The organism is Cellulosimicrobium sp. KWT-B, from assembly GCF_002127155.1.
Lineage (GTDB): Bacteria > Actinomycetota > Actinomycetes > Actinomycetales > Cellulomonadaceae > Cellulosimicrobium > Cellulosimicrobium funkei.
Genome location: NZ_NEDO01000001.1, coordinates 972341 through 1028607 on the forward strand (window position 1 = coordinate 972341; position 56267 = coordinate 1028607).

Annotated in this window: 51 protein-coding genes and 3 tRNA genes (2 of these 54 running past the window's edge); 27 read left to right on the top strand and 27 right to left on the bottom strand. The window is 75.2% G+C overall.

Going from position 1 to position 56267, the window contains the following annotated elements; genetic code table 11:
- The 4 genes from B9L22_RS04210 to B9L22_RS04225 form a co-directional block, all read left to right on the top strand.
- On the top strand, positions 1-731 hold the 3' portion of the coding sequence (locus B9L22_RS04210; protein WP_086149309.1) for an ABC transporter permease. It extends 487 nt beyond the left edge of the window; only the last 731 of its 1218 coding nucleotides appear in the window; its start codon lies beyond the left edge, outside the window; it ends in the stop codon at positions 729-731.
- 44 nt (positions 732-775) lie between these two features.
- Entirely contained in the window at positions 776-1819 is a 1044-nt protein-coding gene (locus tag B9L22_RS04215) for a hypothetical protein (RefSeq protein ID WP_086149310.1), read from the top strand.
- The gene (locus B9L22_RS04220) at positions 1812-3818 is read left to right on the top strand and encodes a biotin/lipoyl-binding protein (protein WP_086149311.1); all 2007 of its coding nucleotides are present in this window, start codon (positions 1812-1814) and stop codon (positions 3816-3818) included. The genes B9L22_RS04215 and B9L22_RS04220 overlap by 8 nt, the downstream gene beginning before the upstream one ends.
- A gap of 160 nt (positions 3819-3978) precedes the next feature.
- Complete coding sequence (locus B9L22_RS04225) at positions 3979-4692, top strand: anaerobic ribonucleoside-triphosphate reductase activating protein (protein WP_043657556.1); 714 nt, start codon at positions 3979-3981, stop codon at positions 4690-4692.
- An 80-nt stretch (positions 4693-4772) separates the two neighbouring features.
- On the opposite strand, the gene B9L22_RS04230 is transcribed toward B9L22_RS04225, so the two are convergent.
- Positions 4773-5396 carry a GyrI-like domain-containing protein gene (locus B9L22_RS04230; RefSeq protein WP_086149312.1) on the bottom strand — a complete coding sequence of 208 codons (624 nt, stop codon included), beginning with the start codon at positions 5394-5396 and terminating at the stop codon, positions 4773-4775.
- Between the two features lie 86 nt (positions 5397-5482).
- Between B9L22_RS04230 and B9L22_RS19575 the strand changes: the two genes are divergently transcribed.
- Positions 5483-5950, top strand: coding sequence for a hypothetical protein (locus B9L22_RS19575; protein ID WP_143317064.1), 468 nt, complete (start codon positions 5483-5485; stop codon positions 5948-5950).
- Here the strand turns inward: B9L22_RS19575 and B9L22_RS04240 are convergent.
- The 3 genes from B9L22_RS04240 to B9L22_RS04250 form a co-directional block, all read right to left on the bottom strand.
- Positions 5925-6947 (bottom strand): alpha/beta fold hydrolase, encoded by a 1023-nt coding sequence (locus B9L22_RS04240; protein WP_086149314.1) that lies wholly within the window; start codon positions 6945-6947, stop codon positions 5925-5927. The genes B9L22_RS19575 and B9L22_RS04240 overlap by 26 nt on opposite strands.
- Before the next feature lie 44 nt (positions 6948-6991).
- Entirely contained in the window at positions 6992-7594 is a 603-nt protein-coding gene (locus B9L22_RS04245; protein WP_086149315.1) for a TetR/AcrR family transcriptional regulator, read from the bottom strand.
- Positions 7595-7711: 117 nt separating this feature from the next.
- A tRNA-Arg gene (locus tag B9L22_RS04250) sits at positions 7712-7784 on the bottom strand.
- A 230-nt stretch (positions 7785-8014) separates the two neighbouring features.
- Between B9L22_RS04250 and B9L22_RS04255 the strand changes: the two genes are divergently transcribed.
- Entirely contained in the window at positions 8015-8782 is a 768-nt protein-coding gene (locus B9L22_RS04255; protein WP_086149316.1) for an ABC transporter ATP-binding protein, read from the top strand.
- Positions 8779-10152: a hypothetical protein gene (locus B9L22_RS04260; RefSeq protein WP_086149317.1), complete on the top strand. Its 1374-nt coding sequence runs from the start codon at positions 8779-8781 to the stop codon at positions 10150-10152. Before B9L22_RS04255 ends, B9L22_RS04260 begins: the two co-directional genes overlap by 4 nt.
- 178 nt (positions 10153-10330) lie before the next feature.
- Here B9L22_RS04260 and B9L22_RS04265 read toward each other — a convergent pair.
- Positions 10331-10419: transfer RNA gene (locus B9L22_RS04265), tRNA-Ser, on the bottom strand.
- Between the two features lie 86 nt (positions 10420-10505).
- Positions 10506-11783, bottom strand: a complete 1278-nt coding sequence (locus B9L22_RS04270) for a threonine/serine exporter ThrE family protein (protein WP_144681633.1) — start codon at positions 11781-11783, stop codon at positions 10506-10508.
- Between the two features lie 99 nt (positions 11784-11882).
- Between B9L22_RS04270 and B9L22_RS20405 the strand changes: the two genes are divergently transcribed.
- Positions 11883-12440, top strand: coding sequence for a hypothetical protein (locus tag B9L22_RS20405; RefSeq protein ID WP_233139721.1), 558 nt, complete (start codon positions 11883-11885; stop codon positions 12438-12440).
- A gap of 45 nt (positions 12441-12485) precedes the next feature.
- Here B9L22_RS20405 and B9L22_RS04280 read toward each other — a convergent pair.
- The 5 genes from B9L22_RS04280 to B9L22_RS04300 all read right to left on the bottom strand — a co-directional run bounded on the left by B9L22_RS04280 (position 12486) and on the right by B9L22_RS04300 (position 18582).
- Positions 12486-12570: transfer RNA gene (locus B9L22_RS04280), tRNA-Ser, on the bottom strand.
- 100 nt (positions 12571-12670) lie between these two features.
- Positions 12671-13279: an ATP/GTP-binding protein gene (locus B9L22_RS04285; protein ID WP_086149669.1), complete on the bottom strand. Its 609-nt coding sequence runs from the start codon at positions 13277-13279 to the stop codon at positions 12671-12673.
- 469 nt (positions 13280-13748) lie between these two features.
- Entirely contained in the window at positions 13749-14135 is a 387-nt protein-coding gene (locus tag B9L22_RS04290; RefSeq protein ID WP_031317001.1) for a DUF742 domain-containing protein, read from the bottom strand.
- A gap of 34 nt (positions 14136-14169) precedes the next feature.
- Positions 14170-14619 carry a roadblock/LC7 domain-containing protein gene (locus B9L22_RS04295; protein ID WP_021483502.1) on the bottom strand — a complete coding sequence of 150 codons (450 nt, stop codon included), beginning with the start codon at positions 14617-14619 and terminating at the stop codon, positions 14170-14172.
- Between the two features lie 36 nt (positions 14620-14655).
- Positions 14656-18582 (bottom strand): sensor histidine kinase, encoded by a 3927-nt coding sequence (locus B9L22_RS04300; protein ID WP_158097144.1) that lies wholly within the window; start codon positions 18580-18582, stop codon positions 14656-14658.
- Positions 18583-18812: 230 nt separating this feature from the next.
- On the opposite strand from B9L22_RS04300, the gene B9L22_RS04305 reads away from it, so the two are divergent.
- Together B9L22_RS04305 and B9L22_RS04310 are read left to right on the top strand one after the other, a co-directional pair.
- Positions 18813-19790 (top strand): NAD(P)H-quinone oxidoreductase, encoded by a 978-nt coding sequence (locus tag B9L22_RS04305; protein ID WP_086149321.1) that lies wholly within the window; start codon positions 18813-18815, stop codon positions 19788-19790.
- Positions 19791-19844: 54 nt separating this feature from the next.
- Entirely contained in the window at positions 19845-20477 is a 633-nt protein-coding gene (locus B9L22_RS04310) for a bacterial proteasome activator family protein (protein ID WP_086149322.1), read from the top strand.
- A gap of 13 nt (positions 20478-20490) precedes the next feature.
- Here the strand turns inward: B9L22_RS04310 and B9L22_RS04315 are convergent, their stop codons facing one another.
- The 5 genes from B9L22_RS04315 to B9L22_RS04335 form a co-directional block, all read right to left on the bottom strand.
- The gene (locus B9L22_RS04315) at positions 20491-21411 is read right to left on the bottom strand and encodes a DMT family transporter (RefSeq protein ID WP_086149323.1); all 921 of its coding nucleotides are present in this window, start codon (positions 21409-21411) and stop codon (positions 20491-20493) included.
- A gap of 110 nt (positions 21412-21521) precedes the next feature.
- Positions 21522-22472 (bottom strand): carbohydrate ABC transporter permease, encoded by a 951-nt coding sequence (locus tag B9L22_RS04320; RefSeq protein ID WP_021483010.1) that lies wholly within the window; start codon positions 22470-22472, stop codon positions 21522-21524.
- A complete protein-coding gene (locus tag B9L22_RS04325; protein WP_034652574.1) occupies positions 22469-23452 on the bottom strand; it encodes a carbohydrate ABC transporter permease in 984 nt (327 codons plus the stop codon). Before B9L22_RS04325 ends, B9L22_RS04320 begins: the two co-directional genes overlap by 4 nt.
- A 177-nt stretch (positions 23453-23629) precedes the next feature.
- Positions 23630-25036 carry an ABC transporter substrate-binding protein gene (locus B9L22_RS04330; protein ID WP_086149324.1) on the bottom strand — a complete coding sequence of 469 codons (1407 nt, stop codon included), beginning with the start codon at positions 25034-25036 and terminating at the stop codon, positions 23630-23632.
- Between the two features lie 270 nt (positions 25037-25306).
- Complete coding sequence (locus B9L22_RS04335) at positions 25307-26317, bottom strand: LacI family DNA-binding transcriptional regulator (RefSeq protein WP_031316536.1); 1011 nt, start codon at positions 26315-26317, stop codon at positions 25307-25309.
- 189 nt (positions 26318-26506) lie between these two features.
- Between B9L22_RS04335 and map the strand changes: the two genes are divergently transcribed.
- Positions 26507-27298 (top strand): type I methionyl aminopeptidase, encoded by a 792-nt coding sequence (gene map, locus B9L22_RS04340; RefSeq protein ID WP_021482979.1) that lies wholly within the window; start codon positions 26507-26509, stop codon positions 27296-27298.
- A gap of 126 nt (positions 27299-27424) precedes the next feature.
- Here map and B9L22_RS04345 read toward each other — a convergent pair whose 3' ends face one another.
- On the bottom strand, positions 27425-28255 hold the full coding sequence (locus tag B9L22_RS04345) for an HAD family hydrolase (RefSeq protein ID WP_255376871.1): 831 nt from the start codon (positions 28253-28255) through the stop codon (positions 27425-27427).
- Positions 28252-29535 carry a serine--tRNA ligase gene (gene serS / locus B9L22_RS04350; RefSeq protein WP_086149325.1) on the bottom strand — a complete coding sequence of 428 codons (1284 nt, stop codon included), beginning with the start codon at positions 29533-29535 and terminating at the stop codon, positions 28252-28254. The genes B9L22_RS04345 and serS overlap by 4 nt, the downstream gene beginning before the upstream one ends.
- Before the next feature lie 201 nt (positions 29536-29736).
- Between serS and B9L22_RS04355 the strand changes: the two genes are divergently transcribed.
- On the top strand, positions 29737-30870 hold the full coding sequence (locus B9L22_RS04355; protein WP_043655302.1) for a diacylglycerol kinase family protein: 1134 nt from the start codon (positions 29737-29739) through the stop codon (positions 30868-30870).
- Between the two features lie 64 nt (positions 30871-30934).
- Here B9L22_RS04355 and B9L22_RS04360 read toward each other — a convergent pair whose 3' ends face one another.
- On the bottom strand, positions 30935-31510 hold the full coding sequence (locus tag B9L22_RS04360) for a TetR/AcrR family transcriptional regulator (RefSeq protein WP_198947194.1): 576 nt from the start codon (positions 31508-31510) through the stop codon (positions 30935-30937).
- On the bottom strand, positions 31510-32034 hold the full coding sequence (locus B9L22_RS04365; protein ID WP_085386688.1) for an FBP domain-containing protein: 525 nt from the start codon (positions 32032-32034) through the stop codon (positions 31510-31512). The genes B9L22_RS04360 and B9L22_RS04365 overlap by 1 nt, the downstream gene beginning before the upstream one ends.
- 171 nt (positions 32035-32205) lie before the next feature.
- Between B9L22_RS04365 and B9L22_RS20410 the strand changes: the two genes are divergently transcribed.
- Entirely contained in the window at positions 32206-36879 is a 4674-nt protein-coding gene (locus tag B9L22_RS20410; protein WP_086149327.1) for a hypothetical protein, read from the top strand.
- On the top strand, positions 36876-37562 hold the full coding sequence (locus tag B9L22_RS20415) for a DJ-1/PfpI family protein (RefSeq protein ID WP_233139723.1): 687 nt from the start codon (positions 36876-36878) through the stop codon (positions 37560-37562). Before B9L22_RS20410 ends, B9L22_RS20415 begins: the two co-directional genes overlap by 4 nt.
- Positions 37563-37590: 28 nt before the next feature.
- On the opposite strand, the gene bsh is transcribed toward B9L22_RS20415, so the two are convergent.
- Positions 37591-38538, bottom strand: a complete 948-nt coding sequence (gene bsh, locus B9L22_RS04380; RefSeq protein ID WP_021482494.1) for a choloylglycine hydrolase — start codon at positions 38536-38538, stop codon at positions 37591-37593.
- Between the two features lie 122 nt (positions 38539-38660).
- On the bottom strand, positions 38661-39302 hold the full coding sequence (locus B9L22_RS04385) for a GntR family transcriptional regulator (protein ID WP_086149328.1): 642 nt from the start codon (positions 39300-39302) through the stop codon (positions 38661-38663).
- 111 nt (positions 39303-39413) lie between these two features.
- Between B9L22_RS04385 and B9L22_RS04390 the strand changes: the two genes are divergently transcribed.
- The 7 genes from B9L22_RS04390 to B9L22_RS04420 are packed head-to-tail and all read left to right on the top strand — an operon-like array spanning position 39414 to position 44573.
- Complete coding sequence (locus B9L22_RS04390; RefSeq protein ID WP_061267215.1) at positions 39414-40556, top strand: mandelate racemase/muconate lactonizing enzyme family protein; 1143 nt, start codon at positions 39414-39416, stop codon at positions 40554-40556.
- A complete protein-coding gene (locus tag B9L22_RS04395; RefSeq protein WP_086149329.1) occupies positions 40553-41326 on the top strand; it encodes an SDR family NAD(P)-dependent oxidoreductase in 774 nt (257 codons plus the stop codon). The genes B9L22_RS04390 and B9L22_RS04395 overlap by 4 nt, the downstream gene beginning before the upstream one ends.
- Positions 41323-41745, top strand: coding sequence for a sensory rhodopsin transducer (locus B9L22_RS04400; RefSeq protein ID WP_086149330.1), 423 nt, complete (start codon positions 41323-41325; stop codon positions 41743-41745). Before B9L22_RS04395 ends, B9L22_RS04400 begins: the two co-directional genes overlap by 4 nt.
- Positions 41746-41785: 40 nt before the next feature.
- A complete protein-coding gene (locus B9L22_RS04405; protein ID WP_086149331.1) occupies positions 41786-43228 on the top strand; it encodes a sugar porter family MFS transporter in 1443 nt (480 codons plus the stop codon).
- Between the two features lie 18 nt (positions 43229-43246).
- Entirely contained in the window at positions 43247-43672 is a 426-nt protein-coding gene (locus B9L22_RS04410) for a hypothetical protein (protein WP_086149332.1), read from the top strand.
- Entirely contained in the window at positions 43669-44010 is a 342-nt protein-coding gene (locus B9L22_RS04415; protein WP_021482310.1) for a transcriptional regulator, read from the top strand. The genes B9L22_RS04410 and B9L22_RS04415 overlap by 4 nt, the downstream gene beginning before the upstream one ends.
- Positions 44007-44573, top strand: coding sequence for a GNAT family N-acetyltransferase (locus tag B9L22_RS04420; protein WP_086149333.1), 567 nt, complete (start codon positions 44007-44009; stop codon positions 44571-44573). Before B9L22_RS04415 ends, B9L22_RS04420 begins: the two co-directional genes overlap by 4 nt.
- A gap of 12 nt (positions 44574-44585) precedes the next feature.
- On the opposite strand, the gene B9L22_RS04425 is transcribed toward B9L22_RS04420, so the two are convergent.
- From B9L22_RS04425 to B9L22_RS04445, 5 genes are all read right to left on the bottom strand, one after another.
- Entirely contained in the window at positions 44586-45467 is an 882-nt protein-coding gene (locus B9L22_RS04425) for a glycosyltransferase family 2 protein (RefSeq protein WP_082774333.1), read from the bottom strand.
- A gap of 225 nt (positions 45468-45692) precedes the next feature.
- Positions 45693-46517 carry a DUF5926 family protein gene (locus B9L22_RS04430; protein WP_061267219.1) on the bottom strand — a complete coding sequence of 275 codons (825 nt, stop codon included), beginning with the start codon at positions 46515-46517 and terminating at the stop codon, positions 45693-45695.
- 23 nt (positions 46518-46540) lie between these two features.
- On the bottom strand, positions 46541-47632 hold the full coding sequence (locus B9L22_RS04435; RefSeq protein WP_086149334.1) for a pirin family protein: 1092 nt from the start codon (positions 47630-47632) through the stop codon (positions 46541-46543).
- A 644-nt stretch (positions 47633-48276) separates the two neighbouring features.
- Positions 48277-49332, bottom strand: a complete 1056-nt coding sequence (locus tag B9L22_RS04440) for a hypothetical protein (RefSeq protein ID WP_086149335.1) — start codon at positions 49330-49332, stop codon at positions 48277-48279.
- An 83-nt stretch (positions 49333-49415) separates the two neighbouring features.
- Positions 49416-49988, bottom strand: coding sequence for a DinB family protein (locus B9L22_RS04445; protein WP_086149336.1), 573 nt, complete (start codon positions 49986-49988; stop codon positions 49416-49418).
- An 87-nt stretch (positions 49989-50075) separates the two neighbouring features.
- On the opposite strand from B9L22_RS04445, the gene B9L22_RS04450 reads away from it, so the two are divergent.
- The 6 genes from B9L22_RS04450 to B9L22_RS04475 form a co-directional block, all read left to right on the top strand.
- Positions 50076-50690, top strand: coding sequence for a TetR/AcrR family transcriptional regulator (locus B9L22_RS04450; protein ID WP_086149337.1), 615 nt, complete (start codon positions 50076-50078; stop codon positions 50688-50690).
- A 105-nt stretch (positions 50691-50795) separates the two neighbouring features.
- Positions 50796-52100 carry an MFS transporter gene (locus tag B9L22_RS04455; RefSeq protein ID WP_086149338.1) on the top strand — a complete coding sequence of 435 codons (1305 nt, stop codon included), beginning with the start codon at positions 50796-50798 and terminating at the stop codon, positions 52098-52100.
- 98 nt (positions 52101-52198) lie between these two features.
- Positions 52199-52867 (top strand): heme oxygenase (biliverdin-producing), encoded by a 669-nt coding sequence (locus B9L22_RS04460; RefSeq protein ID WP_086149339.1) that lies wholly within the window; start codon positions 52199-52201, stop codon positions 52865-52867.
- A 269-nt stretch (positions 52868-53136) separates the two neighbouring features.
- Positions 53137-54405 (top strand): hemin ABC transporter substrate-binding protein, encoded by a 1269-nt coding sequence (locus B9L22_RS04465; protein WP_198947196.1) that lies wholly within the window; start codon positions 53137-53139, stop codon positions 54403-54405.
- Positions 54406-54557: 152 nt separating this feature from the next.
- A complete protein-coding gene (locus B9L22_RS04470) occupies positions 54558-55568 on the top strand; it encodes an iron ABC transporter permease (protein ID WP_086149672.1) in 1011 nt (336 codons plus the stop codon).
- Positions 55565-56267: the 5' portion of a heme ABC transporter ATP-binding protein gene (locus tag B9L22_RS04475; protein WP_086149341.1), read on the top strand. It continues 170 nt past the right edge of the window; the window shows 703 of its 873 coding nt (coding positions 1-703); it begins with the start codon at positions 55565-55567; its stop codon lies off the right edge, out of view. Before B9L22_RS04470 ends, B9L22_RS04475 begins: the two co-directional genes overlap by 4 nt.

Sequence of the window (56267 nt, forward strand, 5' to 3'; positions counted from 1 at the left end):
AGCTGTTCGGCCGGACGGACGTCGTCGGCCGCACGGTGAGCATCGCCGGCACGACGTTCGACGTCGTCGGCGTGCTCGAGTCGGCCGGGTCGAGCACGTCGACCAACCTCGACGACACGGCGGTCGTGTCCCTCACGGCGATGACGTCGGCCGTCACGGGTGGTACCGACACCTCGGTCAGCACCATCTACCTCCAGGCGACCGGGACGGACGCGATCTCCGCGGCCTCCCAGGAGGCCCGGTCGCTGCTCCTCGCTCTGCACGGCGCGAGCAGCGCGGACGCGGCCGACTTCACGATCGACTCCCAGGACTCGCTCGTGTCCACCGCGACGTCGGTCTACCGCACCCTGACCGTCCTGCTCGCCGGCGTCGCGGGCCTGTCCCTGCTCGTCGGCGGCATCGGCGTCATGAACATCATGCTCGTGTCCGTCAGCGAGCGGACGCGCGAGATCGGCCTGCGCAAGGCGCTCGGCGCCCCGCCGGGCGCGATCCGCCGCCAGTTCCTCACCGAGGCGTCGATCCTCGGCGTCACCGGCGGCCTCGTCGGCGCGCTCCTCGGTGTCGTCGCCGCGCTCACGCTCCCCGCCGCCCTCGGCTCGTCGATCGTCGTCTCGCCTGTCGCGGTCGGGGGCTCGATCGCCGTCGCGCTCGCCATCGGGCTCGTGTTCGGCGTCTACCCCGCCGTGCGCGCCGCGCGCCTCGCGCCCATCGACGCGCTGCGCAGCGAGTGACCGCCTGCCCCCCAGCGCCCCACCTTCCCGAACCGGAGACTCCCATGACCCCGCGCACCACCGCTCCCCCGCTCCCCCGTCCCACCGCCGACGCCCTGCCCGGACGGGTACCCGCCGGCGATCCCCGGCGACGCTCGCGCGCCGCGCTCGTCGCGGCGGGCGCCGTCGGGCTCGCCCTCGCCCTCACGGCCTGCTCGACGTCCGACGCCGCGACCCCCGACCCCGCGACGTCCTCCTCGTCCGCCGAGGACCGAGCACCTGACGGGGCCCCCGAGGACGCGCTCCCGGGCGGTGACGGTCGCACGCCCGGCGTCTCGGGCGAGGTCGCTGCCGTCGACGGCACGACGGCGCAGGTCCAGGACGGCGAGTCCCAGACCGCCGTCTCGTGGTCCGACGGCACGGCCGTCACCGTGACCGTGGACGGCACGCTCGCCGACGTCGCCGTCGGGTCGTGCGTCGTGGCCCTGACCGGGTCCCCGGGCGGCGCGCCGGAGGACGCGAGCGACGACACGACCGACGCGGCGGCCGCGACCGTGTCCGTGAGCGAGCCGGTCGACGGCGAGTGCACCGGCGGCCTGAGCGGTAGCTTCCCGGGCGGCGGGTTCCCCGGCGGCGAGCGCCCCGACGAGGCGCCGAGCGACCTCCCCACCGACCTGCCCGAGCGGCCGGACGGCGCGCCGACCGACCTGCCGTCCGGCGCACCCGACGGCGAGGGGCGCCCGGGCGGCTTCGGCGGCCTGACGACCGGGCTCGTCAGCGCGGTCGACGGCACCACGATCACGGTGACCACGACCACGCCCGAGGGCGAGAGCGACGAGGAGGCCGTGACGGTCGACGACGCGACCGCCTACACCGTCCAGCGCACCGGGTCGGGCGACGACGTCGTCGTCGGGCAGTGCGTCAGCGCGCAGGGCGAGAGCGGGGACGACGGCACGATCACCGCGACGAGCCTGGTCCTCTCCGCGCCGGGCGACGACGGCTGCACACCCGGCTTCCCCGGGGGCCGCGGGGGCCTCTCCGGGGGCCGCGACGGCGACGGCCAGGACCGCGGCCAGGACGGCCAGGGCTCCGGTGAGAGCGATGCGTGACGCGGTCGTCCGCCGGCGCAGCAGGACACGGCGCCACCGGCTCGTCGCAGCGGGTGTGGTGATCGCGATGGTGGGCGCGGGTGGCACCGCCTACGCGCTGCGTCCCGCGGACACCCGGTACCGCACCGCGACCGTCACGACGGGCGACGTCGCGCAGCAGGTGTCCACGAGCGCCACCGTCGCGTCGGCAGCGCGCGCGGACGCGACGTTCGGCACGTCCGGCACGGTCGCGACCGTCGCCGTCGCGGCGGGCGACCGCGTCGAGGCGGGCGACGTCCTCGCGACCCTCGACGCCGACGACCTCCAGGCCGCGGTCGACGACGCGCAGCAGACGCTCGCCGACGCGCAGCAGACGCTGGCGGACGACCTCGAGGCACAGGCGTCGGGCACCTCGTCGACCACCTCCGCGTCCGGCGCGTCCGGCACCGGGGCCGTGGGCGCGAGCTCTGCCGCGGGCTCCACGGTCCTGGTCGTCGGCACCACGAGCACCGGCGAGACGCGGGCCGTGGCCGTGGACGCGAGCAGCACCGACGCACCGGAGCGAGCCGTCGCCGCCGCGCGCGACGCGCTCGCCGCCGCGCAGGCGGACGTGCAGGCGGCACAGGACGCCCTGCTCACCGGGTACGCGTCCGTCGAGGACGCGGTGCTCGCCGGCACGACGGCGCTCGGCGCCTCGGGAGCAGCCGTCGAGGCTGCGACCGGCGACCAGGGCGCGTGCGCCGTCGTCCTCGGTGCCGACGCCGGTGCGACGGCCGACGCCGACGACCTCGCCGCGTGCGCCGCGGCGGTCGTCGCCGCGCAGGAGGCGCTGGTCGCGACCGACGCCGCCCAGCGGACGACGGGCTCCGCGCAGGGTGTGCTCGTCGACCTCGTCGCCGACCTGGACGACACCGTCGCCACGCTCGCCGAGCGGTCTGCCGCGCTCGACGCCGCGGTCCAGGCCCTCCTCGACGCGCAGGAGGCGGGGTCCGGGGTCGGGAGCACCGGCGGGACCGGCGGGACGGGCGGCTCCGGGGGCTCCGGGGGCTCCCCGACGACGCCTGGTCCGGGCACCGCCGCGCCGTCGGGGGCGACCTCCGGCACGCCCTCGGGTGGGACGAGCGGCGCGGCGCCGGGAGGTACGACGGGCGGCTCGTCGGGCGGCGACCGGACCTCCGCGGGCTCCGCGCCGTCGGCGAGCGGTGCGACCGGGCGCGCGACCTCGTCGGGCACCGTCACGGCCGAGCGCATCCTGGCCGACCGCGCCGCCGTGACGGTCGCGGAGCGGCAGGTGGCCGTCGCGGAGGCCGCCGCTGTCGCGGGCACGCTGACCGCCCCGATCGCCGGGACCGTGGCGCAGGTCGACGTGGCTGCCGGGACGTCGGTCGGGACGAGCGACGCCGCGGTGACGATCCTCGGCGACGGCGGGTACGTGCTGTCGTCGACGCTCGACCTCGCAGACGTGAAGATCGTGGCCGTCGGGCAGCCCGTCACGGCGACGGTCCCGGCGACCGGCCACCGGTACAGGGGGACGGTGAGCAGCATCGCGGTGCTCAGCGCCTCCCAGGCCTCGACCCCGTCCTACGTCGCGACCGTCGCGCTCGACCCGGTCGAGGACGAGCTCCCGGAGGGCGCTTCGGCGTCCGCCACCATCGCCGTCGCCGACGTGGACGACGTGCTCGTCGTGCCCACGTCCGCCGTGGCGTCCGACGGGTCGGCGCGCTCGGTCCGGGTCCTCGACGGTGCCGAGGTGCGCACCGTGACCGTGGCGACGGGCGCCGTCGGGCCGGAGCTCACCGAGATCACGGACGGTCTCTCCGTCGGCGACGAGGTCGTCCTCGCCGACCTCGCCCAGCAGCTCGTCCAGGACGACGACGAGTCGTCGGGGCTGACCGGGCTCGGCTCGGACGGGTCGGACGCGCGCGGGGGCTTCCCGGGCGGGGACGTCCCCGGCGCGGGCTTCCCCGGCGGAGGGTTGCCGCAGGGTGGCGGCGGGTTCGACGGTCCGCCGTCGGGCTGATGCCACGACCCCAGGACGCCGTCGGTGCGCCGGGCAGGTCGGGACCTTGGACCGGTCCGGCGCACCGGGCGGCGGCGCTACGTTCGAGGTCCTGGCAGCGCGGCGGGCCACCCCCGACCCGCCTGACTGCCGGGCCGTCGTGCGTCGGAAGGAGCCGCCGATGACCCGCCCCGGACTCGTGGTCGCCGGACTGGACCGGCTGTCCGTCACGGACTGGCCCGGCCGACGGGTCGCCACGGTCCTCACCCAGGGCTGCCCGTGGCGCTGCGGCTACTGCCACCACCCGGGGCTGTGCGCGGTCGCCGCGCTCGGCGGCCCGCCGCCGCAGGACACGGTCCCCTGGTCCGAGGTCGTCGCGTTCCTCGCGCCACGCCGTCGCCTGCTCGACGGCGTCGTGTTCTCGGGCGGCGAGCCCACCCTGCACCCCGGGCTGCTCGGCGCGATCGACGACGTGCGGGGCCTCGGCCTCGACGTCGGGCTCCACACGGCCGGCCCGTGGCCGGCGCGGCTCGCCCGACTCCTGCCGTTCGTCGATTGGGTCGGCCTCGACATCAAGCACCTGCCGTCCCGCTACCCCGTCGTGACGGGCACGATCCCGTCGGGTCGGCGCGCGTTCGAGGCGCTGGCCGTGATCCTGCGCTCGGGCGTCGACCACGAGGTGCGCACGACCGTCGACCCGAGCGTCCACTCGCGCACCGAGCTCCTCGCGCTCGGCACGCACCTGCGCCGCCTCGGCGTACGCGAGTGGGTGCTCCAGGAGGCCGTGCCCGACGGCGCGTCGCCCGCCTGGGCGCGCGGCCTCGCGGGCCGCCGCCTCACCGACGTGCTCGACGCGACCGACCTCGCCTGGGCGCGGCGGCGGGTCGCCGCCTGACGTCGCGCCGCGGGTGCGCGGGGTCGGTCCCCGCACCCGACGGCTCGATCAGGCGTGTCGGCGCCGCGCGGGCCCGCCCGTCAGACCGGGCGGACCGGCTGGCGGAGCACGGTGCGGAGCTTCGCGGGGTCGGTGCGCCGGACGTCGCTCAGGTAGATCTCGTGGTGCGGCCCGGCGAACGTGAGGCCGTGCTCGGGCAGGTAGACGTCGTGCAGCTCGGCGAGCACCGGACCCTCGTCGTCGTACGGGCCGACGTGCAGCGTCTGCACCGACCGCCCCTCCGTGAGGCTCGTGCGGCGCACGAGGTCGAGCGCGACCGGGGGCTCCTTCTTCGCCCGGAGCGTCTCCGTGGCGGCGACCACCGTGTCCTCGTCGACCCAGTCGGGCTGGAGGACGAGGAGGGTCCACCGCCACGCGCCCTTCTCGCGGCGCACGAACGTGCCCGGGTCGTCGGCCGTCCACAGCCCCTCGAGCGGCCCGACGACGTAGTCCCGCCCCGCCCGCTTGCTCGCGAACTTCACGGCGTAGGACAGCGAGAACAGCGCTTCGACCGCCTGCCCGTAGGCCGGCGCCGTGTTGGGGTCGCCCTCGCCGTCGACGGCGAGGTAGGCCAGGGTCGGCACGTCCACCTCGACGAACCGGCCGCGGGGCGGCGCGTAGAGCTCGCGGTGGAACGCCTTGAGGTCGACCTTGTCCGACGGCATGGTCCGACGCTACCGGGGTCCCCCGACACCCGAGCACGCCGCCGGACGTCCGCGCACGATCCGCGTCCGGCTGGTATCCAGGAGGGATGACCTCCCCGCCGCCCCACCCCCCGCACGACCCGCGGCGCGGTTCCCCGTACGGCGGCTTCCCGCCGGGCCCGCCGTACCGCGCGCACCCGCCGCAGTCCGCCCACCCACCGCAGCCCACCTACCCGCCGCGTCCCGGGTACCCGCCGCCGGGGTACGCACCGACGCCCCCGCCGCCGGCGGCCGCCTTCACACCGAGGTACCGACGCACCGCCTGGGTGCTCATCTGGGTGCCGGTCGTCCTCATGGTCGCCGCGGGCGCGCTGAGCATCGGCCTGCTCGCCTACGCGGACAGCGACCCGTCGAACAACTCGGCCGCCGGTTACCTCGCCCTGATGACGTGGGCCGCGATGCTCGTCGTCGGGCCGCTCCTGCTCGGGGCGTTCGTCCCGGGCTGCGTGATGCTCGCGCGCTCGAACCGGGCACGGGCGCTCACGCAGGTCACCGGCTACCGGCCGCCGGCCTGACGACGGGCTCCGGGTCGGGCCGGGCGGCAGGCGGGGTCACGTAGTCGACGACCGCCTGCACGACGTCGGGGTCGCGCAGCAGCCGGTGGTGCCCGAGCCCGTCGGTCGTGAGCAGCTCGCCCTCGGGCCAGGCCGCCGCGAGCGCGGCACCCACGGGGTACGGGACCTCCTTGTCGGCGCGGTCGTGCACGACGAGCGCCGGCGGCACCGGGTGGGTGCGCAGCGTCTCGCGCACGTCGAGCTCGGGCAGCGGGCGCCCGGCCAGGTCGGAGAGCCGGCTCTGGAGGAGCTCGCGCGTCGGGCGCGACAGGCCCAGCAGGTCGGCGAACCCGTCGAGCTGGCCGAGGACGTCGGCGATCGCCGCGACGAGCACGAGGCGACCCGCGGGCAGGCCGTCGCGCACCGCGAGCACGGTCGTCGCCGTGCCGAGCGAGTGCGCGACGACGGCCGTCGCCTCCCCGTGCTCGCGCACCACCGCGGCGAGGGCGTCCGCGAGCTCGGGCATCGTGCTGCGCCGCGGACCGAGGCGGCCGGGCCCGGAGTCCCCGTGGCTCGGCGCGTCGAACGCGACGACGCGGTGACCCGCGGCACGCAGGGGCTCGACGAACGCTCCGAGCTGGCCGCGCCGCCCGCCCCAGCCGTGCGCGAGGTAGACGACGCCGGCCCCCGCCCGGTCGTCGACCGTCCCGTCACGCGTGTCGTCCACGGAGGCGGCGTGCGGGTCCCACGACTCGACGACGACCCGCGCGCCGGACGGCGTCGTCACGGTGCTCAGCGCACCGGCGACGGCGCGGTCGTCGCGGCGACGACCCGCGCCGTCGGGCGGGGTGCACCACAGGTCGAGGGCGAGCCGGGCGGCCCGCCGGGGCGACACCGTCTGGAGCACCGCGAACCGGGCGCGCACGAGCGCGAGTCGAGCCGCGGCCTTCCGACGACGCGCGGCGCGCCGTCGGTCCAGGCGAACGGTCGTGCTTTTCTCGGCTCGCGAGGTGGTCACGAGGATCCTCTCCGTCGGGGTGGGTCGGGTGCGGGGCTGGGTGCTCAGGCGACCGGCACGGGCGCGCGCGACCCGTCGAGGAGCGCCTCGAACGCGCGGCGCGCCCGGTCCTCGGCCAGCGGGTCGGCCATGAAGACGTGCGCGTGGTGCAGCGCGAGCATCACCCCGTACAGCTCGGACGCGAACTGCTGCGGATCCACGTCGTCGCGGAAGCCGCTCTCGGCGACGCACGTCCGGTAGACCTGTGCGACGGCGTCGTACAGGTCCTGGTGGTCGCGCACGAGCTGGTCGCGGACCGGCCCCTCCTGGGCGGCGAGCTCGGTCGCCGCCTTGACGAACAGGCAGCCGCCGGGCTGCTGCCGCAGGTCGCACACGAGCCAGCGCTCGAACAGCTCGCGCAGGCGGCGCTCGCCCCGAGGGGTGCGCAGCGCGGGCGCCACGACCGTGTCCACGAACTCAGCACGCGCCTGGTCGAGCACCGCGAGCTGGAGCGACTCCTTGGAGCGGAAGTGCGCGTAGAGCCCGCTCTTCGACATGCCCGTGGCGCGCGCGAGCTCACCGATCGTCAGGCCCGAGAGGCCGACGCGGTACGCGGCCTCCACGCCGCGGTGCAGGATCGCCTGCCGCGTGTCGTCGCCCTTGGTCACCCGGCGAACGTAGCACGACCGTGCGGAAACCGGGAGGGCAGGTCACCCGGCCGCGGCGTCACGAGACACGCGGGAAACGACGAACGGCCCCACCCGTCGGGTGGGGCCGTTCCGCTGTGCGCCCGGAGGGATTCGAACCCCCAACCTTCTGATCCGTAGTCAGATGCTCTATCCGTTGAGCTACGGGCGCTGGTCGTGCTGGCCGTTGATCGCTCACCGGCCGTCGAGAACACTACCGCGTCCTCGCCCTGATCCCAAACCGGATCCGGCCCCGGAGGCCGCGGCGTGACGGACGCCACGCCGTCCGACCGTCGCCGCACGGACGGCGCCCCACGGTCCCCCCACGGTCGGACCCGGGCCGGGCGACGTCCCGTCCCCAGCCCGACGCGACGACACCGCTCCCCGGCGGACGATCGACGCATGACGTTCACCGGCCCCACTCCCGTCCCCGGCGGCTCGCCCCTCGTCGCGAGCGCGCTCACCAAGGTCTACGGCTCCGCGCAGACCGCGACGCACGCCCTCGCGGGCGTGAGCCTCACGGTCCGTCCCGGGGAGTCGCTCGCGATCATGGGCCCGTCCGGGTCCGGCAAGACGACGCTCCTGCACTGCCTCGCGGGCATCATCACGCCGACCTCCGGCTCGGTGTCGTGGCGCGGCGAGGACGTCGCGACGCTCTCGGAGGCGCGGCGCACGATCCTGCGCCGCCAGGACTTCGGCTTCGTCTTCCAGTCGGGCCAGCTCCTGCCCGAGCTGCCCGCCGTCGAGAACGCGGCGCTGCCGCTCATGCTCGCCGGCACGGCCCGCGCGGAGGCCACCGCGGTCGCCGCCCGCTGGCTCGCCCACCTCGGCCTCGCCGGGATGGAGCAGCGCCGGCCGGGCGAGCTCTCCGGCGGGCAGGCGCAGCGCGTCGCGATCGCGCGCGCCCTCGTCGGGTCGCCGGGCGTCGTGTTCGCCGACGAGCCGACGGGCGCCCTCGACCAGTCGACCGGCGCCGAGGTGCTCGACGTCCTGACGCGCGCGACCCGCGACTCGGGTGCCGCGCTCGTCGTCGTGACGCACGACGCCGGGGTCGCGCGGCACTGCTCGCGCACGGTGACGATGCGCGACGGGCTCGTCTCCGGCGAGTTCTTCGCGCCCGGCCACGACGTCGCGGCCCCGGCCGCCCCCGGTCAGGAGAGCGCCCGATGAGGACCGTCGACCTCTGGTGGCTCCTGCGCCGCCGCAGCGCCGACGAGCGCGACCCGCAGGGCCTGACCAACGTGCTCGCCGTCATCGCGTTCGCCACGACCACCGCGATCCTGCTCGTCGTCGTGGGCGGCTTCGGGGCGTTCCTCGGCCGCGCGGGCGGGCTCGAGGGCATGCAGGAGGGCGTGGACGCGGCCGTGACGTCGTACGACACGCAGTACCCGATCTTCGCCGGCATCGCCTCGCTCCTGCTGCTCATCCCGCTCGTGACGCTCGGCGGGGCGGCCGCGCGGCTCGCCGTCGCGCGCCGCGACGCGCGCCTCGCGGCGCTCCGGCTCGCGGGGGCCACGACCGGCCAGGTCACGTCCCTCACGGTGCTCGACGCCGCCGCCCAGGCCGTCACCGGCGCGCTCGTCGGGCTGGTCGGCTACGGCGCCCTCCTGCCGCTCGTCGCGCAGCTGCGCTTCCAGGGCCGCACGTTCGACGTCGCCGAGCTGTGGGTCGGCGTGCCCGCCCTGCTGGGCGCCGTCGTCCTCGTGGTCGCGGTCGCCCTGGTGTCCGCGCTCGTGAGCCTCCGGCGCGTCGCGATCACGCCGCTCGGCGTCGCCGCGCGCGTCACTCCCCCGGGCCTCAAGGCGGTGCGCCTGCTCGCGACCGGGCTCGCGGCCGTCGCGATGATCGTCGCGACCAACCTGTCGTTCGGCTCGGCCGCGGTGGGGATCACCGTCGTCGTCGTCATCCTGCTGATCGGCTTCGCGACGCTCAACCTCGTCGGGCCGTTCGTCATCTGGGTCGTCGGCAGGATCACCGCCGGCTCCGCGCGCCGCGTGCCCACGCTGCTCGCCGGACGGCGGATCGTGGACAACCCGAAGACCGCGTGGCGGTCCGTGGGCGGGGTCGCGCTCGCGACGTTCATCGCGGGCCTCGCGAGCATCTTCGCGCTCTTCGACCCGGGCACCGCGTCCGACCCGGCGGAGGCCCAGTTCCTCGTCGACATCAAGACGGGAGGCTTCCTCACCCTCGCCATCGCGGGCGTCCTGGCCGCCGTCTCGACGGGTGTCATGCAGGCGGGCCGGGTCATCGACCAGCGCGGCGAGTACCGCACGCTCGTCCTCGCGGGCACCGACCTGCGGACGCTCGACCGGGCGCGCTTCCGCGAGACGCTCGTGCCGCTCGTCGTGAGCGTGGGCGTCTCGACCGCGGCCGTGCTGCTGTTCATGGTGCCCGTCCTCGGCATCAACGCCTTCACGAACGCGAGCGTCGCCCTGCAGTTCCTGCTGTGCGTCCTGGGGGCGTCCGCGCTCGTGCTCGCCGGGGCGGGCGCGTCGCGGTTCGTCGTGCGGTCGGCGCTCGCGACGACCGGCACGGCGTAGGGCACGGCCCACGGAGCAGGGCCGACGTCGGGGCGTCACGCAGGGCCGGTGACGGCTCCGGGGCGGCTGGGGCTCGCCACGAGCCCGGCCGCCCCGCCCGCGCGTCGGGCGGTGCGGGCCACACGATCCCGGGCAACAGAAAAGGCCCCGGGTGCGTGCACACCGAGACCTTCCTGAGCGGAGACGGAGGGATTTGAACCCTCGAACGGGTTGCCCCGTTACCACCTTAGCAGGGTGGCGCACTAGACCTGACTATGCGACGTCTCCTCGCAGGACTCTGCGGAGAGCCTGCGTCGCCCAGGGTACAAGGGCGTCGCCACCAGACCAAACCGCCGGCCCGACGGCGTCCCCTCCTACCGCTCGAACGTCCACTCCCGGTCGGTGAGCATCCGCGCGACGGCGAGCCCGATCGCGAGCGCGACGATCACCAGGCCCGCCTCGACGGCATAGGCGAGGGCCTGCGCCGTCGCGCCGGTGTTGAACTCGTACACCGCCCGGTACGCCGTGACGCCCGGGACCATGATGACCACGGCCGGGACGGACACCGTGATGCGCGGGACGCGCAGCGCGGGCGCCACCGTCGCCGCGAGCAGCCCCACGAGCAGCGCCGCCGCCGCGGCGGCCGCCTGGGGGACGACGTCGGCGTCGACGAGGAGCAGGCGCCCCACGTTCGCCACCATGCCGATCGAGGCCGCCCCGAGCGCCATCGCCCAAGGGCTGTTGAACATCAGCGCGAACCCGAGCACCCCGAGGAAGCTCGCGACCGCGCGCAGGCCGAACAGCAGCGGCTCCGCGAGGACCGGTGCGGGCACCGGGTCCGGGGCGAGGCCCGCGGCGGCGGAGACGCCCCACACCGCCAGAGCCGCCGACGCGAGGATCATCAGCGCGTACGTCACGCGCGCGACGCCCGCCGAGAAGTCGAGCTTCGCGAGGTCGAGCGCTCCCGTCACGAGCGCGAACCCGGGCACGAGGAACAGCACCGCCGAGACGTACCCCGCCTCGTGGCCGCCCTCGACCCCCGCCAGCGCCGAGAGCCCCAGCACGAGCCCCAGGTACGCGACGCTCGCGACCGCGGCCGCGAGCATCGTCACGCCGAACTGGTTGATCCCGCGGTGCAGCATCGCGCGCCGGACCCCCTGCCCCAGCGCCGCCGCGACGAGCACCGCGCCGCACTCGACGAGGCCGCCGTGGTTGAGGAACGCGAACGCGGCGCACGCGATCCCCGCCCACAGGGCGTTGAGGAGCGCCCCGTAGAGCGGCGGTCGGCGCGCGATCCGGTCGAGCTCCGCGTCGACCTCGTCGAGGTCGGCCCCCGCCGGCAGCGTGGCCGAGAAGCGCTCGAGCTGCGCGAGCCGGTCCGCGTTGATCCCGATGGAGCGCACCTCGGTGAGCTCCGTGCGGAAGATCGGCCCGCGGTACGACGTCGCGGTGATCTCCGTCAGCGTCACGTGCGCCGCGATGCGGTCCAGGCCCAGCGCCCGGGCCGCGCGCGTCATGTGCGACTTCACGCGGTAGCTGCCGGTGCCCGCGGACAGCGCGAGCCGACCGATCCGCAGCACGGTGCCCGACCGGCGGATGAGGTCGACGGGCTCGAGACCGGCTTCGTCGGCCGGGGAGGGCTCAGGCGTCACGACGCCATGATCCCGTACCGCCCCGCGCCCGGCACTCGCCGAAGGTCCCGGACCTCCCGGCCAGAGCCCCGGAGCGGCCCGACGGGGTACCGTCCCCCCATGGACGACGGAGCAGGTTCGGCGAGCGCGGCAGAGCCGACCTCCGCTCCCGAACGGGCACGCTGGCAGGTCGAGCCGCCGGAGCTGCGTCGGGCGCTCGCACCGTACGTCGCAGGCAAGGAGCACGACCTGCCCTACCTGGTGGTGGGACGCACGCGCGCTCCCTGGCGCCCGCTCGACGACCTGCTGCGCGCGGCCGCCCTCGACGAGGGGCCTCCCGAGCATCCCCCGGACCCTGGCGAGAACCCCGGCCCGTGGGCCCTGGAACCGTGCAGCCGCTCCCACGCGGAACGCGTCCTCGTGCGGGCGCTCCGATGGCACATCGCGTACCACGACGCGCGGCTGTCTGCCGAGGAGGCAGCGGCGGTCGCCGCCCTCCTCGTCGGGCACATGCCGCCGGACACGCGGTGGTCCACCAACACGGTCCTCGAGCCGGGCGACGGGCCGGTCGACGAGATCCACGGATGGGCTTCGGTCAGTCCCTACACCTTCGACCTCGCGGTCGTCGGGACGTCGGCCGACCTCACGCTCGCCGCGCTGGACGTGGACGAGGACTGACGACGCGACGCGGGGCACCGGTCACCCGGTGCCCCGCGTCGTCTGCGGAGGGCGAGGGATTCGAACCCCCGGTGCGTCGCCGCACAACGGTTTTCAAGACCGTCACATTAGGCCGCTCTGTCAGCCCTCCCGGCGAGCCATTGTGGCACGCCCCGCCCGTGCACGACGACGGCGGGCCGTCCCGTGGAGGGCGGCCCGCCGTCGTGCGGTGGCGCGGGGTGTGGGAGCGGTCAGGCCGCGCCGCGGAGCTGGCGCATCGCGAGCTGGACGAGCGCGATGAGCGTCTGCTTCGTCGCCGCGCGCGAGCGCGCGTCCGTGTAGAGCATCGGCACGTGCGGCGGGATCTGCAGCGCCTCGCGGACGTCCTCCAGCTTGTGCTTGGCCACGCCGTCGAAGCAGTTGACGCCCACGACGAACGGGATGTTGCGCGACTCGAAGTAGTCGATCGCCGGGAAGCACTGCTCCAGGCGGTCGGTGTCGACGAGCACGACGGCGCCGATCGCGCCGCGGACCAGGTCGTCCCACATGAAGAGGAAGCGGTCCTGGCCCGGCGTGCCGAACAGGTAGAGCCACAGGTTGCCCGGCAGCGAGACGCGGCCGAAGTCCATCGCGACGGTCGTCGTCGTCTTGCGGTCGGACACGCCGCCCGCGTCGTCGACGCCCACCGAGTGCTCCGTCATCGCGGCCTCGGTGTTGAGCGGCTCCACGTCCGAGATCGAGCCGATGAACGTCGTCTTGCCGACGGCGAAGCCGCCCGCGACGACGATCTTCACGACCGTCGGCGCCGTCCGGGACGCCGGCGCACCCCCGGCCTGCGCCGCCGCGGCGGGCGGGGCCACGGGCGCTGCCGCGACCGGACGCGCGGCCGCCGCCTGCTGCTCCGGGGCGACCGGCTGAGCGGGCGCCTGCTGGGCGGGAGCCACGGGCTGCGCGGCGGCCAGGGGCTGCGGCGCGGTGCGCGGCTGGGCCGCGGCCTGCGCGACGGGAGCCGACGCAGGCTGCGCGGCGGCCGGGGACGGCTGCGCGGCGGCCGGAGCAGGAGCGACCGGCTGCGGTGCGGCCGGAGCCGCCGCGGGCTGCGTCGCCACCGGCGCGGCCGGCTGCGGTGCCGCCGGAGCGACGGGCTGGGCCGCGGCCGGCTGCTGCGGCGCTGCGGGCTGGCCGGGCGTCGCCGGAGCCGCCTGGGTCGGCACGCCGACGGGTGCGCTCACCGGAGCCCACGCCGTCTGGCGCAGCGCCGGCTGACCGCCGGGCGCACCCCCGCTCGCCCCGGACGGCTGCCCTGCCTGCGGCCCGCTCCCCGAGCCGTCAGAGGGTGGAAATGCCATTGAGAACACTCTCCAAGACGCTCAGGGACAGACCCGAGTGGTTGCTGCCGTGACCCGTGTGGACGTTGAGCGGGGTCGACGTGTGGACGGTGATGTAGTTGTCCTCCTGCAGGTCCGCGACGAGCACCTTCGTCACGCCGAGCGGCAGGCGCAGGAGCGCGGAGAGCTCGGCGATCGAGACGTACGTGTGCGCGGCGTGCTGGAGGATCGAGCGCTTCTCGGGCGGCAGCCCGAAGCTGTTCACGGCACCCGGCATGACCTCGACGAGCGCCTCGAGCGGCAGGTCGGACGTGGCGGACCGCACGCGACCACCGGTCACCGCGTACGGGCGGACGGTCGCCGCCTCGTACCCGTCGTGGGCTCCCATGCTGCCGAAAGGTACGTTCGTCATCGATCAGTCCTCATCCCACCGGGGTTCGGGTCGCACCGTCGACCGGAAGGCTACCCCGCATCTCCGAGATGAGCTGCGGCGTCAGGGTCGCCTCCGTGCGCGAGACGAGGAGCGCCATCTCGTAGCCGATGAGGCCGATGTCGCAGTTCGCCTCGGCCACCACGCCCAGGACGGAGCCGTTCGACACGTTCATGAGGAACAGGAACCCGTTGTCCATCTCGATGATGGCCTGCCGGACGTTCCCGCCGTTGAGCTGGCGGGCCGCACCGCGGGTCAGGCTCGACATGCCCGAGACGATGGCGGCGAGCTGGTCACCGCTCGTCCGGTCGAGCTGGTCGGACATCGCCATGAGCAGGCCGTCCGCCGACACCACGAGCGTGTGCCGGCTGCCCGGTACGGTCCGCACGAAGTTGTCGAGCAGCCACCCGAAGTTCGTGGCCTCGGTGCTGAGCGCGTTCACTGTTCCTCCTCGTCAGTTGCCGCAGACGGCATGTCGTCACCGCGCCTGCGGCGCTGAATCAGGGACATAATCCATGGCCTCGGGGTTCCACGTCGAACTCGTCTCGTCCTGCCCCTCGACGCGCCCGCGGGCGGTCGCCGACTGGAACGCCGACAGGCGCGCCCGCAGCTGCTCCGGGTCGCGGTCGATCCGCGCCGTGAAGCGGTCGACGTACCCGTCGCGCTCCTCGCCGCGCGAGCGTCGCGCGAGGCCCGACGCCGCGGCGTCGACCTTGAGCGGCTGGTAGATGCCGTCGTTCGGGTCCGCCAAGGTCGCTTCCTGGAAATCGGTGCTGCCCTGCAGCAGGGTGGACATCTCCTCGTACAGCACCGCCGACGCCATCCAGTCCGACCGCGCCTCGACCGAGTCGGACACGTAGCCCGCGTCCAGCGGCTCGAGGGACTCCGCGACCGGGCGCCGGGCGAGCGGGCTCGGCGGACCGTAGCCCGTCGCCGCGTCCCCGGCAGGAGCGGCGTCCCACGCGGCGGCGGGAGCCGGCTCGGGGCGCGGCTCTGCCGGTGCCCACGCCGACGCGGCAGCCGCCGCAGGCTCCGGCGCCGACGGCCGGTCGACGGCGCGGTACGGGGCGTCCTGGACCGGCGGAAGGCTGCGCGTCTCCTGCACCGGAGCAGCCGGCGCCTCGGGGGCGAAGGACGGCGTGGGCGCAGCAGGGAGGTCGGCGCGCGGCGCGAACGCGGACGTGCGTGCCGGCGCGCCCGGCTCCTGCCGCGCGGCCGGGGCCGCCTGGAACGGGGCGGGCGCAGGTGCCACCGGGTTCGACGCCGCGGGCGAGGCCGCCGCCGGTGCCGGCGTCGACCCGGCCGGGCGCGAGGCGAGCGCCTCGGCCGAGGGGCCGGCGGGTCGCGTCGCCTGCGGCGTGGCCGTCGTCCGCGGACGACGCCCGAAGAGACCGCGCTTGCGCGCCTGGCTCTCGCGCAGCGATCGGCGCGTCGGGAGGTCGGCCATGAGCTCCTCGAAGCGCGGCAGCGCCTCGAACGAGAGTTCGGCGGGGATCTCCTCGGCGCCGTCCCCGGCACGACCCTCGGCCACGACCGGGACGTCCGTCTGCTCCGGGGCGGAGGGCGCCACGGGCCGGACCTCGGTCGCGGCCTGGCTCCGGTCGGCGAGCGGTGCGCGCTCGGCCGCGGGCTGCTCGGGCTGCGCCGCCACGGGCGGGACGACGCGGGTCGCGTCGAGCGGCGCGTCGGCGAACGACGACGGCGCCCAGCTCGCGGACGCGGTCTCCTGCACGGGCTCGGGCTCCCACGCCTGCTCGGCGGGCTGCTGCGGCGTCCACGCCTGCTCGGCGGGCTGCTCCGGGGCCCAGGGCTGCTCGGGCGCCCAGGCCTGCTCCGTGCCCGTGGCCGCGCTCGGGGCGGCCGGCTGGTCCGCGACCTCCGGCGGGGTCCAGACGACCTCGTGGTGGACGGCGGCCTCGGCCGTCGGCACGTCGCTCACCAGCGGGATGTCGGTCGCCGTGACGTCCGGCGCGACCGGCAGCTCGACCGGGTTCTCGGTGACCGGCCGCTCGCCCACGGGGCGGAAGCTCGAGAAGAGCGCGCTGCGGGTGCTGACGTCGAGCACCGGGATCTCGGCCGAGACGGGCTCGACCGGGGTCGCGGCGGCGCGGGACCGGCTCGGGAGCACCGACGCGGTGGGAGCCACCTCCGCGGGCGGGGTCCAGGCCTCGTCCGCGGCGGGCAGCTCGTCCGGGAGCGCCGGGGTCGCGAGCGGTGGGAGCACGATCGCGCCCGTCTGCGGGCCCGACGCGAACGACGCGCTGGGCGCGGCCGCCGCCGGGTCGACCGTGCGGGAGCGGCGACGCGGCATGCCGGTCTGCGTGGTGCCGTCGGTGAGCGCGTCGAGGTCGACGGGCACACCGGCGGGCGCCTCGGGCTCCACGGCCGCGACGGACGCCGTCGGGACGGGCGCGGGAGCGGCGGGCTCGGCGGGGAGCGCCGGCATCACGCCCGTGCTCGTCAGCTGCTGCGCCGCGGCCTGGGTGCGCGTCTCCAGCGGGTCCGTCGGCTGCGGGAGCGGGACGTTCGAGTCCGGGACGAAGAGGACCGCCGGGAAGGACACGACGACCTCGGTGCCCTGCTCGTCGCCCCCCGCGCTGAAGCGGACCTTGGCGCCGAGGCGCTCCGAGAGGCGACCGACGACGAACAGGCCCAGGCGCTGGGCGCCGACGACGTCCGAGGCCGCGTGCGTCGCGACCTTCCGGTTCGCCTCGGCGATCTCCTCGGCCGTCATGCCCAGACCGTGGTCGCGGACGGTGATGTGCACGAAGTCCGCGTCGCGGCCCGTGGTGACCTCGACGGGCGTGTGCGGCTCCGAGAACATCGTCGCGTTCTCGAGGAGCTCGGCGAGCAGGTGCGCGGCGTTGAGCGCGTTGTGCCCCAGCATGAGCGGGTCGACGACGAGGTTGAGGCGCACGCGGTCGTACAGCTCGATCTCGGAGGACGCGGTGCGGATGACGTCGGAGGCCGGCATGGGCTGGCGCACGCGGCGGCCCGAGTCGATGCCGGCGAGCACGAGCAGCGACTCGGCGTTGCGGCGCATCCGGGTCGCGAGGTGGTCGAGGCGGAAGAGGTTGGACAGCGTGCCCGCGTCCTCCTCGGAGCGTTCGAGGTCGTCGAGGAACGCGAGCTGGCGGTTGAGGAGCACCTGGTCGCGGCGGGCCACGTTGACGAACATCTCGGCGATCGAGCCACGGAGCGCGGCCTGCTCGCGGGCGACCTTGATCGTCGTCTGGTTCACGTCGTTGAACGCGGTCGCGAGCTGGCCGACCTCGTCGCTGGACTCGACGGTGATCGGCGCGAGGTCGATGCCCGGGCCCTGGCCGGGGACGGCGACCTGCTCGACGAGCTTGGGCAGCTGGTCACGGACGTCCTCGGCGGCGTCGGTGAGACGCCGCAGCGGGTTGACGATCGCGCGGGCGATGAAGCCCGCCACGAGGATCGAGGCGACGACCGCGGCGAGCGTCACGAGGATGGTGATCACGGCGCGGGTCGTGGCGGCTCCGGCGAGGTCCGAGGCCTTCTCCGCGGTCTCGGTGCGCACGGCGTCGCGCACGGGGGCGGTCTGGTCGCGATCCTCCTGCGAGAGGTTTGGCCACTGCTCCGCCTGGCTGGGCGGCGTGGCGGCCGGGCGGGACCCGATGAGGTTCTGCCGGATCTGGTTGTAGGTCGCCGTCGGCGTCTCGAGGCGGGCCTCTCCCGGCAGCTGGCGGACCGCGGCCCGCGCCCGGGCGGCGAGCGCGTCTCCGGTGGTGACGAGGACAGCGGCCTGCTGGTTGGTGACGGTGTTCTGCTGGCCCGCCTGCGCGGCCTGGAGCACCGCCCCGGCGAGCGGCTGCTCGAGCGCCTGCTGCGCGAGCAGCTCGTCGAGCAGCACGTAGGTGTCGAGGTACTGCGCGAGGCTGCGGTCGGGCGTCGTGTCCGCGAGGGCTCGCGGCACGTCCAGCGCCGCGTCGATGAGGTCGCCGTACATCGAGTTGCGCTGCAGCTGGCCGAGGCCGGACCGGTCGATCGCCTGGCGGACACCTGTGAGCTCGGACCGGTCACCGATCGTGTCGGCCACCGCCTTGCGCACGCGGGGGTCGAGCGCCGACGTGTTGAGCCGCTCGTACGCGCGGTCGCGGGCGTCGAGCGCGCGGTCCGTCTTCTCGCGCTGCGCCATCATCTGCGCCCGGGCCTCTTCGGCGTTGTCGCGCGTGCTGTTCGCGTCGAGGAACGAGTACGTGCGCTCGGCCGCGATCTCCGTCCCGGCCGCGTCCTGCGCCGCGAGCGCCGCGACGAGCGCGCTCGTCTGGCTCGCGTCGCGCGCGGACCCGATGGCCTGCGCCGAGATGATCGCCGCGGCGGCGAAGAGGACGAGGACGGGCACCGCGAGTGCCGCAAGGATCTTCCCGCGGACGCTCAACCTGCGGAGCATACGAACCTGCCTCCATCACCTGGTCCACCCGTTCGGCGGCATGGTCGACGCGCGTGGCAGCGGCGCCTCCCGGGCTCGCTCCCCGGTCGTGCGTACTAACTATCGGTGCACAACTCCCGGACACCTAATCCGCGAGGAACGCGAACAATCGCCCTCGCCCCGCGGTGCCCCCGTCGGTGATCCGGCGCCTCCCGGGCCCTCCGCGTAGTCTCGGCGAGATGCGAGGCGTCACGATATCGGGCCCCGGTGGCCCTGAGAAACTAACGGTTTCCACGCTCCCTGACCAGACCCCTGGGCCGGACGAGCTCGTGGTCGACGTCGCTTCCGCTGGCGTGAACCGTGCTGACCTGCTACAACGCGCTGGATCCTACCCTCCCCCGCCCGGCGCACCCGACTGGCCGGGACTGGAGGTCTCGGGCACGGTGGCCCGCGTCGGGGAGGCGGTGTCGGGCTGGTCGGTCGGCGACCGGGTGGTCGCGCTGCTCGACGGCGGCGGGTACGCGGAGCAGGTGCGGGTGCGCGCGTCGCAGGTGCTCCCCGTCCCCGACGGCGTCGACCTCGTGGACGCGGCCGCCCTCCCCGAGGCGGTGTGCACCGTCTGGAGCAACGTGGTCGACGTGGGCCGCCTGGCGCCCGGCGAGTGGCTGCTCGTGCACGGCGGCTCGGGCGGCGTCGGGACGGTCGGCGTCCAGCTCGGTGCGGCGCTGGGGGCGCACGTCGCGGTGACCGCGGGCGGTCGTGACCGCGCCGACCGGTGCCTGGCGCTCGGGGCGAGCCTCGCCGTCGACCACCGCGAGGAGGACTTCGTCGCCGCGGTGCGGGACGCGTCGGGCGGCCACGGCGCGGACGTGGTGCTGGACGTCGTCGGGGCCGCCTACCTGCCGCGCAACCTCGAGGTCCTCGCCACGGGCGGGCGCCTCGTCGTCATCGGCATGCAGAAGGGACGACGCGCGGAGCTCGACCTCGGCCTCCTCCTCGCCCGCCGCGCCACGGTGGCCGGCACGACGCTGCGGGCCCGCCCGCCGCAGGAGAAGGCGCGCATCGTGCACGAGGTGCTGACGCACGTCTGGCCGCTGGTGGAGGACGGCCGGGTGCGGCCGGTCGTGCACGCGCGCCTGCCGCTCGACGAGGCGGCGCGCGCGCACGAGCTGCTCGACTCGGGCGAGGTGTTCGGCAAGGTGCTGCTCGTCCCGTGACGGCGGGTCGCGTCCGTCGGTGCGCGCGGGGGTGGCACGCGCAAGACTGGACCCATGGCTGACGAACCGCGCGACCCCCGTCCCGACGAGCCCACCGCTCCCGACCCCGCGGCGACCGCGCAGGGCGACGACGAGCCCGGCCGTTCCACCGTGGTCATGCCCGACGGCACGGGGGTGAGCGTCGTCGAGAGCGACGACTCGACCGACCCCGACCGCAACCCGGCGACCGTCATCGAAGAGCCGGCCAAGGTCATGCGCATCGGCGGCATGATCAAGAAGCTCCTCGATGAGGTGCGCGACGCCCCGCTCGACGAGGCGGCGCGCTCGCGGCTCGCGGAGATCCACGAGCGGTCCCTCACGGAGCTCGAGGAGGGCCTCTCGCCGGACCTCGTCGACGAGCTGCACCGCATCACGCTGCCGTTCTCGGACGACAGCGTCCCGACGGACGCGGAGCTCCGGGTCGCGCAGGCGCAGCTCGTGGGGTGGCTCGAAGGGCTTTTCCACGGCATCCAGACGGCGCTCGTCGCGCAGCAGATGGCCGCGCAGGCGCAGCTCTCGCAGATGCGCCGGGCCCTGCCGCCCGGCTCGCTGCCGCCCATGGGCCCCGGCGCGCCCGGCGGGATGCCGGGGCAGCAGCCGCGCCCGGACGAGCACGACGGACGCCCCTCGCCCGGCCAGTACCTCTGAGGTCCCGGTCCGCTCAGGCGGGCGGGGGGTCGGTCGGCAGCACGTCGTCCGGCTCCCCGCGCCCGCCCGCGCCCGGGCGCGCGGCGGTCATGGCGATCGCCCCGGAGACGAGCACGAGACCGACCAGCTCCAGGGGGCTCGGGACCTGCCGGAGCACGACGGCGCCCACGACGGCCGCCGTCGCCGGGAGCAGCGCGAGGAGCACCGAGAACGTCGCCGCGCTGACGCGGCGCAGGATCACCTGCTCGAGCGCGTAGGGCACGACGGACGAGAACAGCGCGATCCCCGCGACGGCCAGGGCGTGCCGCCAGTCGCCGAGCACCGGGACGGCGTCCGGCGCGAGGAACGGCGCGAACGCGAGCGCGCCCACGGTCATCCCGACCGCGAGCGACGTGACGCCCGAGCCCCCGACGGCGACCCGGCGGCCGAGCACGATGTACGCGGCCCAGCACGCGGCGGCGACGGCGATCGCCGCGAGGCCGAGCACGGCGTCGTCGTGCGGGAGGTCGGACCCGACCGTCACGCCGGCGAGCAGCACGACCCCGGCCGCCGCGACCGCGATGGCGCCGCGCTCGCGCCAGCCGCTGCCCGTGACCGCCGCGACCGCGACCGGGCCGAGGAACTCGATCGCGACGGCGGTGCCGAGCGGGAGGTGGTCGATCGCGACGTAGAACGCGAGGTTCATCGCCGCGAGCGCGACCCCGAAGACCGCGGCCCACGTGAGGTCGTGCCGCGTCCAGCGGCGCCGCCACGGCCGGCGCCAGGCCAGCAGGAGCAGCGCGGAGGCCGCGATGCGCAGCCACCCCACCTCGACCGCCCCGGCGACGGCGAACAGCCCGACGGCGATCGCCGCGCCGAGGTACTGCGTGAGGCCCGAGACGACGAACAGCGCCGGTGCCGGGACGCGGTAGAGGGCGGCGGTTCGGGTGGGCACCGACCGACTCTACGACCGCTCCCGCGCGGGGACGTCGCACGCCGGTCGTGCGACGGCGGCCCGTCCGCCGTGCGGGACGGGCCGCCGTCACCGGCTCGCTGCGGCCGGCGTCAGCCCTTGACCGAGCCGGCGAGCAGGCCGCGCACGAAGTACCGCTGGAGCGCGAGGAACACGACCACGGGCACGACCATGGAGATGAACGCGCCCGCCGGGAGCAGGTGCCAGCTGGCCCCGCGCGAGCCGGACAGCTCGGCGAGCCGCACCGTGATCGGTGCGGTGTCCTGGCCGGACGCGAACGTCAGCGCGACGAGCAGGTCGTTCCACACCCAGAGGAACTGGAAGATGCCGAACGCCGCGATGGCGGGGACGAGGAGCGGCATGAGGACCTGGAAGAAGATCTTCACGTGCCCCGCGCCGTCGACCCGGGCGGCCTCGACGAGCTCGCGCGGGATGTCCTTCATGAAGTTGTGCAGCAGGAAGATCGCGAGCGGCAGCGCGAAGATCGAGTGCGACAGCCACACGGGCCAGAACGAGCCGTCGATCCCCCAGTCCACGTACTGGGTGAGCAGCGGGACGAGCGTGACCTGGATGGGCACGATCTGGAGCGCGAAGACCGCGACGAACAGCAGGTTGCGGCCCTTGAAGTTCACCCACGCGAACGCGTACGCGGCGAGCGACGCGAGCGTGATCGGGATGATCACCGCGGGCAGCGTGATGACGAGGGAGTTGACGAAGTAGGTCGCGAAGCTCGTCGAGCCGCCGAACAGCGCGTCCGTGTAGTTGTCGACCGTGAACTCGGGGTTCGCGAACGCCTCCCACCACCCCGACCGGCGGATCTCGCGCGGCGGCCGGAACGACGTGACGAGGAGCCCGAACGTCGGGATCGTCCACAGGACGGCGAGCACGATCGCGATGATCGACGCCGGCCGCGAGGAGACCTTGCGGCGCACCTTGTCGGCACGCGCGTCGAGGCCGGCGACGACGCCCTTGCCGCTGCCCTCCTCGACCGTCTCGTCGACGAGCGGGGCGTCGGGCACGGAGGCGGACAGTGGGGTGCTCATCGGATCTCCTCCGCCTGCTTCAGCTGCCGCACGTTGTACACGATGATCGGGATGACGAGCACGAAGAGGATGACGGCGAGCGCGGCGCCCAGGCCCTGCTCGCCCTGGCGCAGCGCCTGCGTGTAGAACTCGTTCGCCACGACCGACGTCTCGAACCGGCCGCCCGTCATCGTGCGGACGATGTCGAAGACCTTGAGCGTGCCGATGGCGATCGTCGTGAGGACGACGACGAGGGCCGGGCGGATGCTCGGCACCGTGATGTAGCGGAACATCCGCATGCCGCCGACGCCGTCGAGCCGGGCCGCCTCGACGATGTCGTCCGGGATGGCGCGGATCGCGGCGGCGAGGATCGTCATGGCGAACCCGGCCTGGATCCAGATCATCACGAGGATGAGGAAGAACGTGTTCGCCGGCGCGCTGAGCAGGAACTGCTGCGGCTCCAGCCCGAGCCACACGAGGACCTGGTTGAACAGGCCGATCTGCGGCTGGCTGGCCGGCTTGTACTCGTACATGAACTTCCAGATGATGCCCGCGCCGACCATGGAGATCGCCATGGGCAGGAAGATCAGGGTCTTCGCGAGCTTCTCGAAGCGGGACCGGTCGACGACGACCGCGTACACCAGCCCGAGGAACGTCGAGACGAGCGGGACGACGATGACCCAGATCGCGGTGTTGCGCAGGACGATCTGGAACTCGTCCCGCGTGAACGCGGTGACGTAGTTGTCGAGCCCCACGAACGCGGAGCCCGTGCGGTTGTAGAACGAGTCGCGGATCGTGCGCAGCCCCGGGTACAGCAGGCCGAACGCGAGCATGACGACCGCGGGCCCGGCGAACGCGATCGCGACGACCCAGCCGGGCACGCGCTTCGGCCGGTCGACGAGGAAGAGGATCAGACCCATGACGACGACGAAGAGCAGGATCGCGACGACCATCACCGCGAGCTTGCCCCCCGTCCCGGAGGGTTCGAGCAACCAGTCCATGTGAGGCTCCTGAGGTGGCCGGCGGCGGCCGGGAGGACGAGGTGGACGACGAGGGACGGTCGGCGAGGGCGGGCCGCCCGGGTCCTGCCCGGGCGACCCGCCCCCGGGTCGACGCGCGGGCCCGGGGCCCGACGACGTGGCTCGCGCCGCGCCGTCAGCCCCCGGGCCGCTCGCGGGTCAGGACGTCGGCCAGGACGCCTCGATGGCGTCGAGCACGGCCTGGTCGGACTTGTCGCTCGCGATCCACTCGGTCATCTCGGACCAGAACGAGCCGGCGCCGACGGCGGCGGGCATCATGTCCGAGCCGTCGAAGCGGAACGTGTAGCTCTCGTCCGTGAGCAGCTCGTACGCCTGCTGGTCCATAGGCGACTGCAGCAGCTCGGGGTCGAGGCCGTTGTTGGCGCTGATCCAGCCCTGCGGGGTCACGCTCGCCTTGGCGTTGGACCACTCGGGGCTCGACAGGTACGCGTGGAAGGCCTGGACCTCGGGACGGTCGTTGAACGCCGCGACGAACTCGCCGCCACCGAGCAGCGGCTTGTCGTCGGCCGACTCGCCCGGCAGGTAGAACGCCCACACGTCGCCGTCCTCGGCCACCTCGAGGTCGGGGTCGAGGGTCGTCCAGTTCGCCTGGTAGAACGTGGCCTGGCGGTGCATGTAGCACAGGCCGTCGATGATCGGGTACCCGCCCTCGGTGAACTCGGTCGTCGCGATGCTGCTCACGTCGCCCAGGCCGCCGTTGACGTAGTCCTCGTTCTTCAGCACGTCGCCGACCGTGGCGAGTGCCGTGGCGATCTGCGGGTCGTTGAACGGGATCTCGTGGTTGACCCACTGGTCGTAGACCTCGGGGCCCGCCGTGCGCAGGACGACGTCCTCCATCCAGTCGGTGGCCGGCCAGCCGGTCGCCTCGCCGGACGCGATGCCGGCGCACCAGGGCTTGACGTCGCCCTCCGGGTTGTCGGCGACGATCTGGTCGGAGAGCTCCATGAGCTCGTCCCACGTCGTCGGGACCTCGTAGCCCGCCTCCTCGAACATGGACGGCGAGTACCAGACGAACGACTTCACGTTCGCGCCGAGCGGCGTCGCGTACAGCGTGCCGTCGACGGTGCCGTAGTCCTTCCAGGACTCGGTGTAGTACTGGTCGACGTTGGCCGCGGCCTGCTCGCCGACCGGCTGGATCGCGTCGGGGAAGTCCGCGACGATGCGGCGAAGGAGGCCGGGCTGCGGCAGGTACGCGATGTCGGGCGCGCTGCCGGACTGGATGCGGACGGGGAGCTGGGCCTCGAACTCCTTGGAGCCCTCGTACTCGATCGTCGCGCCCGTGCACTCCTCGAACGGCTCGTACGACGCCTGCTGCTGCTCGGCCTCGGTGTCGACGATCGTCGAGTAGACCGAGACGGTCTTGCCGGACAGGTCGCCGTACTGCTCGAAGTCGGCGCAGTCCACCTCGGCGCTGGGCGACTCGTCGTCGCCCCCGCCGCCGCCCCCGCTGCTGCACGCCCCGAGCACGAGCGCGAGGCTCGCGCCGCCGGCGGCGACCGCCAGCGTGCGGCGACGCGCCGCGCTGGTCCTCGTGGTCCTGGTCATCTCAGCCTCCACCTCGTCGTGGGTCCGGACGCCGTCACCCCGGTCCGGTGAGGACCGGGCGCATCGCGACGTCGCGAGCGCGGGTGCGCTCTCGCCCTCCCCCCATGCAAGCGGTTGCATCCTCGGGGTGCAAGCACAGCGGAGGTGAGTTTGCGTAACGATTCCGTCACGCGCGGCGGGTGCGCGCTCTCTCGGGGCCCGCAAGGCTGGCCGCGCTCCCACACCGTGTGCGCACGGGCGTCCCGGCGTGGGCGGGGGACGCGACCGGGCCTACGCGCCCGGGGCGAGCGGCGCCGTCGACCCGCGCCGGACGAGTTCCGTCGGGTACGTCAGGCTCTCGGGCACCGGGGCACCGTTGATCATGTCGAGCAGCAGGAGCGCGGCGTCGAAGCCCTGCTGGTAGGCGTCCTGCGCGATCGTGGTCAGGCCGACCAGCTCGCCGAGGTCGTGGCCGTCCACGCCCACGACCGACAGGTCCTCCGGCACCCGCCGCCCCAGGTCGCGCGCCGCGAGGATCGCGCCCATCGCCATCTCGTCCGACGCCGCGAACACCGCGGTCACGTCCGGGCGACGGCGCAGCAGCTCCGCGGTCGACTCGCGGCCGCCCGCGACGTCGAAGTCGCCGTTCACCTCGAGGTCCGGCTGCACGACGACGCCCGCCTCCTCGAGCGCGCGCACGTACCCCCGCGCGCGCTCCACGGGCGGGGACCACGAGGACACCAGGTCCGGCACCCCGGTCACGTGCCCGATCACCCGGTGCCCGAGGTCGAGCAGGTGGCGCGTCGCCGCGCGCCCGGTCGCGACGTCGTCGAGCCGGACAGTCACCTGCTCCGCCGGCCCGGACCCCACGAACGCCAGCGGGCGCGCCAGCCCGACGAGCGAGCGCACCTCGTCGTCGTCCAGCGGCAGCCCGACGACGAGCGTCCCGTCCACGCGGTGGCGCAGCACGCTCGGGTCGACCCGCCGGCGCGACGACGTGCGACGGACGTCGAACGTGTAGAGCAGCACGTCGTAGCCGAGGTCGCGCAGGGCGCGCTCGGCGCCCTCGATGACGTTGGCGAAGAACCACCGGTTCACCCACGGGGTCAGCACGCCGATCGTCCGGGTCCGCCCCGTCGCCAGGGACGACGCCGACGGCGTGGGCACGTACCCGAGCCGCGCCGCCTCCGCGAGCACCCGCAGGCGCGTCGCCTCGGAGACGTTCGGCAGGCCGCGCAGGGCGCGCGAGACGGTCGCCGTGGACACCCCGGCGGCCTGGGCGACGTCGTCGATACCTGCCACGACGGGTGATGCTGCCACGCCGGGACGGACCCTGGCGAGGCGCCGTGCCGCATCGTGAGCAGATCGATGCAAGCGCTTGCTCCCGCCGGGACCGATATCGTGGTCGGGCCCGCCCCCGGCACCGCTCGGCACGCCCGAGCCCGCCGCGCCGTCGTCGGGCACCACCACCTGCGAACCGGAAGGACCACGATGATCGAGCTGAGGACCCCGCGGGAGATCGAGCAGATGCGGCCCGCCGGACGGTTCGTCGCCGACGTCCTCACCACGGTGCGCGCCGCCACGAAGGTCGGGACGAACCTGCTCGAGCTCGACGAGGTCGCGCACCGGATGATCCGCGACCGCGGGGCCGAGTCCTGCTACATCGACTACCACCCGTCGTTCGGTGCGAGCCCCTTCGGCAAGGTGATCTGCACGTCCGTGAACGACGCCGTGCTGCACGGCCTGCCCCACGACTACGCGCTGCGCGACGGCGACCTGCTGAGCATCGACTTCGCCGCCTCCGTCGACGGGTGGGTCGCGGACTCGGCGCTGTCGTTCGTCGTCGGCACGCCGCGCGCGGGCGCGCTGGGCGAGGCGGACGCCCGGCTCATCCAGACGACCGAGCGCGCGCTCGAGGCGGGCATCGCCGCCGCGCAGCCGGGCAAGAAGGTCGGCGACATCTCCGCCGCCATCGCCGACGTCGCGCACGCCGCGGGCTACTCGGTGAACACCGACTTCGGTGGGCACGGCGTCGGCCGCACCATGCACGGCGAGCCCCACATCCCCAACGACGGCCGCCGCAAGCGCGGGTTCCCGCTCAAGCCGGGCCTCGTCATCGCGATCGAGCCCTGGTTCCTCGAGACCACCGACGAGATCTACACCGACCCCGACGGCTGGACCCTCCGCTCCGCCGACGGGTCGCGCGGCGCGCACAGCGAGCACACCGTCGCGATCACCGAGGACGGCCCCGTCGTGCTCACCGCGCGCGAGCCCCGCGACTGACCGTCCCCACGAGGTAGACCCCGGTCCGCCGAGGCGAAGGCGTGGTACCCGAGGAACCCGGGCTCTACCTCGCGGGACCGCGCCTCTACCTCGGCGTGACCGGGTGCTGCCTCGACCGCCAGGGCTCTACCTCGCGGGGAGGAGGCTCTGGAGGACGCTCGCCGCGCCGTCGTCGTCGATGGGGCCGGTCACCTCGTCGGCTGCCGCCTGCACGACGTCGTCCGCGTGGCCCATCGCGACGCCGCGGGCCGCCCAGCGGAGCATCTCGACGTCGTTGCGGCCGTCGCCGACCGCGACGGTCCGGTGCGGCTGGACGTGCAGGGCGCGGCGCACGAGCTCCAGGCCGGTCGCCTTCGTGACGCCGAGGGGCGCGATGTCCATCCACGCCGTCCAGCCGACGGCGTACGTGACGTCGTCGAGGCCGAGCCGCTCGACGAGCTCGTGGAACTGCTCGCTCGTCGACCCCGGCGACCGCACGACGACGCGCGTCACCTCGCCCGACCACAGCTCGTCGAACTCGACGACGCGGTGCACGCCGTCGAGCTCGCCGTCGGGGAAGAGCTCGTTCATGCGGAACCCGACGCCGACGTCCTCGACGGCGTACCGCGCGTCGGGCAGGTGCTCGCGCAGGAGCCGCAGGGCCGGGCCCGGGTCGAACGTCACGACGTCCTCGAGGACGTACCCGTCGGGCTCGTCGGGGTCCAGCCGCGCGGTCACGGCGCCGTTGGACGCGACGACCCAGCCGCGGTCGATCCCGAGGATCTCCGCGACGGGCGTCATCGCGATGAGCGACCGGCCCGACGCGAGCACCACGTGGTGCCCCGCGGCGCGCAGGTCCGCGACGGCGTCGCGCACGTCCTCCGACAGCTCCTGGTCGTAGGACATGAGCGTGCCGTCGATGTCGAGCGCGACGAGCAGCGGCTCGGCCGCATCGGTGGTCTCCCGGGGTTCCGTCACGCCACCACCGGCTCGAGGACCTCGAGGCCGCCGAGGTACGGGCGCAGCCCCTCGGGCACGCGGACCGACCCGTCGGGCTGCTGGTGGTTCTCGAGGATCGCGACGATCCAGCGCGTCGTGCCGAGGGTGCCGTTCAGCGTGGCGACGGTGCGCGTCTCCGTCTTGCCGTCCGTCTCGACCCGCTCGCGGACGTTGAGGCGGCGCGCCTGGAACGTCGTGCAGTTCGACGTCGACGTGAGCTCCAGGTAGCGCTGCTGGGTGGGCAGCCACGCCTCGCAGTCGAACTTGCGCGCGGCGCTCGACCCGAGGTCGCCCGCCGCGGTGTCGATGACGCGGTACGGCAGGTCGACGAGGCGCAGCATCTGCTCCTCCCAGCCGAGCAGGCGCTGGTGCTCCGCGGCGGCGTCGGCCGGGTCGCAGTAGGAGAACATCTCGACCTTGTGGAACTGGTGCACGCGGATGATGCCGCGCACGTCCTTGCCGTGCGAGCCGGCCTCGCGGCGGTAGCACGCGCTCCACCCGGCGTACCGGAGCGGGCCGCCCGACAGGTCGACGATCTCGTTCGCGTGGTAGCCCGCGAGCGCGACCTCGCTCGTGCCGACGAGGTAGAGGTCGTCCTTCTCCAGGCGGTAGATCTCGTCCGCGTGCGCGCCGAGGAACCCGGTGCCCTGCATGACCTCGGGCCGCACGAGGGTCGGCGTGATGACGGGCGTGAAGCCCGCCGCGACCGCCGTGTCCATCGCCGCGTTGAGCAGCGCGAGCTCGAGGCGCGCGCCCACGCCCGTGAGGTAGTAGAACCGGGCGCCCGAGACCTTCGCGCCGCGCTCGGTGTCGATCGCGCGCAGGCCCTCGCCCAGCTCCAGGTGGTCGCGCGGCGTGAACCCCTCGGCCGCGAAGTCGCGGATCGTGCCCTCCTCGCGCAGCACGACGTAGTCGTCCTCGCCGCCGGGAGGCGCCCCCTCGACGACGTTCGAGATACGGAACAGCAGCCCGCGCAGCTCCTCCGAGGCGGCGTCCGCGTCGGCCTGGCGCGCCTTGACGTCGGCGGCGAGCTGCTTGGTGCGCGCGAGCAGCTCCTGCTTCTCCTCCCCCTGCGCCTGCGCGACCTGCTTGCCGAGGGACTTCTGCTCGGCGCGCAGGCTCTCGAACTCGCTCAGCGCGGCGCGGTGGCGCGCGTCGGCGTCGAGGGCGGCGTCCACCAGCGCGGGGTCGTCACCACGGGTGACCTGGCTGGCACGGACGATGTCGGGGTTGTCGCGCAGGAGGCGGAGGTCGATCACGCCAGCAGCCTAACGAACCCCGCGGCGCGGCGGTCGTGGTCCTCCACAGGCGGAGGTCGATCACGCCAGCAGCCTCACGAACCCGGCGGCGCGGCGGTCGTGGTCCTCCACAGGCGGAGGTCGATCACGCCAGCAGCCTCACGCGCCCGGCGGTGCGGCGGTCGTGGTCCTCCACAGCCACGACCCCGCTACGGTGTCGCCATGGCCTGGACCCTCTGGGTCGCGATCGCGGCGCTCGCCGTCGCCGTCGTGGCCCTCGTCGTCGCGCTGGGGCTGCGCGCCCAGCAGTCGCGCCTGCGGCGCGCGCACGGCGCGGACCTCCCCGTCGAGGAGACGCCCCCCGACGACGACCCGCGCGAGCTCGTCGCGTTCGTCGCCAACCCGTCGAAGCCCGACGTCGTCGGGCTGGAGGCCGTGGTGCGCCGCGCCTTCGCCGACGCCGCGCTCCCGGACCCGCTGTGGTTCGAGACGACGATCGCCGACCCGGGCGTCGGGCAGACCCGCGCCGCGCTCGCCCAGGGGGCGGACGTCGTCGTCGCCGTGGGCGGGGACGGCACCGTGCGCGCGGTCGCGGAGGGCATGGTCGGCAGCGGCCGCACGATGGGCCTCGTGCCCGTCGGCACCGGCAACCTCCTCGCGCGCAACCTCGACCTGCCCGTGGGCGACGCCCGCGCGGCGCTCGCCGTCGTGATCGCGGGGTCGGACCGCCCGATCGACGTCGGCTGGGTCACGGTCCTGCGGTACGCGGACCCCGCGGGCCCCGGGGACGTGGAGGGCACGACCCTCGACCCCGTCCGGGAGCCCGGCAAGGAGCACATCTTCCTCGTCATCGCGGGCCTCGGGTTCGACGCCGCGATGGTCGCCGACGCCGACGACGAGCTCAAGGCCAAGGTCGGGTGGGTCGCGTACTTCGTCGCGGGGATCCGCCACCTGCACGGCCGGCGCATGCGGGCCCGCATCCAGCTCGACGACTCGCCGCCCGTCGACGCGCGGCTGCGCTCGCTCATGATCGGCAACTGCGGCAGGCTCCCCGGCGGCATCACGCTCCTGCCCGACGCCGTGATCGACGACGGCGTGCTCGACGTCGCCGCGGTCGACACGCGCGGCGGCGTCGTGGGGTGGGCGCAGCTCTTCGGCGAGGTCGTCATGCAGGGCCTCGGCGTCCGGAACGACCTGCCCGCCAAGATCGGGCGCATCGACCACGCGCGCGCCCGGCGGGTCCGGGTGCGCGTCGAGGAGGGCGAGCAGGCGCAGGTCGACGGCGACGTGCTGGGCCTCGCCGTCGAGATCGAGACGCGCGTCGACCCCGGTGCGCTGGTGGTGCGCACGGCCTGACGTGCGGCGGCGGGCCACGGGCACGGCCGGTCCGCGGTCGGTGCCGCGCGGTCGATCCACGAGGTCAGTCCGCGCGGGCCGTCTCCGCGTCGATCGCCGACCGCATGACCGCCGCCGGCGGGACGACCCGCTCCCCGCCGACGCGGGTGAGGCCCGCGAGGCCGACGCCGACCATGAGCAGGCGTCCCGCGGCCTCCCGACGTCGCGCGTCGCCGCGGTCGCCGCGGTCGCCGAGGACGTCCGCCAGGACGTCGGTCAGGAGCCCGAGCGTCTCCACGTACGCCCGCGCGACGGCGGGCCGCAGCTGCGCGTGCGCCCCGGCCTCCGCCCACCGGGCGAGCGCCTGGCCGTCACCGCCGGGCCCGAGCAGGTCCTCGAAGAAGAGCTCCAGCGCGGCACGAGCGGAGCGGCCGCGGGCAGCCTCCTCGAAGGCGCCGATCTCGACGTCGGCGTACCGCCGCCACGCCTCGGCGACGAGCTCGTCCGTCGACGCGAAGTGGTGGTGGATCTGCCCCGGCGACCCGCCGAGCTCGTCGGCGACGACGCGCGCGGTGACGGCGCCGAGCCCGTCGCGGCGCACGACGGCCGCGGCCGCCGCGACGATGGAGTCCCGACGCTCCGCGCGCGGCAGGTAGGCCATCAACGACTCCTCGTCCGCGCCGTCGGGGCGCCGTCGGTCAGGGTGTGCAGGAACGCGACGGTACGCGCCCGCAGGCCCTCCCGACGAGTCCGCACGACCTCGTCGGGAGGGGGGTCGAGCGGACCGCCGGACCGGACGGTCCGGACGTTGCGGTGGCAGTCGAGGTCGGTGCACAGCAGGAGGCCCACGCTGCTGAGCCGCTTCCGCGGGTCGCGCGACGGCCGGTGCGCCGCGAACAGCGCGACCTCGTTGAAGCGCCGCGAGAAGCGGCACAGGGCGCACATCACGGCGCGCGAGCCGGCCTCGGCGTGGCTAGGGCTCTGGCGCAGGAGCGCCCCGACCGCGCGCCCGTCGACGTCCGCGACGAGGAACGCGCGGGAGGGCGCGCGCGGGTCGCGCCACCCGAGGTAGTCGAGCTCCTCCCAGCGCAGCGCGTCGAAGTGGCCGGGCAGGCGGACCTTCCCCTCCGCCGGGTCGACGTTGACGATCGCGGACCGCGCCTCGGCGCGGGTCAGCGCACGCACCGTCGCTCCTTCAATTTGTACATGGATACAATTTGTACGCGCTCCCAAGTCTGCTCGTCCAGAAGATTGCGCGCAGCCCCCGTGGAGGCGGCGTGAGCGTCGCGCGCGGACCTGCGCGGACGCGGCCGGGCCGGTCGGGGGCGGTGCGTCGCGCCCCCGTAGGCTGGTCCGGTGACGTTCCCGGCCGCCGCGCTCCCCCCTGCCCGCACCCAGCCCGTCCGCCGGGACCGGGGCCTCGGGCGGCGGACGACGGCGCTCGCCACCGCCGTCGCGCTGCTGCTGACGCTCCTCGCGACGGCGGGCCCGGCGGCGGCGACCACCACGGCGGCAGCGGCGACCGGGGCGCCCCCGGCGGTCGCGGCGGGAGACTCGGGCACCGCGGCCGGCATCGCCGAGACCACGAGCCCGCTCGCCGCCGCACCGACGCACGACCCGCGGCCCGTCGTGCTGGTCGCGGTGGCCGGTCTCTACTGGAGCGACGTCTCCCCCACCGCGACGCCCACGCTGTGGTCGATGATCCGGACGGGGTCCGTCGCGTCGCTCAACCTCGGACGCACGGCGTGCACGACCGACGCGTGGCTCACGCTCTCGGCGGGGCGCATGGTCTCGGCCCAGACGGCGGAGCAGCCCGCGGAGCCGCTCCCCGCCGACGCCGAGGAGCCCGCGAGCGGCTGCCTCCCCCTGCCCGTGCCCGCCGTCGCGACGACCGGCACGACCACGCCCGACGCACGCCCCGCCGACGTCCCCGGCTGGACCGTCCTCACGACGCCCGCCACGGAGGAGACTCCCGCCCAGGCGGCGCGGCACGACCCCGGGACCGCCGCGGCCCGGATCGTCGAGACGGGCGTCTGCACGACCGCCGTCGGGCCGGGTGCCGCGGTGATGCTCGCGGACGCCGTCGGGCACGTCGAGCGGTACGCGCCCTCGCTCGCCGCCCTCCCCGACGGCGGCCTCGACGCGTGCGACGTGACGGTCGTCGACCAGGGCGAGATCGTCGACTCGGCCACCGGCCGCGGCGAGAGCCTCGACGAACTGGACGAGGCTCTCGCCCGGGTCATGGACGAGGTCGACCGGGGCACGCGCGTCGTCGTGGCCGGCGTGTCGGCCGGACCGGTCAGCGAGGCAGGACTCCAGGTCGTCGTCGACTGGCGCAAGGGGCAGCCGACGAGCCGCTGGCTCCACTCGCCGAGCACGCAGCAGGACGGCATCGTCCAGCTCGCCGACCTGACGGCGACCGTCGTGGAGTCGGCGGGCGGCAGCACCGAGGGGCTCGAGGGCGCCGCGCTCGAGCAGGGCGAGGTCCGGCGCATGGACGTGGCCCGCACGGTCGAGAACCGGCAGTACCTCAACGTCCTCACCAGCACCATCCCCACGCTCTACCCCGTGCTCGTGGGCCTTCTCGTCGCCACCCTGGTCCTCGCGCTCGGCGGCGTCCTGTGGGCGCGCCGCGCCGCCGTCCGCCGCGGGCGCGAGCCCGGCCCGGGGCCGCGCGGCCTGCGCGTGCTCTCCGCCGTGCTCATGGTGGCCGCGGCGGCTCCCGTCGCGGCGTCGCTCGCGAGCCTGTCCCGCTGGTGGGTGTGGAGCGCGCCCGCCCCGGCGCTCACGCTCGCGCTCGCGGTGAGCGCGGTCGTCGTCGCCCTCGTCGCGTGGGTCGTCTCGCGCCTCCTTCCCCGGCGCCCCTGGGCGCTGCCGTCGGCCCTCGCCGGGGTGACGTGGCTCGTGCTCACCGTCGACGGCGCGACCGGCACGACGCTCCAGCAGGCCTCCCTGCTCGGGACGTCCGCCGTCGTGGGCTTCACGCGCTTCTACGGCTTCAACAACGTGACCTTCGCCGTGTACGCCGTCGCCGCCCTCGTGCTGGCGGGCGGCCTCGCGTCGGCCGCGACCGCCCGCGGACGACGCCGGCTCGGGGCCTGGTCCGTCGTCGCCGTCGGGGTCGTCACGGTCGTCATCGACGGCTGGCCCGCGTTCGGCGCCGACTTCGGCGGCATCCTCGCCCTCGTGCCCGCGTTCGCCGTCCTCGCGCTCCTCGTGGGCCGCATCCGCATCACGTGGCTCCGCGCGCTCGTCGTCGCGCTCGCGACGGTGCTCGTGGTCGTGGTCGTCGCGGTCGTCGACTGGCTGCTGCCGGGCGGGCGGTCCCACCTCGGCGGGTTCGTCCAGTCCGTCGTGGACGGCGCCGCGCTCGACGTGATCGGCCGCAAGGCGCTCGGCGCCTGGGCGACCCTCGCGAACCCGCTCGGCGCGGTCGCCGCGGTGCTCGTGGTCCTCGTGGCCGTCGCCGTGCTGCGCCCCGAGCGCTTCCGCCTCCCGGAGGTCGCGCGGGCCTACGAGACCTGGCCGGTGCTGCGCCCGCTCGTCGTCGCGCTCGTCGTCGTCGCAGGCGTCGGCTCCGTCCTCAACGACTCGGGCGTCATCATCGCCGTCATGGTCGTGGTGGTCGCGACCGCGATGATCGTGCCGGGGTTCCTCGCGCGCCCCGCGTCACGGCAGACCGCGGGAGCCGTTCCCGAGCCGGGGATCCGGCGCATGCCGACGATGCTCGCGACGGTGGGGGGCGGGCTCCTGCTCGTCGTCCTGCTCGCCGCCACGGTGCTCGCCTCGACGGGGCTCCGACCGGCGGCCAGCGCCGCCCCGGCGGGCGGCGAGGCGTCGGTGACCCGCTCCGACGCGATCGCGACGGACCGGCCGGTCGTCGTCGTCGGGACCACGGGCGTCACGTGGGGCGACGTCACGTCGTCCGCCACCCCGACCCTCCACGCCCTGCTCACCGACGGCGCGGGAGCCGGCGGCGTCTCCCAGCCCACGGGCGCGGCGAGCCGCTGCACCGTCGGCGGCTGGCTCGCGCTCTCCGCCGGGCAGCTCGCCGAGGTCGCGACCGAGCGCGCGCCCGACGGCGCGTGGGCGTGCCCGACGGCGCAGCCCGCCCCCGACGGCGCGGACGGTGCACAGGTCGAGGGCTGGGACGACCTGGTCGCGCTCCAGCGCGGCTCGGGCTACCAGGCGCGCCTCGGCGTCCTCGGCGACGCGCTCGCCGCGGCCGGCGCCGACGGCGCGGTGTGCGCGACGGCGGTGGGCCCCGGCGCGGCGGTCGCCCTCGCGGACTCCGCGGGCCAGGTCGCGCGCTACCGGGACCTCGCTGACGCGACCGCACCCGGCTCCGACGCGTTCGCGTGCCCCGTGACCGTCGTCGACGCGGGCGACGCGACCCCGCCGGCCGTCGACCCCGACCTCCCGGCGGACGAGCGCGCCACGCTGCGCAGCACCCTGCGCGCCGACCGCCTCACCGCGGTCGACGCGACCGTCGGCGCCGTGCTCGACGCCGCTCCGAGCGGCACGACCGTGCTCGTCGTGGACGTGGCCGGGACACCCGGTACGCGGCCCGCGCTCGGCACGACGCTCGTGCGCCCGTCGTCCGACGGCCCCGACCAGTCGCGCTACCTGACGAGCGCCGCCACCCGGACCGACGGCGTCGCGCGCGTGCTCGACGTCCCCGCGACGGTGCTCGACGCCGCGGGCGCCGCCACCCCGGCGCGGATCCAGGACACCCCCCTGGCCTGGGGCTCGCCGCGCCCGGCCGACGCGACGTCGACCGCCGACGCCCTCGCCGACCTCACGACCCGCGACCACGTGCGCCGCGCCGTCTACACCGCGTTCGTCGACGTGCCGCTCTACGCGGGGCTCGTGATCGCCGGGCTCTGCCTCCTGCTCGCGCCGCGCGCCGCGCGCGCGACGGGCGACCGTGCGCGCGCCCGCTGGGCGCGGGCGGCGCACTGGGCCCGCGGGTCCGCGCTCGTCGTCGCCGCGGTGCCGACCGCCGCCTTCCTCGTGTCGCTCACGGGATGGTGGCGGTTCGGGAACCAGACCCTCGCGATCGTCGTCTCCACGGTCCTCGCGACGGCGGCCGTCGCCGGCCTGGGCGCGCTCGCCCCGCGTCGGCCGGTGTGGCTCGGGCCCGGGATCGTCGCGGGCATCACGTTCGCCGTGCTCACGCTCGACGCGCTCGTCGGCACCCCGCTCAACCGGGCCAGCCCGCTCGGCTCGGCACCCACGTTCGGCGCCCGGTTCTACGGGTTCGGGAACCCGACGTTCTCCGTGTACGCGGTCGCGGCGCTCGTCGTCGCGGCGGCGCTCGCGCAGTGGCTCGTCGCACGCGGCCACCGGTACGCCGCCGCGACGACGGTGGGCGTCATCGGCCTCGTGACGATGGTCGTGGACGTGTGGCCGACGCTCGGCGCCGACCTGGGCGGCGGCCTCGTCGTCGTGCCCGCGTTCGCGGTGCTGGGCCTCGCCGCCTCGGGCGCGCGCGTCACGTGGCGCCGCTTCCTGCTCGTCGCCACGGCGGGCGTCGCGCTCGTCGCCGCCGTCGGCGTGCTCGACTGGCTGCGCCCGGCCGACGAGCGCTCGCACCTGGGCCGGTTCGTCGGGCAGGTCGTCGACGGGTCGGCGTGGGAGACGCTGCTGCGCAAGGCGAGCTACGCGGCACGGTCCGTGCTCGGCGGGGTGCCGGTGTGGCTGACGATCGCCGTGCTCGTCGCGGCCGCGCTGCTGCTGTTCTGGCCCCGACGCTTCACGCCGCGCTGGTTCGCGCGCACGGAGGCCGCGTGGCCGCTCGTGCGCCCGACCCTCCTGGCCCTGTGGATCGTGGCCGTCGCGGGCTCCCTCGTCAACGACTTCGGCGTGCGGATCGCGCTCATCGCGCTCATCCCGGCGGTGCCGCTGCTCACCGTCGCCGCGCTCCACGCGGCGGACGCCGGCGACGGCACGGCCGAGGGCGAGCGCGAGGACCCGGACGAGCGCACCGGGGCGGGCTCCGCGACGCGCGTCGGGAGCGTGGCGCCGTGACCGGGACCACCTGTTTCGTCTCCGTGCTGTTCCCCCGCGTGACGCAGCTCGACCTGACCGCGCCCTTCGAGGTCTTCGCGCGTGTGCCCGACGCCGTGAGCCACCTCGCCTGGCACCGCGTCGAGCCCGTGGAGAGCGACTCGGGGCTCACCCTGCTGCCGACCGTGACCTTCGACGACGCCCCGCAGGCGGACGTGCTCATGGTGCCCGGAGGGCAGGGGGCGTTCGACCTGCTGGAGGACGAGGTCGCGCTCGACTTCGTGCGCCGGCAGGCCGCCGGCGCGAGGTACGTGACGAGCGTGTGCACCGGTTCGTTCGTGCTGGCCGCGGCCGGTCTGCTCGAGGGACGTCGCGCCACGACGCACTGGGCCTCCCACCCGATGCTGGAGCTCCTCGGCGTGGTGCCCGAGAAGGCCCGCGTCGTCCGGGACGGCAACGTCATCACGGGCGGCGGCGTGACGAGCGGCATCGACTTCGCCCTGACCGTCGCGGCCGAGCTGTGCGGCCCCGAGGTCGCTCGCGGCATCCAGCTCATGATGGAGTACGAGCCCGCGCCACCCTTCGACTCCGGCTCGCCCGACGGCGCGGACGCCGACCCCGAGCGCGTCGCGATGATGCGGGGGTGGGCGCGCGCGACGCGCGAGGACGTGGTGCGGCGGGCCGCGGCGCGGCTCGGCCGCTGACGCAGGACGCCGCCCGTCCGCGAGGCTCCTAGACGAGGACGAGCTCCGTGCCGCCCGTGGCGTGGTCACCGAGGGCGACGCTCCGGATCGCCGGGTCCTCGTAGGTGTTCCAGTAGTACGTCGACGTGCGGGACGAGAAGAGCCCGGTGTACACCGTGATCTCGAACTCGCCCGACCCCATCGCGGCGCAGCCGTCGACCATCGCGACCTGCTGCAGCGTGTGGAACGCGCGGCTGACGTTCTCCTCCTCGGTGCCCTTCGTCGGGTAGTGGGAGTTGACGTACGCGGCCCGGACGAACCGGGACGGCGAGTAGTAGTCGCCGGGGACGCCGCGCATGTGCGAGCCCGAGCCGAACGGGGCGAGGTGAGCCCGGCCCACGACCGTGTCCTCGGGGAAGTCGGGCGAGACGTTGAGGTAGTTGCGCAGGTTCTCGTGGTGCCAGTCGAACCCGGGCTGGTTCGTGAGCACGTCGACGTCGTCCTGGAACACGTGCAGGCCGTCCGCCGTGTGCTCGAGCACGATCGCCCGCTGCGCGTCGGCGACGATCCAGTGCAGCATCGAGCTGGGGTACTTCTCGTTGATGGGCCGGTCGACGACCACCACGTCCGCCAGGGCCGCCTCGACCTCGTCCACGCTCGCGAACTGCGCGCACACCCACAGCGGGAGCTCGAACGCGGCGACGTTGACCGCGCCGTCGACCGGCCCGGGCGCGTAGGCCGCGTAGCCCGGGAAGTTGAGCCCCGCGACGGCCAGGCCCGCGTCGTTGCCGCAGTCGAAGTAGAGCGGGGTGTCCTCCTCCACGATGCCCATGCCGATGACCGCGTGCTCGATCGCGCGCACCGCGCCGAACGGCGACCGCGGCGCGTAGCCCGTGGGCGTCACCACGACCTGCTGCCCGTAGCCGCTCGTCCAGTCGAGGTTCCGTGCCAGGTACACGCTGCCCTGGTCGTCCGAGAACCTGATCCCTGTGCACATCGCGCTGCCCCCGTCGTCGTCGGCACGGCACGCGGGACCGCGCGCCGCCGGGTCACGTCGTCGTGCCCCGTCCTCCCATCGTGCGTCCGGGCTCGGAGAGGGGCCACCGGCAGGGACGCGGCTCAGGGCTGCAGGTAGACGGCGATGTGCTCCTCGACCGCGCGCTCCGCGCGGTCCGGGTCGGCCGACCGCAGCGCCGCGAGCAGCTCCCGGTGCTGCTCGACGACGGCGTGCGGGTCCTCGTGGTGCGGCGCGTCGCGGACGAAGTACGCGCGGACGCGCGGCTGGATGAGCCGCCAGATCTGCAGCGACTGCGTGTGGCTCGCGGCGGCGATCACCGCCTCGTGGAACTCGAGGTCGAGGTCGGCGAGGCGACGGGCGTCGAGCGGGTCCGCCGCGCGCTCCATCGCCGCCACCGTGCGGTCGAGAGCGTCCAGGAGCGCGGGGTCCTGCGCGCGCGCCGCCGAGCGGAACGCGACCTTCTCGATGACGGTCCGCACCGGGACGAGGATCTCGGCGATCTCCTCCTGGGAGATGTCCACCACGACGGCGCCGCGGTACGGGTGGGAGACGACGAGCCCTTCCTGCTCCAGCACCATGATCGCCTCGCGCACCGGGCCGCGGCTGATGCCGTAGGCGGCGGAGAGGTCGCGCTCGACGAGACGGTCCCCGGCGGCCAGGTCGCCGGAGGCGATGCGTTCGCGCAGGTGGCGCAGGACCCAGTCGCGCCGGGACTCGGGCGGCGATGCGGGCAGGACGGGCACGACGGCGACCTCTCACTCGGGAGGGCACCACCCTAATGCGTGGCCGATGGTTGACCATCTACCATCGAGCGACCTAGAGTCGCGGTCCACGGCACCGACGAGAGGACACCCATGAGGATCACCGCCATCACCGCCGCCGGGCTGCGCGGCGCCACCCCCGAGGGCGGCTGGCAGGAGGAGCTGCGGCAGGACGACGTCGTGCACACCCTGGTCGCCGTCCACACCGACGAGGGTCTCGTCGGCGTCGGCAGCGTGTTCACCACGGAGGACCTCGTGCGCGGCGCGCTCGACGTCCTGCGGCCCCTGCTCCTGGGGGCGAACGCGCTGGAGCCGGAGCGCACGAGCGAGCGGCTGCACCGCACGACGTTCTGGATGGGCCGCGGCGGGTCGATCACGCACGCGATCAGCGGCGTCGACACCGCGCTGTGGGACCTCCTCGGCCAGGCGACGGGCCAGCCCGTCGGGCGCCTCCTCGGTGGGCGGTACCGCGACCGGGTGCGCCCGTACGCGTCCCTGCTCATGGACCAGCCCGACGCGCTGCGCGACCACCTCACCGCGCTGCGCGCCGAGGGGTGGACCGCGTTCAAGATCGGCTGGGGTCCTTTCGGCCGGGTCGACGAGCGGCTCGACGAGCGCATCGTCGCCGCGGCGCGCGACGCCGTCGGCCCCGACGCGATGCTCATGGTCGACGCGGGCGGCAGCGACAGCGCGTGGAGCCAGGGCTACAAGTGGGCCCTGCGCACCGCGCGCATGCTCGACGCGTACGGCGTCGCGTGGTTCGAGGAGCCGCTGCCGCCGGACGCGATCGAGGACTACACGCACCTGCGGCGGCGCTCCCCCGTGCCGATCTCGGGCGGCGAGGTGCTCACGCGTCGGCAGGCGTTCCAGCCGTGGATCGAGGGCGGCGCCCTCGACATCGTGCAGCCCGACGTGACGAAGGTCGGCGGGACGAGCGAGCTGCGGCGCATCGCGTGGTCCGCGCACGACCACGGGGTCAAGCTCGTGCCGCACGGGTGGAACACCGCCGTCGGGCTCGCCACGGACCTCCAGCTCGCCTCCGCCCTGCCGGACACGGACCTCGTCGAGTACGTCACCGGCTCGCCCTACATCGACGACCTGACGACCGACCGCTGGACGCTCGACGCGGACGGGATGCTCCCGATCCCGGACGGTCCCGGGCTCGGCATCACGCTCGACCGCGACCGCCTCGCGCGCTACTGCGACGTCGACGCGCTGCTCGGGAGCGCGTCGTGAGCCCGCGGTCGCTCGTCGTGACGGGCGCGGCGTCGGGGATCGGCCGCGCGGTCGCCGTGGGCGCGGCGCGCGACGGCTGGTTCGTGCACGTGCTGGACCTCGACCCCGACGGCGCCGCGGCCACCGTGGACCTCGCCCGCCAGGCGGGCGGGGACGGGCGCGCGCACGTGCTCGACGTGACCGACGCCGCCGCCGTCGCGGCGGCCGTCGGGACGGTCGCGGAGTCCGGACCGCCGCTGCGCGGCCTCTTCGCGGGCGCCGGGATCGACGTGGGCGGGGCGGCGCACGAGCTCGACCCGGCCACGTGGCGCCGCGTGCTCGACGTCAACGTGACGGGCACGTTCCTCGTCGTGCGCGAGGTGCTGCGCGCGATGATCGACGGCGACGGCGGGAGCGTCGTGCTGTGCGGCTCGCCCGCCGCGACGGTCGGCTTCGCGGCCGGGGGCGCGACGGCGTACGGCGCCTCGAAGGGCGCGGTGTCGTCCATGGTCCGCACCCTCGCGGTCGACTACGCGCGCCACGGGGTCCGGGTGAACGCGATCGTCCCCGGCCCGACGGAGACCCCCCTCATGTGGGCCAACGTGCCCGCCGACGAGGTCGCCGCCACGCGCGCGCAGATCGAGCACGAGGTCCCGCTCGGTCGGCTCGCGCGCCCCGAGGAGATCGCCGAGCCCGTGCTCTGGCTGCTGTCGGACCGCTCGTCGTACACGACCGGGTCGCTCGTCGGGTGCGACGGCGGCGTCCTCGCCAAGTCGTCGATCAGCGTATGAGCGCGCCGGACGCCCCGGCACGTCGCCCCCGGGTCGGGGCGACGTGCTGGGCGATCGGCGACGGCTGGATCCCGCCGTACGGCACGGGCGACGACCCCACCCTCGCGAGCCACGAGAGCCTGTGCCTGCTCAACGCCGGCCCCGACGACGCTCACGTCGAGATCCGGCTCTACTTCGCCGACCGCCCGCCGGCCGGCCCCTACGTCGTGGTGGTCCCCGCCGAGCGGGTGCGCCACGTGACGCTCAACGACCTCGACGACCCCGAGCCCGTGCCCCGCGGCACCGACTACTCGGCCGTCGTCGTCGCGTCGGCGCCCGTCGTCGTGCAGCACACGCGGCTCGACTCGCGGCAGGCCGCCAACGCCCTGTTCAGCACGATCGCCCACCCCGTCGACACCCTTCGAGAGGACCTCCGATGACGCAGACCTCCACCCCGACGACCTCCCGCCGGGGCACGCCGTGAACGCCGCGACGGGCCGGCTCGGCCACGGCGCCCTCACCCCGCTCGTCGTCGCGTCGACCGTCGGGGCGGCGCTGGGCGGGTTCATGTTCGGCTTCGACACGGCCGTGGTCAACGGCGCGGTCGACGCCCTCAAGGCCGAGCTCGGCGTCGGGAGCGCGCTCGTCGGGGTGATCGTCGCGAGCGCGCTCCTCGGCGCGGCCGTGGGCGCCTTCTCCGCGGGCACGATCGCGGACCGCTTCGGGCGACGGCGCCTCATGATGGTCGCGGGGACCCTGTTCGTCACCACGTCGGTGCTGTGCGCCGTCGCGCACGACGGCCCGACCCTCGCGCTGTGGCGCTTCCTGGGAGGCGTCGGGGTGGGGATGGCGTCCGTCGTCGCCCCGCTCTACATCGCCGAGATCGCCCCCGCCCGGCTGCGCGGGCGGCTCGCGACGGCGCAGCAGATGTCGATCGTCCTGGGCATCTTCGCCGCGCTCGTCTCGAACGCGTTCCTCGTCCGCGCCGCGGGCGGGGCCGAGGCGGAGCTGGCCCTCGGCCTGCCCGCCTGGCGATGGATGTTCCTCGTCGCGGTCGTGCCGTCGCTGGCGTACGTGGTCGCGGCGGTCCTGCTGCCCGAGTCGCCGCGCTACCTCGTGATGCGGGGCGACCGGGACGGCGCCGCCCGCGCGCTGCGGCGCCTCCACCGCGTCCCGGAGGGCGACGCGCTGCTGGGCGTCGCGACCATCGAGGGGACGCTCCACGAGGCGCGCCCGGCGTGGTCCCACCTGTTCTCCGGCCCGGGCCGCCTCAAGCCCATCGTCTGGCTGGGGATCGCGCTCGCCGCGCTCCAGGCGCTCGTGGGGATCGACGTCATCTTCTACTACTCGACGTCGCTCTGGGCGCAGGTGGGCTTCGGCGAGCAGCAGGCCTTCTGGCTCTCGGCCCTCACGTCGCTCGTCAACGTCGCGGCGACCGTCGTCGCGATCTTCCTCGTCGACCGCGTGGGTCGGCGTCGCCTCCTGCTCGTGGGGTCGGTGGGCACGACGGTCGCCCTGACCGTCATGGCGACTGGGTTCGCCCAGGCGCGGCAGACCGCGGACGGCGTCGCGTTCGTCGACGCGTGGGGCGTCGTGACCCTGGTCGCGGCGAACGTCTTCGTCGTGGCCTTCGCCGTCTCGTGGGGTCCGGTGGTGTGGATCCTCGTCGGGGAGATGTTCCCCAACCTGCTGCGCGCCCGCGCCGCGTCGCTCGCCGCCGCCGCGAACTGGGCGGCGGGCATCGCCGTCAACCTCACGTTCCCCTCGCTCCGGGACCTGTCGCTCCCCGGCAGCTACGCCCTCTACGCGGTGTTCGCGGCAGCGTCCTTCGTGCTCGTGCTCCGCGCGCTGCCCGAGACGGCGAACCGCCCGCTCGAGGAGATGCGGGAGGACACCGCGTCGGGTGGACACCAATCACTTTAGGATTGTTAAAGTGATTGCATGATCCAGAACTCCATCACCCCGGAGCAGGCCCGTCGTCAGCTCGGCCAGGCGGAGGAGGTCGCCGCCCAGGCCCACCGCGCGACCCGCTGGTACCCCTGGCTCAGCGTCGGGCACGCCGTCGCCGCCCTCGCGTACACGGTCGCGATCGACGTCCTCGACGCACCGTGGTGGCCCGCCACCACGGTGCTCGTGGTCGTCCTCGCCCTGCTGTGGTCCGCCGTCGCGCGGCACCACCGGACGGCGCCCCGGCACTGGGTGCGCGACATGGGCATCGCCCTCATCACCTGGGCGGTGCTGTACTTCGTCATGCTCGACCCGGCGCTCCAGCTCGTCGGCGCGACGACGCCGGCCTGGTGGGTCGTCGCCGGCGTCGTCGCCGCGTCCCCGTTCGCGGCGTGCGCGTTCGCGAGCGCACGCCGGTGAGCCACCCGCGCAAGGGCCTGGACGCGCTCATCCACTCGCCCGTGCGCTTCTCGATCCTCGCCGCCCTGGCGAACGTCGAGAGCGCGGACTTCCGCTTCCTGGCCGACCTGGTCGAGCTGAGCGACTCGTCCCTCTCCCAGGCCCTCACCGCGCTCTCCGACGCGGGCCTCGTGGAGATCCGCAAGGAGGCCGCCGGACGCCGGACGCGCACGTGGGTCCGCATCAGCGACCGCGGGCTCGACGCGTTCCGGCAGCACGTGCGCACGCTCGAGCAGATCGCCCGCACCGGCGCGATCGAGCCCCAGCCCGACCCGACCCCGAGAGGCACCGCACCATGACGCCGACGTTCCGTCGAGCCACCGCCGCCGACGTCCCCGCCGCGGCCCGCACCCTCGCCGCCGCGTTCCACGACTACCCCTGGACCCGCTGGGCCGTCCCGGAGGACGGCTACCCCGAGCGCCTCGCCGCGCTCCAGGAGATCTACCTCGAGCACGCCCTCGCGCACGGGATCGTGGTCGTCCACGACCCGGCGGACGCCGTCGTCGCGCTCATGCCGCCCGACGCCCCCGCTCCCCCCGGGGACGTCCAGGAGCGCGTCGCCGCGCTGCACGGCCCGCGCCTGCAGGCCGTGGCCGCCGCCGAGCTCCCGCCGTCCCCGCCGGACGCGTGGACGCTCGCGACGGTGGGGGTCCTGCCGTCGCTCCAGGGCACCGGGCTCGGCAGCGCGGCGTGCCGGGCCGCCCTGCGCGACCCCGCCCTCGGGGACGCGCCCGTCGCGCTCGAGACCTCCGACGCGCGCAACGTCACCTTCTACGAGCGGCTGGGCTTCGTGCGCACCGCGACCACGCAGGTGCACGACGGTCCCGTCGTGCACGGCATGGTCCGCACGCCGACGCCCTGAGCGCCGCCTCGGTCAGTGGTCGCCCGCGCGCACGCGGTCGACGGCCGAGCGCATCTTGCGCGCGTTCACCGCGAGCAGCACGTCGCGGTACTGGGCGGCGCGGTGGAGCTGGCCCTTGAGGTCGTTCGACGACGCGCGGTGGCGCAGGTCGCACGGCACCTCGACCGCCACGTACCCCTTGCGGAGCAGGTCGATCGTCATGCCCGTCTCGACGCCCCAGCCGCGCGCGAGCGGCGTCGCGGCCTCGAACGCCTCGCGCGTGAGGCACCGCATCCCGGAGAGGGGCTGCGTCGGGGTCCACCCCGTGAGGGACTGGATCGCGCGGCGCGCGGCCCCCACGACGATCCCCCGGCCGCCCGCGCCCGGCTGCGGCGGGAGCAGCGCGATGGCGACGTCCGCGTACCCGTCGAGCACGGGCGCGACGAGCGGCGCGGTGTTCACCGCGGTCTCGCCGAGGTCGCCGTCGATGAAGAGCAGGAGGCGCGGCGGGCGGTCGGCCGCGTCGCGCATCGCGACGACGGCGGCGCCCGTCTCCATGGCCGCGGCCTTCCCGCGGTTGTGGGAGTGCCGCACGACGACGGCGCCCGCCTCGCGCGCGACGTGCTGGGTGTCGTCCTCGCTCCCGTCGTCGACGACGAGCACGAGGTCGACGTGCGGGATGGCCTTCGCGGCGCGCACGGTGGCGGCGATGCGGCGGGACTCGTCCTTCGCGGGGATGATCACCGCGACGCGCTGGCGGACGGCGCGGCCCGTGCGCCCGTCGCCGGCCACGGGGCGCGGCGTGCGCGCCCGCGTGCCGGACGCCGACAGGTACGTCGGCGGCGTGCTCGCCGTGCTCGTGGGGGCACTCCCCGTGTTCTTCCCCGTATCGGTCGACCGATGGTCCGCGTTCACGCCGTCCAGCCTAGTAGTGCAAAGAGTTGGCCGCAGATGTGTCGTCGTTCCACCAGCGGATCCGCTCGGGATCTCCGCAGGACGACCGGGCTGCGTTCCCAGGTCTCCCGGATCCTACTCGACGCGAGAGCCCGCCGACAGGGGCGTCGGCGGGCTCTCGGCGTGGTCGCGCTCCCGCGTCGTGCGCTCGCGCGGGGGCTCCGGATCAGCAGAGCATGCGCGGGGTCAGCGGAGCGTGACCTGCCGGGACACGATGCCCGCGCGCGCACGGCGCTCGTTCGCGTCGAGCGGCTCCGTGACCGCGAGCGCCTCGGTGAGCCGCGCGTCGAGCTCCGCGACCGGGCCCTCGAGCTCGTCCGCCTCCGTGCCGCGGGGCAGCTCCCACACGGGGACGAGCAGGCCGCTCGACCGGAAGGCGCCGACGAACTTGCCGCCCGCGAGGCCGGACTCGCGCTTCGCGTGCAGGCGCGAGATCGCGTCGATGAGGGCGTCCTCCGGCTCGGGGCGGGCCCAGCGCAGGAACTCGCGCGACATGCGGCACCAGTACGCCGACTCGACCGCGTCGAGCTTGACGGTGGGCACCATCGACTCGGCCGCCTGGTCGAGCGAGGCGCGCAGGTCGGGCGTGATCTCCGCCGACGGGTCGAGCCAGAACGCGAAGTCCTCGTGCACGGTGACGTCGAACGGGACGGAGAGGTCGAGCACGTCCTGCAGGCGCGGGCCGGCGTCGGGCAGGGCGCTCGTCTCGATGGACGTGCCGGGCTCGGCGTCGATCGCCTCGAGGAGCGCGGCGGCGAGGTCGCGGCTCGTGTCGCCCGAGCCGGCGAGGGTCTGGACGGCGAGGAGGATCGCGCCGTCCTGGCGGTGCAGCGCGGCCCAGCCGGCGGGCAGGACCGTCACGACGAGGACGTCGCGCGCCCCGTGCTCGGCGGTCGTGCGCGCGGTCGCGGTGGCCGAGGGGACGACCTCGCGCATCGCGACCCAGTCGGTCTCGCCGGGGAGCCCCTCGAACGGGCGCAGCACGAAGTCGGGCGTGGTGTTCTTGGCCATGCGCGGCAGTCTACTGGCGCGGCCTACCGGCGGGGCGGCGCGGCGGGCCGGGTGCGCGGGCGCAGGCGGACGTCGGGCAGCGCGGGCGCGGGCAGGGGTCCGCCGTCGTACCCGACGACCTCGCCGTAGCGGCGCTCGCGCGCGCCGTCGGCGTACCGGGTGCCGCCGCGGTTCGGGCCCTGGTCCCCCGTGACGACGAGCTGGGCCTGCCAGTCCGCGCGGGCGCGCGCGACGTCGTCGTGGGAGCGGCCCACGAAGTTCCACCACATGACGATGTCCTCGCCGAACGGCTCGCCCCCCACGAGCACCGCTCGCGCGGGGGCATCCGGCCCCGCCTCGACGACGAGCGTCGTGCGGCCGGGCTCGACGTACCCGAGCGACGACGGCGGCACCGGCGAGCCCTCGAGCCGCACGACGCCCTCGTCGACGAGGAGGCCGTGCTCGAACGTCGGGTCCACGTCGAGCGTGACGCGCGCGCCGGGCGCGAGGTCGAGCTGCGCCCCGACGATCGGCGTGTACGTCGTGGCGGGCGAGCGCAGGGCGGCGCCGCCCACGCGGAGCGCGCCGAGGAAGACCTGCACGCGCGCGCCGTCGACCGTCGCGACGGGAAGGTCGGCGTGGTGCTCGAACGCGGGCGGGTCCGCGAGGCGGTCGCCCGGGAGCGCGACCCAGAGCTGGACGCCGTGCAGGACCGGGGGCCGCTCGCCGCGCGGCGACTCCTCCGAGTGCGAGATGCCGCGGCCCGCGGTCATGAGGTTGAGCTCGCCGGGCCGCACCGTCTGGAGCGACCCGACGGCGTCGCGGTGCAGGATCTCGCCGGCGAACAGCCACGTGACGGTCTGGAGCCCCGTGTGGGGGTGCGGCGGCACCTGCATGCCGTCCGTGCCGTCACCGATCGCGGGCAGCGGGTCGGGCCCGTAGTGGTCGAGGAAGCACCACGCGCCGACGAGCGACCGCGCGCGCTGCGGGATCGTCCGCCGCACCCGCATCGCCCGGGTGCCCCCGAGCGGGACGTCGCGGTGCTCGAGGATCTCGACCGCGGCGCCTCCGCCGTCGTCGTGGGGCGCGCCCGCCGAGCAGACGCGCTCCTCGGGCCGGGTCTCGAGGTTGCTCATGGCACGAGCGTAGGCGCGCGGGGCGGCGCCGTCCTGCGCCTGTCGACGGTCTTCGCGTCGGGCCGTGCCCGCGGGAGAATGGGGACGAGGCCCCTCGGAGCAGGATTCCGAGGGGCCTCGCCGTGTCCGCGCGACCCCGGGGCGGTCGGGCCGGGTGGCCCGTCGGGGCGCCGCTCGCGACGTGGCGGCCCGGCGCCCTCGCGTCCGCCCGGGTGCCCGGGCAGGTGCGGTGACGCCGATCGCGGTCGGCCTTCCGGGTCCGGTAGGAACCTGCGCCGTCGCGCGCAGCCCCGCAGCAGGGGGTGGCGGGTCGTCCACCGTTCTCCGGTCGGCCGTGCCCTCGCGTGCGCGGCGAGACGTCGTGCGGTCCTGGCGAGGCCCTCAGACCCCTGCGTGATGCGTGCCGGAACCCCGTCGTCCGTGTGCGCCCGTCCGGGCCGTTACGGACGTTTGTAGTCCTCGGCCCGGGGGTCTGCAAGAGTTCCCACCGTTGTCATTTGGGCCGCCCGGATGACCACAGGTTCATCCACAGGGCGGCCCGCGCCGTTCCCACGCCGCCCACAGGCCTGTGGATGAATTCTGTGGACAGGCCTCGCCGCGGGCCAGGCCCGTCCGACCCCGCGGCGCGGCCCGTGCGCACGCCCTCAGACCCAGAACCGCGCCGTGGGTGCCGCCGCCGGGGAGAGCCGCTCGTCGAGGTCGAGGTCGCGCACGACGAACCCGCCGTCGTCGACGAGCGTCCCCGCGAGCCGGCCCTGGAGCATCGCCGCGAGCCGGGCGAGCAGCACCCGGGCGCGCGAGCGCGCGATGACGTGCAGCCCCGAGGGCCGCTCGACCGCGAGCTCGTCCGGCTCGGTCGGCACCCACGTGAGGCGGTAGGCGTGCGGCCCGTGCTCGCGCCAGTCGAGGCCGTCGAGCGCGAGCGGGACCCGCGCGACGCGTCGGGCCTCGAGCCGCACCGCGCCGTCGTACGGGGTCTCGCCCGACAGCACGTACTCCGCGAGGCCGTCCGCGCCCGGCCGCACCGCGACGACCCCCGCGCCGGGGACCGTCGTGCGCAGGACGCCGAGCGCGTCGTCGGGCCCGAGCACGTGGGCGCTGTACAGCGTGAGGTCGACGCCCGACGCCGGGTCGGGCGTGAGGACGGTCCGGCCGTCCGCGACGACCGCGCCGCCGACGCGCCGGGCCGCGGCGACGGCCCAGCCCAGCACGCGGAGCTCGAGCCCCTGCGGCAGCCCTGCCGGGAACGCGCGCACCAGCCCGTCGCGGTCGTCGGTCACAGAGCCGGTCGACGTGCCGGTCGACGTGTCGGCCCAGGCGCCGGTCCGCGCGCGGGGCGCGAGCCGCGCGTCGGGGTGGTCGACGTGCAGCGCGAACGCCTCGGCGCCCCCGCCCGCGAGGCCGAGCGCCTGCGTCTGCGGCGGCGTGAGCGCGAAGGGCCCGACGACGCGCGCCCCCTCGGCGAGGCGCAGCTCGCCCGGTGCGACGACGCCGTCGGGCACCACGCCACGGAACCGCGCGCCGGCCATGGGGCGCGCCGCTCCCCCGCCGCCCGGCGGGGTCGTCCAGGCCGCACCGGCGAACCAGGCGCGCGCGAGCGCGTCCACGGGCGTGCGGGCCGCGCCGCGCGAGCGGGGCGTCGCGAGCAGGTGCGCACCGGCGTGCGCGTCCGGCACCAGGCCGGCGACGGGGGCGTCCATGACCGGAACGTAGAGCGCCCCGGAGGCGACGGTGTTACGGCGGTGTCACGAGCGTGGGTCCGCTCACGGGGACCCCGCGGGCGTCAGGCGCCGACGTCGTGGAGGTGGTGGACGACGTCGTGCACGAAGTACTGCCCCAGCGTCCGGACGGTGAAGACCGACCCGTTCGAGCGCCGGCCGGGGCGCTCCCACTGGTCGGGGACGAGCACGTCGAAGCGGCCCGCGACACGGTCGCCCGCGATCCGGAGCTCGCGCGCGACGACGGCCGGGTCCTGGTGCGCGTAGTCCTCCGCGACCGCCGTCGCGTCCTGGTCCCAGTTGGCGAACTGCGGGTCGTCGCCCTCGACCATGGACTGCACGCGCACGTCGAACACCGTGAAGACGTCGCGGACGTGCGCGGCGTACTCGAGCACCGACCACGTCGTCGCATCGGGGCGGGTCCGCGCGTCGGGCCGGCCCAGGGCCGCGACGTAGCGCGGGACGGCGTCGCGCACGACGGCGCCCACGCGGTCGGGCGTGACCCCGCCCGCGACGAACCCGCACTCGGGGCACGGCCGCTCCATGACCCACGTCCAGTCCTTGGTGTCCGCGGGGACGGGCGGGAACTCCGGGTCCGGGGCGGCGGGGGCGCCCTCGGGCGACGCGGTCGTGTCCATGGCGGCAGTGTGCCAGACGGCGCAGCGCCCTCCGCGGGCCGGTCGCCCGGGATTAGCGTTCTGACACGAACTGCCTATGATGTCAGCATGCCCAAGATCATCGGAGGGTCCCTCCACGAGCACCGCGCCCAGACCCGGCAGAAGCTCTTCGCGGCGCTCTCGACCCTCATGATGGACCGGGGCTTCGACGCCATCTCGCTCGCGGACATCGCCGCCGCCGCCGGGGTCGGCCGCACCGCGGTGTACAACCACTTCCCCGACAAGGAGGCCCTGCTCCTCGGGTTCATCACCCACGAGACGGAGCAGTACGTCGGGACGCTGGAGCGCGCGCTGGAGCACGTGGACGACCCGGTGGAGCAGCTGCGGACGTACATCCGCCAGCAGGCGCAGCTCAAGCGCATCTTCCACCTCGCCCCGGGGCCGGACCTGCGCACCGTGCTCTCGCGCACCACGCGCCAGCGGCTGCGCGAGCACGCCGAGCTCGTCGAGGCGATCCTGCGCCGCATCGTCCGCTCGGGGATCGAGGCGGGCGAGTTCCCCGCGCAGGACATCGACACGACCGTCCAGCTCGTCAACGCGTGCCTGTCCGGGCGGCTCGTGCCCGACGACCCGGTCGCGCGCGAGCAGGCGATCGAGGCGACGGAGGCGTTCGTGCTGCGCGCTGTGGGGGCCGACGCGGCCTCGCCCGCGCTCGCGGGCTGACGACCGGAGCGCCGCCGAGCCGCGCCGCGGGCCCTCCGGTCCGCTGCCCGCAGAAGCCGCCCGGCTCTGGTCCTGCCCGCGACGGCCGTCACCTAGCCTCGGTACGTGCCGATCCTCCGCCGCCGCAGGCCGCGCGACGCGCCCGCCCGAGCGCGCTCAGGGCTCGGCGCACCGTTCCGGAACGTCTTCGCCGCCAACCTCAGCTCCAGCCTGGGCGACGGCATCGCGCGCGTCGCCGCACCCCTGCTCGCGGCACGGCTCACCGACGACCCGTTCCTCGTCTCCGGCGTCGCCGCCGTCTCGCTCCTGCCGTGGCTGCTCTTCGCCATCCCCGCGGGCGTCCTCCTCGACCGCGTCGACCGGCGCCGCGCGCTCGCGGCCGCGAACGCCGCGCGCACGCTCCTCGCCGGCGGGCTCGTCGTCCTCGCCGCGACGGGCACGCTGACGATCTGGTGGCTGTTCGCCGTCGTGTTCCTCTACGGCGCGCTCGAGACCGTGTACGACGGCGCGATCCGCGCGGTGCTGCCGTCGATCGTGGGCCCGGTCGACCTTCCCCGCGCGAACTCGCGCATCGAGGCGGGCGAGATCACCGTCCAGAACTTCCTCTCCGCGCCGCTCACGTCAGCGCTCTTCGCCGTCGCCGTCGTCGTGCCGCTCGGCACGGGCGCCGCCGCCTACGCCGTCGCGGGTGCGCTCGCCCTGTTCCTGCCCGCCGTCGCGGCGGGCGAGCACCGCGCCGCGCCGGCCGACGGCGTGGAGACCGCACCACCGTGGTTCCGTCAGCTCGGCGACGGCTTCCGCTACCTGTGGGCGCACCCGACGTTGCGACCCCTGTGGATGCTGTCCGTCGTCGTCGGGCTGTGCTTCTCCGCCGCGACGGCCACGACCGTGCTCTACGTCCTCGACGTGCTGGACGTCCCGGAGGCCTGGTACGGCACGTTCCTGCTCGTGGGGGCCGCGGGGTCGCTCGTCGCGGCGGCCCTGGCGAACCCGACGAAGGAGCGCTTCGGAACGGGGCGGACCGTCGCGGTCGCGAACCTCGTCACGCCCGTCTCGCTCGTGCTCCTCGGCGTCGTGCCGCTCCTGCCCGCCGGGGGCGTCGTCGCCGCCGCCGTGCTGCTCGGGGTGGGGTTCGGCGCGGTGACCCTCTGGAACGTGCTCGTCATGTCGTTGCGGCAGGCGATGATCCCCGGTCGGCTGCTCGGCCGGGTCCACGGCACCTGGCGCACGCTGCTGTGGGGGGTCATGCCGCTCGGGTCGTTCCTCGGCGGGCTCCTCGCGCGCTCCGACCTGACGGCGCCGCTCGTCGTGGGCGGTGGCCTGGGCACGCTCGCGGCGGGACTCGGCTTTCGGTTCCTCACGAGGCTTCCCGACCCTGAGGACGTCGACCGGATGACGGACAGAGGATAGGCAAGCCTCACCTCCGTGGGTTACAGTTCCTGACGCATCGTCATGACACGGCGTCAGGACGTGCTGCCCCGCCCCGACGCACCCGCAGGAGCCACCCCGTGACTGCCCTCACCCAAGACCTCCACCGCGCCGACGAGTCCGTCCCGCTGTCGCAGCGGCTGCGCGAGGGCACGCGCCCCGAGCACGAGCAGGCCGAGGGCTCCGGGTTCGTCGAGCGGCTCATGTCCGGGCGCCTCGACGTCGCCGCGTACGCCGACCTCGCCGCCCAGCAGTGGGCCATCTACGGCGCGCTCGAGGACGCGAGCGCCGCGATGCGCGACGACGCCCAGGGCGCGAGCCTCGTGTTCGACGAGCTGACGCGCACGCCCGAGATCGAGAAGGACCTCACGTTCCTCGTGGGCCCCGACTGGGCCGAGCGCGTGACGATCCACCCCGCGACCGAGCGCTACGTCGCCCGCCTGCGCACGGTCGGCGGGTCGCTGCCGGCATACGCGGCGCACGCCTACACGCGCTACCTCGGCGACCTCTCGGGCGGGCAGATCATCAAGCGCATGCTCGAGCGCCACTACGGGCTCTCCGGCGACGGCCTCGCCTTCTACACGTTCGTCGAGATCCCCAAGTCCAAGCCGTTCAAGGACGTCTACCGCGAGCGCCTCGACGCTCTGGTCCTCACCCCCGAGCAGCTCGACGAGACCGTCGCCGAGGCCAAGCACGCCTTCCGCCTCAACAGCGACCTCTTCGCCGACCTGGGCGCAGCCCACCCGTAGCCCTTGAATCGGCCGCGCCCGCCATCCCGGCTCCGTCGACCATGCGGTTGCGGCTCGTCTGATCCGACTGACGGGCCAGAACCCCATGCTCGCCGGGGGCGGGCGGGCAGGCTCCGGGCGGCGGGCGGGGAGCGGGCGACCGCGCGCGGCGTGAGGTGAGTTACCTCCACGACGGTCGAGAAACGTCCGCGGGTCAGGTTAGGCTCGTCTTACCTGGTGGCGGCGGCCGTGGCGGCCGCGCCCTCGGACCGCTTCCTGGAGAACTCCCCATGCCTCACGCTGCCCGCCCTGCGCCGCACCCCGGCTCGTCGCCGCGCCGCCCGACGTCGCCCGCCGGCACGCCGGGTGCCGCGCCCCGCCGCGAACGCCGGACCGTGACCGCGCTGGCCGGGGCGGGCGCCGTCGTCCTGCTGGGCCTGGTCGCCGCGTGCGCGCCGCTCCCCTACGAGCCGCCCGCGACGCCGTCGGCCGCGGCGAGCCAGGACGCGGAGCCCGTCGAGGCGACCCCGACCGAGACCCCGGCGACCACGGCGCCCGCCTGCACGACGCTCGAGGAGTCCCGGGCCGCGGGCGGCGGCTCCGACGTCGACCCCGCGTCGTTCCCCACCGGGCCCACGAGCGCGACGTTCGCCGACGACGCGATCCACCCGGTCGCCGACGCGCCCGCCCCGCAGCTCCCGGTGACGGTCGAGTCGGTCGACGGGCGCCAGGTCGAGATCACCGACGTGAGCCGCATCATCCCCGTCGACCTGTACGGGACGCTCGGCGAGATCGTCTACAGCCTGGGGCTGGGCGCGAACGTCGTGGGCCGCGACCTGCCGACCGGCTTCCCCGAGGCCGCGGACGTCCCCGTCGTCACGGGCGCCGGCCACGCGCTCGACGTCGAGGCGATCCTCGGGCTCAACCCCTCCGTGATCCTCACCGACGCGACGATCCTCACCGACGACGTGCGCGGCCAGCTCGAGAGCTCGGGCATCCCCGTCGTGTACTTCGACGAGGCCCGCACGCTCGACGGCGTCGACGACCGGATCCGCACCGTCGCGACCGCGCTCGGCGTGCCCGAGCAGGGCGAGGCGCTGGTCGAGCGCACGGACCGGCAGATCTGCGCGGCCCTGGCAGCGGTGCCGCAGGACACGGGGACGCCCCGCGTCGCGTTCCTCTACCTGCGCGGGGCGAACATCAAGATGCTCTTCGGGCCCGGCTCCGGAGCCGACGACCTGATCCGCGAGATCGGCGGCGAGGACGCCGGGACCGCGATCGGCCTCACGCAGCAGTACGCGCCGGTCACGAGCGAGGCGATCATCAGCGCCGCGCCCGACGCCTACCTCGTCATGACCGACGGGCTCGAGTCGATGGGCGGCCTCGACGCCATGATGGCGATCCCCGGCCTCGCGCAGACGCCCGCGGGCGAGGCACGCCGCGTCGTCGACATGGACGGCTCGCGCCTCCTCACGTTCGGTCCCCGCACCGGCTCCACCATCGCGTCGCTCGTCGAGGCCTTCTACGGCGTGCCCGCGCCGGAGCTCCCGGCGTCGTGAGCGCGCCCGCCACCCGTCCCCTCGGCACGCCCGACGGCGCGCCCCGTCCCGAGGGCGTCGCCGTGCCCGACGGCGCCCCGCGCCCCGGTGGTCGGCCCGCCCGGGTGGGGCCCGCCGTCGGGCAGCAGCGCCGCCACGCCGCCCGGTGGCTGATGGTCGGGCTGGGCGTGGCGCTCGCGGTGCTCACCGTCGTGTCCGGCATGACGGGGCAGGTGCCCGTGTCGCCCGCGGAGGTGATCGGCTCGCTCGCGCACCACGTCGGGCTCGACTGGGGACCCATGCCGTCGCACCCGCAGGGCGAGAACGCGCTGTGGGTCGTGCGGTTCCCGCGCGTCGTCCTGGCGATCGTCGTCGGCGCGGCGCTCGCGTGCTCGGGCGCCCTCATGCAGGGCGTGTTCGGCAACCCGCTCGCCGAGCCCGGCGTCATCGGGGTCTCCTCGGGCGCGGCCGTGGGCGCGTGCGCGGTCATCGTCACCGCGGGCGCGCTCGTGCCCGGCACGTGGGTCGCCGCGGCGGCGTTCGCCGGCGGGCTCGTCACGACGTTCGTCGTCTACGCGCTCGCGCGCGCCGGCGGTCGCACCGAGGTCGTGACGCTCGTGCTCACGGGCATCGCGGTCAACGCGTTCGCGGGCGGGATGCTCGCGTTCTTCACGTTCGTCGCCGACCCGGCCGCGCGCGAGCAGATCGTCTTCTGGCAGCTCGGGTCGCTCGGCGGCGCGACGTGGCAGTCCGTCGCGGTCGTCCTGCCGATCGCCGTCGTCGGCGTCACCGGCGCGATGCTCGTGCGCCGCAAGATGGACCTGCTCGCGCTCGGCGAGCGCGCCGCGCAGCACCTCGGGGTCGACGTCGAGCGGCTGCGCCAGCTCGTCATCGTCCTCGTCGCGCTCCTCGTCTCCGCCGGGGTCGCGTTCACGGGGATCATCGCGTTCGTCGGGCTCGTCGTGCCGCACCTCGTGCGCATGGTGTGCGGGCCGAGCCACCGCACGCTCGTCCCCGCGTCCGTGCTGGGCGGCGCCGTCGTGCTGCTCGCCGCCGACCTCCTCGCGCGCAGCGCCGTCGCGAACGTCGAGCTGCCGCTCGGCATGATCACGTCGCTCGTCGGCGGGCCGTTCTTCTTCTACCTGCTGCGCCGCACGCGCTCGCGCCAGGGAGGCTGGGCATGAGCGACCTGCGCCACGAGGGGTCGTCGTTCCTCGGCGCGCTGCGCACCGCCGTCACCGGTGCCCGACGGCGGCCCCGCCTCCCCCGGCCGGCCGCGCCCGGCGACGTGGTCACCACGGCGCACGGCGTGTCCCTCACCCTGGGCGAGGCGCCGATCCTGCGGGACGTGTCGGTCGACGTGCGCGCGGGCGAGGTGCGCGCGCTGCTCGGCCCGAACGGGGCCGGGAAGTCGTCGCTGCTCGGTGTGCTCACCGGCGACCTGCGCCCCGAGGCCGGGGACGTCACCGTGGGCGGCCGCCCGCTCGCCGCGTGGACCCCGACCGAGCTCGCCCTGCGCCGGTCGGTCATGCTCCAGCAGGTCTCGCTGAGCTTCCCGTTCACCGCCGTGGACGTCGTGCGCATGGGCCGCTCGCCGTGGCGCGGCACCCCGTTCGAGGACGACGACGACGCCGCGGTCGCCGAGGCGCTCGCCGCGACCGACGTCGAGCACCTCGCCGACCGGCACTTCACGTCGCTGTCCGGCGGGGAGAAGGCCCGCGTCGCGCTCGCGCGCGTGCTCGCCCAGCGCACCGCGCTCCTCATGCTCGACGAGCCGACCGCCGCGCTCGACCTCAAGCACCAGGAGCTCGTGCTCCAGCTCGCCCGGGCGCACGCCGCCGCGGGCGGTGCGGTGGTCGTCGTCGTGCACGACCTCTCGCTCG

Bases quoted from the DNA above. Each gene is read 5' to 3' on its own strand.
- B9L22_RS04320 (WP_021483010.1), bottom strand. From the start codon at position 22,472: ATGAGCACCCCACTGTCCGCCTCCGTGCCCGACGCCCCGCTCGTCGAC.
- B9L22_RS04470 (WP_086149672.1), top strand. From the start codon at position 54,558: ATGGTCGGGCTGGGCGTGGCGCTCGCGGTGCTCACCGTCGTGTCCGGC.
- B9L22_RS04310 (WP_086149322.1), top strand. From the start codon at position 19,845: ATGGCTGACGAACCGCGCGACCCCCGTCCCGACGAGCCCACCGCTCCC.
- B9L22_RS04330 (WP_086149324.1), bottom strand. From the start codon at position 25,036: ATGACCAGGACCACGAGGACCAGCGCGGCGCGTCGCCGCACGCTGGCG.
- B9L22_RS04430 (WP_061267219.1), bottom strand. From the start codon at position 46,517: ATGGCCAAGAACACCACGCCCGACTTCGTGCTGCGCCCGTTCGAGGGG.
- B9L22_RS04260 (WP_086149317.1), top strand. From the start codon at position 8,779: ATGAGGACCGTCGACCTCTGGTGGCTCCTGCGCCGCCGCAGCGCCGAC.
- B9L22_RS04435 (WP_086149334.1), bottom strand. From the start codon at position 47,632: ATGAGCAACCTCGAGACCCGGCCCGAGGAGCGCGTCTGCTCGGCGGGC.
- B9L22_RS04390 (WP_061267215.1), top strand. From the start codon at position 39,414: ATGAGGATCACCGCCATCACCGCCGCCGGGCTGCGCGGCGCCACCCCC.
- B9L22_RS04410 (WP_086149332.1), top strand. From the start codon at position 43,247: ATGATCCAGAACTCCATCACCCCGGAGCAGGCCCGTCGTCAGCTCGGC.
- B9L22_RS04450 (WP_086149337.1), top strand. From the start codon at position 50,076: ATGCCCAAGATCATCGGAGGGTCCCTCCACGAGCACCGCGCCCAGACC.
- B9L22_RS04360 (WP_198947194.1), bottom strand. From the start codon at position 31,510: ATGGCCTACCTGCCGCGCGCGGAGCGTCGGGACTCCATCGTCGCGGCG.
- B9L22_RS20405 (WP_233139721.1), top strand. From the start codon at position 11,883: ATGGACGACGGAGCAGGTTCGGCGAGCGCGGCAGAGCCGACCTCCGCT.
- B9L22_RS04305 (WP_086149321.1), top strand. From the start codon at position 18,813: ATGCGAGGCGTCACGATATCGGGCCCCGGTGGCCCTGAGAAACTAACG.
- B9L22_RS19575 (WP_143317064.1), top strand. From the start codon at position 5,483: ATGACCTCCCCGCCGCCCCACCCCCCGCACGACCCGCGGCGCGGTTCC.
- map (WP_021482979.1), top strand. From the start codon at position 26,507: ATGATCGAGCTGAGGACCCCGCGGGAGATCGAGCAGATGCGGCCCGCC.
- B9L22_RS04225 (WP_043657556.1), top strand. From the start codon at position 3,979: ATGACCCGCCCCGGACTCGTGGTCGCCGGACTGGACCGGCTGTCCGTC.
- B9L22_RS04255 (WP_086149316.1), top strand. From the start codon at position 8,015: ATGACGTTCACCGGCCCCACTCCCGTCCCCGGCGGCTCGCCCCTCGTC.
- B9L22_RS04445 (WP_086149336.1), bottom strand. From the start codon at position 49,988: ATGGACACGACCGCGTCGCCCGAGGGCGCCCCCGCCGCCCCGGACCCG.
- B9L22_RS04440 (WP_086149335.1), bottom strand. From the start codon at position 49,332: ATGGACGCCCCCGTCGCCGGCCTGGTGCCGGACGCGCACGCCGGTGCG.
- B9L22_RS04215 (WP_086149310.1), top strand. From the start codon at position 776: ATGACCCCGCGCACCACCGCTCCCCCGCTCCCCCGTCCCACCGCCGAC.
- B9L22_RS04420 (WP_086149333.1), top strand. From the start codon at position 44,007: ATGACGCCGACGTTCCGTCGAGCCACCGCCGCCGACGTCCCCGCCGCG.
- B9L22_RS04290 (WP_031317001.1), bottom strand. From the start codon at position 14,135: ATGGGAGCCCACGACGGGTACGAGGCGGCGACCGTCCGCCCGTACGCG.
- bsh (WP_021482494.1), bottom strand. From the start codon at position 38,538: ATGTGCACAGGGATCAGGTTCTCGGACGACCAGGGCAGCGTGTACCTG.
- B9L22_RS04355 (WP_043655302.1), top strand. From the start codon at position 29,737: ATGGCCTGGACCCTCTGGGTCGCGATCGCGGCGCTCGCCGTCGCCGTC.
- B9L22_RS04325 (WP_034652574.1), bottom strand. From the start codon at position 23,452: ATGGACTGGTTGCTCGAACCCTCCGGGACGGGGGGCAAGCTCGCGGTG.
- B9L22_RS04220 (WP_086149311.1), top strand. From the start codon at position 1,812: ATGCGTGACGCGGTCGTCCGCCGGCGCAGCAGGACACGGCGCCACCGG.
- B9L22_RS04400 (WP_086149330.1), top strand. From the start codon at position 41,323: ATGAGCGCGCCGGACGCCCCGGCACGTCGCCCCCGGGTCGGGGCGACG.
- B9L22_RS04230 (WP_086149312.1), bottom strand. From the start codon at position 5,396: ATGCCGTCGGACAAGGTCGACCTCAAGGCGTTCCACCGCGAGCTCTAC.
- B9L22_RS04465 (WP_198947196.1), top strand. From the start codon at position 53,137: ATGCCTCACGCTGCCCGCCCTGCGCCGCACCCCGGCTCGTCGCCGCGC.